This window comes from Dyadobacter sp. 22481, assembly GCF_052044875.1.
GTDB classification, from domain to species: Bacteria; Bacteroidota; Bacteroidia; order Cytophagales; family Spirosomataceae; genus Dyadobacter; species Dyadobacter endophyticus.
On record NZ_JBQENV010000003.1, the window covers coordinates 1,556,995 to 1,614,665 of the forward strand.

At 50.9% G+C, this 57,671-nt stretch carries 42 protein-coding genes and 1 tRNA gene; 27 read left to right on the forward strand and 16 right to left on the reverse strand.

Translation table 11 applies throughout. The features are described from left to right. Positions 1-155: 155 nt before the first annotated feature. Positions 156-1,541 carry an MATE family efflux transporter gene (locus ACTJJJ_RS25280; RefSeq protein ID WP_188936908.1) on the reverse strand — a complete coding sequence of 462 codons (1,386 nt, stop codon included), beginning with the start codon at positions 1,539-1,541 and terminating at the stop codon, positions 156-158. A gap of 335 nt (positions 1,542-1,876) precedes the next feature. Between ACTJJJ_RS25280 and hflX the strand changes: the two genes are divergently transcribed. Together hflX and ACTJJJ_RS25290 are read left to right on the forward strand one after the other, a co-directional pair. Beyond that, the gene (gene hflX / locus ACTJJJ_RS25285; RefSeq protein ID WP_440703388.1) at positions 1,877-3,112 is read left to right on the forward strand and encodes a GTPase HflX; all 1,236 of its coding nucleotides are present in this window, start codon (positions 1,877-1,879) and stop codon (positions 3,110-3,112) included. 68 nt (positions 3,113-3,180) lie between these two features. Beyond that, positions 3,181-3,252 (forward strand) — tRNA-Arg (locus ACTJJJ_RS25290). A gap of 134 nt (positions 3,253-3,386) precedes the next feature. Here the strand turns inward: ACTJJJ_RS25290 and ACTJJJ_RS25295 are convergent. Continuing rightward, the gene (locus ACTJJJ_RS25295) at positions 3,387-4,169 is read right to left on the reverse strand and encodes a hypothetical protein (protein ID WP_440703389.1); all 783 of its coding nucleotides are present in this window, start codon (positions 4,167-4,169) and stop codon (positions 3,387-3,389) included. A 220-nt stretch (positions 4,170-4,389) separates the two neighbouring features. Between ACTJJJ_RS25295 and ACTJJJ_RS25300 the strand changes: the two genes are divergently transcribed. From ACTJJJ_RS25300 to ACTJJJ_RS25310, 3 genes are all read left to right on the forward strand, one after another. Next, positions 4,390-4,827 (forward strand): hypothetical protein, encoded by a 438-nt coding sequence (locus ACTJJJ_RS25300; protein WP_440703390.1) that lies wholly within the window; start codon positions 4,390-4,392, stop codon positions 4,825-4,827. A gap of 109 nt (positions 4,828-4,936) precedes the next feature. Further along, complete coding sequence (locus tag ACTJJJ_RS25305; protein WP_440703391.1) at positions 4,937-6,232, forward strand: glucuronyl esterase domain-containing protein; 1,296 nt, start codon at positions 4,937-4,939, stop codon at positions 6,230-6,232. Positions 6,233-6,487: 255 nt separating this feature from the next. Beyond that, positions 6,488-7,708 carry an inositol-3-phosphate synthase gene (locus ACTJJJ_RS25310; protein ID WP_188936916.1) on the forward strand — a complete coding sequence of 407 codons (1,221 nt, stop codon included), beginning with the start codon at positions 6,488-6,490 and terminating at the stop codon, positions 7,706-7,708. Positions 7,709-7,751: 43 nt separating this feature from the next. On the opposite strand, the gene ACTJJJ_RS25315 is transcribed toward ACTJJJ_RS25310, so the two are convergent. Continuing rightward, entirely contained in the window at positions 7,752-8,519 is a 768-nt protein-coding gene (locus ACTJJJ_RS25315) for a DeoR/GlpR family DNA-binding transcription regulator (RefSeq protein ID WP_188936918.1), read from the reverse strand. Between the two features lie 441 nt (positions 8,520-8,960). On the opposite strand from ACTJJJ_RS25315, the gene ACTJJJ_RS25320 reads away from it, so the two are divergent. The 9 genes from ACTJJJ_RS25320 to ACTJJJ_RS25360 all read left to right on the forward strand — a co-directional run bounded on the left by ACTJJJ_RS25320 (position 8,961) and on the right by ACTJJJ_RS25360 (position 20,332). Continuing rightward, complete coding sequence (locus ACTJJJ_RS25320; protein ID WP_440703392.1) at positions 8,961-10,220, forward strand: MFS transporter; 1,260 nt, start codon at positions 8,961-8,963, stop codon at positions 10,218-10,220. A 25-nt stretch (positions 10,221-10,245) separates the two neighbouring features. Next, positions 10,246-11,250, forward strand: coding sequence for a 2-hydroxyacid dehydrogenase (locus tag ACTJJJ_RS25325; protein ID WP_440703393.1), 1,005 nt, complete (start codon positions 10,246-10,248; stop codon positions 11,248-11,250). A gap of 10 nt (positions 11,251-11,260) precedes the next feature. Continuing rightward, the gene (locus tag ACTJJJ_RS25330; RefSeq protein ID WP_440703394.1) at positions 11,261-12,712 is read left to right on the forward strand and encodes an FGGY-family carbohydrate kinase; all 1,452 of its coding nucleotides are present in this window, start codon (positions 11,261-11,263) and stop codon (positions 12,710-12,712) included. Between the two features lie 94 nt (positions 12,713-12,806). Next, positions 12,807-14,264, forward strand: coding sequence for an FGGY-family carbohydrate kinase (locus tag ACTJJJ_RS25335; RefSeq protein WP_440703395.1), 1,458 nt, complete (start codon positions 12,807-12,809; stop codon positions 14,262-14,264). 2 nt (positions 14,265-14,266) lie between these two features. Then, positions 14,267-14,869, forward strand: coding sequence for a histidine phosphatase family protein (locus ACTJJJ_RS25340; protein ID WP_440703396.1), 603 nt, complete (start codon positions 14,267-14,269; stop codon positions 14,867-14,869). A 14-nt stretch (positions 14,870-14,883) separates the two neighbouring features. Then, a complete protein-coding gene (locus ACTJJJ_RS25345; RefSeq protein WP_440703397.1) occupies positions 14,884-15,822 on the forward strand; it encodes a glycerophosphodiester phosphodiesterase family protein in 939 nt (312 codons plus the stop codon). A gap of 164 nt (positions 15,823-15,986) precedes the next feature. Next, positions 15,987-16,340, forward strand: coding sequence for a PadR family transcriptional regulator (locus tag ACTJJJ_RS25350; RefSeq protein ID WP_188936929.1), 354 nt, complete (start codon positions 15,987-15,989; stop codon positions 16,338-16,340). Positions 16,341-16,343: 3 nt separating this feature from the next. After that, complete coding sequence (locus ACTJJJ_RS25355; protein ID WP_440703398.1) at positions 16,344-19,001, forward strand: permease prefix domain 2-containing transporter; 2,658 nt, start codon at positions 16,344-16,346, stop codon at positions 18,999-19,001. A 134-nt stretch (positions 19,002-19,135) separates the two neighbouring features. Continuing rightward, a complete protein-coding gene (locus tag ACTJJJ_RS25360) occupies positions 19,136-20,332 on the forward strand; it encodes a L,D-transpeptidase family protein (RefSeq protein WP_440703399.1) in 1,197 nt (398 codons plus the stop codon). On the opposite strand, the gene ACTJJJ_RS25365 is transcribed toward ACTJJJ_RS25360, so the two are convergent. From ACTJJJ_RS25365 to ACTJJJ_RS25375, 3 genes are all read right to left on the reverse strand, one after another. Further along, complete coding sequence (locus ACTJJJ_RS25365) at positions 20,305-21,072, reverse strand: murein L,D-transpeptidase catalytic domain family protein (protein ID WP_440703400.1); 768 nt, start codon at positions 21,070-21,072, stop codon at positions 20,305-20,307. The two genes, ACTJJJ_RS25360 and ACTJJJ_RS25365, sit on opposite strands and share 28 nt — an antisense overlap. Positions 21,073-21,278: 206 nt before the next feature. Further along, positions 21,279-22,136, reverse strand: a complete 858-nt coding sequence (locus ACTJJJ_RS25370; RefSeq protein ID WP_188936937.1) for a prephenate dehydrogenase — start codon at positions 22,134-22,136, stop codon at positions 21,279-21,281. Positions 22,137-22,164: 28 nt separating this feature from the next. Further along, positions 22,165-23,322, reverse strand: a complete 1,158-nt coding sequence (locus tag ACTJJJ_RS25375; RefSeq protein ID WP_440703401.1) for a pyridoxal phosphate-dependent aminotransferase — start codon at positions 23,320-23,322, stop codon at positions 22,165-22,167. A 155-nt stretch (positions 23,323-23,477) separates the two neighbouring features. On the opposite strand from ACTJJJ_RS25375, the gene modA reads away from it, so the two are divergent. The 5 genes from modA (at position 23,478) to ACTJJJ_RS25400 (ending at position 30,858) form a co-directional block, all read left to right on the forward strand. Next, on the forward strand, positions 23,478-24,230 hold the full coding sequence (gene modA, locus ACTJJJ_RS25380) for a molybdate ABC transporter substrate-binding protein (RefSeq protein ID WP_440703402.1): 753 nt from the start codon (positions 23,478-23,480) through the stop codon (positions 24,228-24,230). Beyond that, positions 24,217-24,897 (forward strand): molybdate ABC transporter permease subunit, encoded by a 681-nt coding sequence (gene modB, locus ACTJJJ_RS25385; protein ID WP_188936946.1) that lies wholly within the window; start codon positions 24,217-24,219, stop codon positions 24,895-24,897. The genes modA and modB overlap by 14 nt, the downstream gene beginning before the upstream one ends. Beyond that, the gene (locus tag ACTJJJ_RS25390; RefSeq protein ID WP_440703403.1) at positions 24,878-25,768 is read left to right on the forward strand and encodes a sulfate/molybdate ABC transporter ATP-binding protein; all 891 of its coding nucleotides are present in this window, start codon (positions 24,878-24,880) and stop codon (positions 25,766-25,768) included. Before modB ends, ACTJJJ_RS25390 begins: the two co-directional genes overlap by 20 nt. 143 nt (positions 25,769-25,911) lie before the next feature. After that, positions 25,912-26,589, forward strand: a complete 678-nt coding sequence (locus ACTJJJ_RS25395; protein WP_440703404.1) for an SGNH/GDSL hydrolase family protein — start codon at positions 25,912-25,914, stop codon at positions 26,587-26,589. 198 nt (positions 26,590-26,787) lie between these two features. Next, positions 26,788-30,858 (forward strand): FG-GAP-like repeat-containing protein, encoded by a 4,071-nt coding sequence (locus ACTJJJ_RS25400; protein ID WP_440703405.1) that lies wholly within the window; start codon positions 26,788-26,790, stop codon positions 30,856-30,858. Positions 30,859-30,979: 121 nt separating this feature from the next. Here the strand turns inward: ACTJJJ_RS25400 and ACTJJJ_RS25405 are convergent, their stop codons facing one another. The 4 genes from ACTJJJ_RS25405 to thrA form a co-directional block, all read right to left on the reverse strand. After that, the gene (locus tag ACTJJJ_RS25405; protein WP_440703406.1) at positions 30,980-31,879 is read right to left on the reverse strand and encodes a nucleotidyltransferase family protein; all 900 of its coding nucleotides are present in this window, start codon (positions 31,877-31,879) and stop codon (positions 30,980-30,982) included. Positions 31,880-32,012: 133 nt separating this feature from the next. After that, a complete protein-coding gene (locus tag ACTJJJ_RS25410; RefSeq protein WP_188936959.1) occupies positions 32,013-32,339 on the reverse strand; it encodes a HesB/IscA family protein in 327 nt (108 codons plus the stop codon). 109 nt (positions 32,340-32,448) lie between these two features. Further along, on the reverse strand, positions 32,449-33,381 hold the full coding sequence (locus ACTJJJ_RS25415) for a homoserine kinase (protein WP_440703407.1): 933 nt from the start codon (positions 33,379-33,381) through the stop codon (positions 32,449-32,451). 16 nt (positions 33,382-33,397) lie between these two features. After that, positions 33,398-35,854 carry a bifunctional aspartate kinase/homoserine dehydrogenase I gene (gene thrA / locus ACTJJJ_RS25420; RefSeq protein WP_440703408.1) on the reverse strand — a complete coding sequence of 819 codons (2,457 nt, stop codon included), beginning with the start codon at positions 35,852-35,854 and terminating at the stop codon, positions 33,398-33,400. Between the two features lie 373 nt (positions 35,855-36,227). Between thrA and ACTJJJ_RS25425 the strand changes: the two genes are divergently transcribed. Beyond that, complete coding sequence (locus tag ACTJJJ_RS25425) at positions 36,228-39,365, forward strand: SusC/RagA family TonB-linked outer membrane protein (RefSeq protein WP_440703409.1); 3,138 nt, start codon at positions 36,228-36,230, stop codon at positions 39,363-39,365. Positions 39,366-39,390: 25 nt separating this feature from the next. Further along, positions 39,391-40,851, forward strand: a complete 1,461-nt coding sequence (locus ACTJJJ_RS25430; protein WP_440703410.1) for a SusD/RagB family nutrient-binding outer membrane lipoprotein — start codon at positions 39,391-39,393, stop codon at positions 40,849-40,851. An 80-nt stretch (positions 40,852-40,931) separates the two neighbouring features. Here the strand turns inward: ACTJJJ_RS25430 and ACTJJJ_RS25435 are convergent, their stop codons facing one another. Then, positions 40,932-41,696, reverse strand: coding sequence for a hypothetical protein (locus ACTJJJ_RS25435; protein WP_440703411.1), 765 nt, complete (start codon positions 41,694-41,696; stop codon positions 40,932-40,934). A 209-nt stretch (positions 41,697-41,905) separates the two neighbouring features. Here ACTJJJ_RS25435 and ACTJJJ_RS25440 point away from each other — a divergent pair, with 209 nt between their 5' ends. Continuing rightward, entirely contained in the window at positions 41,906-42,166 is a 261-nt protein-coding gene (locus ACTJJJ_RS25440; RefSeq protein WP_188936974.1) for a hypothetical protein, read from the forward strand. Between the two features lie 3 nt (positions 42,167-42,169). Here ACTJJJ_RS25440 and ACTJJJ_RS25445 read toward each other — a convergent pair whose 3' ends face one another. Then, positions 42,170-45,121, reverse strand: a complete 2,952-nt coding sequence (locus ACTJJJ_RS25445; RefSeq protein ID WP_440703412.1) for an FAD-binding and (Fe-S)-binding domain-containing protein — start codon at positions 45,119-45,121, stop codon at positions 42,170-42,172. A gap of 186 nt (positions 45,122-45,307) precedes the next feature. Between ACTJJJ_RS25445 and ACTJJJ_RS25450 the strand changes: the two genes are divergently transcribed. Beyond that, positions 45,308-46,780, forward strand: a complete 1,473-nt coding sequence (locus ACTJJJ_RS25450) for a TlpA family protein disulfide reductase (protein ID WP_426292056.1) — start codon at positions 45,308-45,310, stop codon at positions 46,778-46,780. Between the two features lie 43 nt (positions 46,781-46,823). On the opposite strand, the gene ACTJJJ_RS25455 is transcribed toward ACTJJJ_RS25450, so the two are convergent. Together ACTJJJ_RS25455 and ACTJJJ_RS25460 are read right to left on the reverse strand one after the other, a co-directional pair. Next, positions 46,824-48,083, reverse strand: a complete 1,260-nt coding sequence (locus tag ACTJJJ_RS25455) for a sensor histidine kinase (protein ID WP_188936979.1) — start codon at positions 48,081-48,083, stop codon at positions 46,824-46,826. Continuing rightward, a complete protein-coding gene (locus ACTJJJ_RS25460) occupies positions 48,080-48,757 on the reverse strand; it encodes a response regulator transcription factor (protein ID WP_440703413.1) in 678 nt (225 codons plus the stop codon). Before ACTJJJ_RS25460 ends, ACTJJJ_RS25455 begins: the two co-directional genes overlap by 4 nt. A 156-nt stretch (positions 48,758-48,913) precedes the next feature. Here ACTJJJ_RS25460 and ACTJJJ_RS25465 point away from each other — a divergent pair, with 156 nt between their 5' ends. The 4 genes from ACTJJJ_RS25465 (at position 48,914) to ACTJJJ_RS25480 (ending at position 55,222) form a co-directional block, all read left to right on the forward strand. Then, on the forward strand, positions 48,914-50,368 hold the full coding sequence (locus ACTJJJ_RS25465) for a TolC family protein (protein ID WP_440703414.1): 1,455 nt from the start codon (positions 48,914-48,916) through the stop codon (positions 50,366-50,368). Between the two features lie 4 nt (positions 50,369-50,372). After that, positions 50,373-54,746, forward strand: coding sequence for an efflux RND transporter permease subunit (locus ACTJJJ_RS25470; RefSeq protein ID WP_440703415.1), 4,374 nt, complete (start codon positions 50,373-50,375; stop codon positions 54,744-54,746). Positions 54,747-54,889: 143 nt separating this feature from the next. Continuing rightward, the gene (locus ACTJJJ_RS25475; RefSeq protein WP_369009296.1) at positions 54,890-54,985 is read left to right on the forward strand and encodes a type II toxin-antitoxin system HigB family toxin; all 96 of its coding nucleotides are present in this window, start codon (positions 54,890-54,892) and stop codon (positions 54,983-54,985) included. A gap of 3 nt (positions 54,986-54,988) precedes the next feature. After that, complete coding sequence (locus tag ACTJJJ_RS25480) at positions 54,989-55,222, forward strand: hypothetical protein (RefSeq protein WP_188936987.1); 234 nt, start codon at positions 54,989-54,991, stop codon at positions 55,220-55,222. Between the two features lie 51 nt (positions 55,223-55,273). Here the strand turns inward: ACTJJJ_RS25480 and ACTJJJ_RS25485 are convergent, their stop codons facing one another. Continuing rightward, positions 55,274-55,849 (reverse strand): DUF4136 domain-containing protein, encoded by a 576-nt coding sequence (locus ACTJJJ_RS25485; RefSeq protein WP_188936988.1) that lies wholly within the window; start codon positions 55,847-55,849, stop codon positions 55,274-55,276. Between the two features lie 313 nt (positions 55,850-56,162). Further along, a complete protein-coding gene (locus ACTJJJ_RS25490) occupies positions 56,163-57,530 on the reverse strand; it encodes a Gfo/Idh/MocA family protein (RefSeq protein WP_188936989.1) in 1,368 nt (455 codons plus the stop codon). Between the last annotated feature and the right edge of the window lie 141 nt (positions 57,531-57,671).

A 57,671-nucleotide genomic window follows, 5' to 3' on the forward strand; every position in this document is an offset into this window, starting at 1 on the left:
CAACCCTTAACAATTCCCGACAGTTCCTTACTATTCCTTGCTAACCTGACCGCCCTACCGCCGTCGAATAACCCCAAGGCAATAACGTACCACGATCAGAAAACTCCTGACCAACCCCAATACTAAGTGACCTCCCCGAATGAATCCCGGCATAGTTAGACTTTAACCACCTTCCATCCCCCAAGACGGAACCGCCAAATGCCCAGCATGGCCAGAACGGATTCCGCAATGGGTACCGCAGCAAAAACACCAACCGGCCCGAAGCCCAGTATAACGGCCAGTACATACGCAGTGGGGATTTGCACCGTCCAGAATGCGATCAGGTTCAAAACCGTCGGCGTCTTGGTATCGCCAGCGCCGTTCAGCGACTGGATCACCACCATCCCGTATGCGTAAAACCCGTAACCCAGGCAAAGCACACGCAATGCAAGCTTGCCGGTTTCGACCACATGCGGCTGGGAACTGAACAAGCCGATAATGCTTTCAGCACCAATAAACATGAGGACTGCAAGCACGCCCAGGAAAATCAGGTTGAATGAAGCGCATTTCCAAACTGACGCTTCGGCACGTTCGGGCTTGCCGGCTCCCAGGTTCTGCCCTACCAGCGTCGCGGCGGCATTCGCAAGTCCCCAGGCAGGCAGCAATGTGAACATGATCACGCGGATAGCAATGGTGTAACCAGCTACCACGTCGCTGCCGAATTCGGAAAGAATGCGTGTCAGGAAAATCCAGCTTGCAGAGCCGATCAGGAACTGGACCGTACCGCCGGTTGCGATTTTAACGATGGCCCTGATCGTTTCCGGGTTTGGTTTAAGATCTTCCCAAAGCAAGCCTAATGCCCTTTTGCCTTTCGCAAGCGAAAACAGCTGGTAGCCAACACCAATCGATCGCCCTGTGGCTGTCGCCAGCGCCGCGCCTGTTACGCCGAGTTCGGGAAATGGCCCGATACCGAATATCAGGATAGGCCCCAAAACCATATTGAAGCCGTTGGCGATCATCAGCGAACGCATGGCCGTTGCTGCTGCACCTGCACCACGCAGCGCCCCGCTCAGCGAGTAGAGCAGCACCACCACCGGACTGCTCAGAAACTGGATCCGGGCAAAGTTAGTACCCGTCTCGATTACCTTGGCGTCGGCGCCCATCATGCGCAGAATGTCGCCCGCGAGCAAATAACCGGCCACCGCCGTCACGGAAGAGATCGCCAGTGAAATGAATATCACCTGCCCCACCGCGTGGCGGGCCTGGTCGAGGTTCCCTTCGCCCGTACGCCGGGCGATAGTGGCCGTAGCCGCGGTACTCAAACCAATGGCAACCGAATAAACCAGCGTAATAACAGATTCGGTAAGCCCTACCGTCGCAACGGCCTCAGTGCTGACTTTTGAAACAAAGAAAATATCGACAACCGCGAACAGCGACTCCATAACCATTTCGAGGATCATGGGTACTGACAGCAAGAAAATGGCACGGTTGATGCTTCCTTCGGTAAAACTTTCTTCGGAGCCACGAATAGCCTGACGAAGCAGTGTAAACCACTTTTTCATGGATAATAAGAATTTGCAATATGGATAAATAGAAAATTGCGCGGCCAGCGAGGACCGTAAAAAAGTGCCTGTTAAAAGGCGGGGAATGACTTGTGGCTAAGTATTAGCCGAAGATGAGCACCAACATAGGCTTAAAGAATTTCGGCAAAGATACAAAAGACTTTTTCGAACAATCAAATAAAAAAATGGATTTGTTAAATGGTAAATGTAATTTCACGAATTCCCGCCGTGAACTTTTGCGCCGGACAAACCGTTGCAACTCTGCCCCATTTCCGGCGTGCGGTATACTTTTGCAGGATTTTTGAGCCGGGAACAAGCCATTAAAACACCAGTGCATGATTGATAAGAAGAAATTATATTCGACAGCCGCCAAAAAGGAAACCGCCGTACTGGTAGCTGTAAGTACCCAGAAGCAAAACGTCGAAAAGACAAAAGAATACCTGGAAGAACTCGCATTCCTGGCAACAACGCTGGGCGTAGAGACTGTCCAGACGTTTACACAAAACCTCGAACGGCCGGACATCCGGACTTACACCGGAAAAGGCAAGCTGGAAGAAATCCTGATCTACGTCACCGCGAACCCGGTTGACATGATCATTTACGACGACGATCTGTCGCCTTCGCAGGTCCGCAACCTGGAAGCCGTTTTTAAGGACATTAAGGTAATTGACCGCAGCTTGCTGATCCTCGCCATTTTCGCGATGCGTGCGCAGACGGCCCAGTCGAAATTGCAGGTAGAACTCGCGCAGTACCAATATATGTACCCTCGTTTGACGCGCATGTGGACCCACCTTAGCCGCCAATCGGGTGCGGGTGTGGGTATGCGTGGCCCGGGTGAAACCGAGCTCGAAACCGACCGCCGGATCGTAAAAGACAGGATTGCATTCCTGAAAGAAAAACTGGAAAAAGTCGATAAGCAAAGCACTACCCGCCGCAAAGAGCGCGACCGCCTCGTGCGCGTGGCCATTGTGGGTTACACCAACGTGGGCAAATCGACATTGATGCGGAACCTCTCCAAGGCCGATGTCTTTGCCGAAAACAAGCTCTTCGCAACCGTCGATTCAACCGTGCGGAAGGTGAATATGGAGAATGTCCCTTTTCTGCTCACGGACACCGTCGGCTTTATCCGCAAACTTCCAACCACCCTCATCGAGTCATTCAAATCGACCCTCGACGAAGTGCGCGAGGCGGATATTCTGATGCACGTGGTGGACATTTCGCATGCTTCTTTTGAAGAGCATCTGGATGTAGTGAACAAAACGCTGGAAGAAATAGGAGCAGCGAACAAGCCTTCCATATTGGTATTCAACAAAATAGATTTGTACAAACCATCGTACAACGACGACGAAGACCAGGAAGAAACCACGCTGTCGACACAGGACGTACTCAATCAGCTGAAACGAAGCTACATCGCCGAAAAAGCCGACCATGTGGTATTTATCTCCGCCCAGCAGAAGGAAAATATCGATGAATTAAAACGGACGCTGTTCTCATTGGTGAAGGAAAGACACTTCTCCATTTACCCGAACTGGCTCGATCTCGGCTACACAGCCGTAGAAACTGAGGAATAATCATTTGTAATTCAAATGATTTTTTCTCAGTTTTGCACCCCGATTCCCGGTTGTTGGGGATGGGTATTGACTGCGTAGTTCAACGGATAGAATAGGAGTTTCCTAAACTCTAGATATGGGTTCGATTCCCGTCGCGGTCACAAAAGCCAGGCATTTTGTCTGGCTTTTTTGTGTTTGCAAGAATGGAAGTTTGTCGAATGCGACTCCAACTAAACTCTGGATAGTTTCAGCAAATGACGGCAAGTGCCAATTTCAAAAAGCATAGACGTCAGGTTCATTTGTTCAGTACCTTCACGATCTCGTCAATATTATTGGCTATTTGATTCAGCAATATATCCTCCTTGGTGTTTCCAAATTTTTTCACAAACTCCCTATAATCAAGATTATCGTTTTCTTCGATAAGTTTTGCACTAAGTTGCTGAAACGTCGTTGAACGAGTTTTCGAACCTGTATTGAATGCAATTATTCTACACATTAAAGATTGATATACCAATGTCTTCTTCAAACTAGAAAAATACCCTTTTGCGCTTAATAGCCTGGTATTGGTCTGTGTAAAATAGTCTGGTATTTCTTGCTCATAAAGCACAACCACCGCATGAAAATTATTTTTAAATAAAATTTTAAAGTTTTCTTCCGCGCATTGACGGTCGCGAAAATTTGCTCCTGAAAACTTCACCTGGAAGCACTTTTCAATACTAAGCGAGTCACTATCAGGCAAATAAAAAATATCAATCGCATTGTTGGCTTTAAGTGTTCTTATAATAACGCTATCAATTCTGCTCCTAAAACTGGGTTGTGGGTCAATCGTACTGTATTGATTGTTAAGCGGAATCGGCGCCGTCTTCCGATAAGAATACTGATTATCAGAAATATACACCAATCCAATCTTTTTTATTCCTGCATTTTTCAGGTTTATATCCTTGATTTGATTTTCATCTTTTTGGCTAAAAATTAGTCGGTGCTCAATATTTTTCAAATTTCTACCTCCGATATGAATATCTTGTGAATGCGAAACCCGCCCGAACAACGCAAAGACAAGAACAAATACAACCCTCATACACTCTCGTTTTAAAGTAGACCCCGTTTGCTTTTGCATCAGACTATAAATATCACCATTTCTGATGCCACTTTGATGCTTGCAATACAAGACGAAAATAACAGTTTAACGTTCGGAAACACACAAGCTTCCACTGCGGTCATAGAAGCCAGGCATTTTGTCTGGCTTTTTTGTTACTTGCCGATTACAACCGTACATCGAAACCACCGTACCCACACCAATGAAGTCACTAACCCTTGCATTCCTAACAACCTTCCTGATCTCCTGCGGAAAACGGCATCATATTTTCCCGAAAGACGTAGTGGCGATCCGTCCGGTTTTCAAAGATTCTAGCTTTCAGCATCGTCAGGGATACCATGTCGGGAAAGATGTGATCGTTTATGATAAAATGAGTGAGAATGTTGAAGAATTCCTGGCGCGCAAAGTATCGGAGCGGGAAATGTTTCCCATGGATTCAACGCCGAACCGGATTTTCAAGCTGATTGGAGGTTTAGAATCTTTTAAAATGATACCGCTTCCAATAAAAACCGTCCCGCTAAGTGAATTCGGATATCTGGAATTGACGAATGGAAAGGTGGTCTTTTATGGCATCATGGGAATGGATGGATTTTTTGATTTGACCCACCGGCGCGGGTACCATGCGCCAGTCAGGAAGTAATGCCGCCGGATTAACCAACTCTCTAAAAACAAAGTCAGTAATCATTAGCAGCCCGGGACTTATTAGGACGCTAAACATGACCAATCCCCCTGGCAGGGTCCCTAATCCCATGAGAATAAAATTTTTACCTGCACTATTCCTGTTCGCCTCCGCGAGCGCATTCGCTCAGCAACCAGCAGCAAACCGCCCGACAGTCGTTGCGGGTTTTCCAGTCAATTACAATGAAGATTCCGTCGGGACTTACACCTTGCCTGAACTCCTGAAAACCGCCGACAGGAAACCGGTCACCACTGCCAAACAATGGACCGACAAGCGCCGTCCCGAATTGCTGCGGCTTGCGGAAGAAAATCAGTTCGGCAAAATGCCGCCCAAACCAAAAGATCTGGCATTCCATATATTCGATAAGGGCACCCCGGCCTTCAATGGAAAAGCCATTCGCAAGCAGGTGACGGTGTATTTTACAAAGGACACATCGGATCACAAAATGAACCTGCTGATCTACCTCCCGGCGAAGGCCGCCAAACCAGCGCCGCTATTATTGAATATTTCCTTCGCCGCCTACAACCAGATTATCGACGACACTGGCTTGCGCGTGGGCGAGATCTGGAACAAGGAAGGCCAAAAAGTGAAGGCCGACAAGCCTACACCGTTTGGCAAGCTCAATGTGGAGCAGTTCCTCGATGCCGGCATTGGCTTCGCGACGGTCTATTACGGCGATATCGAGCCGGATTTCAAGGACGGCCTGCGATACGGTATTCGCAAAATCTACCTCAAAAACGGTCAGTCGGAACCCGCCGCCGACGAATGGGGCGCTATCGCCGCCTGGGGCTGGGGACTCAGCCGCGCAATGGACTATTTCGAAACCGATCCGCAGATCGACGCCAAACGTGTAGCATTGCAGGGCGCCTCGCGACTTGGAAAAACGGTGCTTTGGGCTGGCATTCACGATCAGCGATTCAAAATGGTAATTGCCAGTATTTCCGGCGAGGGCGGTGCTGCGTTGGCGCGCCGCAATTATGGCGAGACGATCCGGCATATTTCCGACCCCTCGCGGTATTTATATCAGTTCGCGCCTAACTACCACGGCTGGGCCGACAAGGTGAACGAAATGCCGATCGATGCACATATACTCGTGGCGCTCATGGCCCCACGGCCGCTCTTGCTGCAAACCGGAAGCACTGACTACTGGTCGGATCCCAAAGGCGAGTTCCTGTCCGCGGTTGCGGCGGCACCTGTTTACCGTCTTTTTGGAGAGACAGGACCTGACGCTTCCGCTACTATGCCAGCGGCCGGGGATACGTCTTTGCTCATGAACAACCTCGGGTATTACATGCATGAGGGAGGACACACGGTGTTGCCGGAGGATTGGAAGTTGTTTGTGAGCTATATGCAGAAGTACTTGTAGGGAATTTAATAGCCTGTCTAAATGCCACGAAGGCACGAATTTGACACGAAGAATATTCGTGTTAATTCGTGCCTTCGTGGCATTGTAATATACCTAAAATTAAACTCGCGCATATTAATGCAAACGTTTGCATTAATATGCATTTACAGTTGCATTATCAGATTTAAATAGTTTATTTTGGCTCAAATTAAAGTATTTTATATTAATTAAAATATTTTAAAAATATATTTTCATCATAAACTTAGATTATTGGAAATGTCAAATATCGATAAGAAGATAAAGGTAGCGATCGTAGGTGTCGGAAACTGCGCTAGTTCACTGGTGCAGGGAGTTGAATACTACACACGGTATACAGAAAAAACCTCCGGACTGATGGCCGACGAGATTGGTGGCTACCGCGCCGAGAATATTGAATTTGTGTGCGGCTTCGAGGTCGACGAGCGCAAAATCGGTCTCTCATTGAAAGATGCCATTTTTACTAAGCCAAACTGCGCGATAGCACTTTATACGGAAGTGACCAGTAAAGCGCCGGTTTATCGCTCGCCGGTACTCGACGGCGTTTCGCCGCAAATGCTCGCCTACCCGGCCGATAACCGTTTCGTGATAAAGGAAGAACTCAAAGAAACCGATTTGCTGACCAGCGGCGAAAGGTATAACGAAGCATTGACCGCCACCATCCGCCAGGAAATCATCGCCCATCTACAAGCGCATGAGGTAGAAATATTGATAAACTACCTGCCGGTCGGGTCACAATTGGCAACGGAGTTTTACGCGGAGATCTGCCTTGAACTAGGTATTTCACTCGTCAACTGCATTCCGGTATTCATCGCGTCGGACCCGGAATGGGAGCAAAAATTCATTGACGCGGGCATTCCGATCATCGGAGACGACATGCGCAGCCAGTTTGGCGCAAGCATATTGTCCCAAATGTTGCAGGAACTGGCCTTCGAGCGCGGCCACCATGTGAAAGCACACATTCAGCGAAATGTGGGCGGCAACACCGATTTCCTGAATATGGAAGACAAAAACCGTCTGAAATCAAAGAAAATTTCCAAAGAGAATGTGATCCGTGCCCAAAACGACATCCGCGGCATTTCCACGGCCGACAGCTTCCTGCACGCGGGGCCTTCGGAATACATTGCATTTTACGGAGATAACAAAGTTGCCAATTTCCGCCTCGAACTCGAAGGCTTCATGGGCTCACCGGTGACGCTTGACGCACAGCTTTCGGTACAGGATTCACCCAATTCCGCCGGCGTGGTAATCGACGCCGTGCGCTATGTTTACGTTGCGCGCGAAATGGGGCTCGTGGGCGCATTGCGCGGCCCTTCGGCCGCCACCCAAAAAACGCCCCCGCAACAAATGATGTTCGCGGATGCAACTTATGAATGCCATGCACTGGCAAAACGCGAACTCACCGCATCGACCAGAAAACAGCTCAAACTGAGCCTGGAACTGGCCGATAAAATGGATTAATAACAGCAGACTTACTTCCCTAAACCCTTACTTTTCTAAACCGCTACTTCCCTGCGACCAGCACTTTTACGCCACGGTCTTCCAGGGATTTGATGGCCTCGTCCGAAACGCCCGCATCGGTTACGATGTACTGCACCTGGTCGAGGTCGCAAATCTTGCCAATTCCCCGCTTGCCGAACTTCGTATGGTCGGCAAGCACTACTACAACCTGCGCGGTACTAATCATCTTCTGATTCAGCCCGGCCTCGGTTAAATTACTGATAGACAACCCAAAATCGAAGTCAATCCCGTCGACACCGATAAACAGCACCCCGCAGGAAATATGTTCGAGAATATATTCGGCATAGGAGCCCGCCACGGAAGACGAGTTCTGGCGGATCAGTCCGCCTAGCTGTAACACCTCCACATTGGGCCTGTTACTGAGCTCCAACGTCACTTTTACCGCCGGCGTGATCACCGTGATCTGCTTCGTCGGATGCAGGCAGCGCGCCAGTTCAAATACCGTTGTCCCCGAGCCGATCATGATCGAATCCGTTTGCCGGATCAGCGTCAATGCCTCTCGCGCAATGCTTTGCTTTTCATTGGAATTAATGAATTCCTTCTCATTAATGGGCCGCTCGACTGCATAAGGGTTGTTCAGCGAACCTCCGCCGTGCGTCCTGAACAGCAGGTTTTTGTCTTCGAGTAGTTTAAGGTCCTTCCGGATTGTCACGCCGGAAACCTGCATTTGTTCCGACAGCTGTATGATACTCACCGTACCTGCCCTTTTCAGCTCCTGCAAAATGAATTGATGCCTTTCCGTAATTGTCATTTCGATACACTTTGAAAGCAAGTATAACCATAGTTTCCAAAACATGGAAACCTTCCCGCATATCCGTTCGCACCCATACCGCCAGATTCACTTTTTGAATAGAAGCTAATACCCTTACAAAAGACTGCATACGGCCTGGTTACTATCCCTAAGCGGACATTATCATTTCATTAACACTTAAAAGAGATTGTTTCTATTGCTTTAATATACTTTAATTTTGTTTAAATAATTTAATTTCACTTTGTTTGCATGGCTTTCATACTATACTATTCCATGAATTTTATGTATAATATGCCAACAGTAGACCAAATCGCTGCCGGAGCGCGGGATAGGCACCAAAAAGTGAAATAATTTTTAACTCATTGTTGCCAAAATGTAAAATTTAGGTCTACTCTAACCCTCGCCAACGCCAACCTCTTTATATTCCTAAACCAATCCAACATGACACCAACGACACCCTTTGACCGCATCGGATTGCCCAGGCACCTCGCCTGGGGCTATTTGGGTATTTTGATCTTCATGATGGGCGATGGCGTGGAGCAAGGCTGGCTCAGCCCCTACCTCCTCGACCGCGGGATGACCATCCAGCAGTCTGCCTCGCTATTCACCGTTTACGGCATTACCATCGCCATTTCGTCGTGGTTTTCAGGCGTGCTCGCCGAAGGGTACGGGCCACGCAAGGCCATGCTGATGGGTATTTTGCTGTACATCCTCGGCACGGTGGGTTTTGTGGGACTGGGCATGAAATCGCTGAATTTCCCCGTCATGCTGCTCACCTATGCGATCCGAGGGTTCGGGTATCCGTTGTTTGCGTATTCGTTTCTTGTGTGGATCACCTATCGCACACCTGAAAATGCGCTGGGGCGGGCGGTAGGCTGGTTCTGGTTTGTGTTTACCGGCGGGCTCAATGTCTTCGGTGCCTATTATTCAAGTTGGGCCATCGAGCGCATTGGTTACCAGAACACCCTTTGGAGCTCGATATTCTGGGTTTCCGTCGGGGCGTTTCTTGCATTGGTTTTAAACAAAGATCAATTCCACTCCACTGGTGAAGCTGCCGGAAAGGCCAAAGAACTTCTGAAAGGCTTCACGATTATCCGTGAAGAGCCCAAAGTGCTCATAGGCGGCATTGTGCGGATCATCAACACGACGGCCCAGTTTGCATTCCCGGTGTTCATGCCTACCTATATGGCTGCTCATGGGCTGTCGACGCAGGAATGGCTGTGGATATGGGGTACCATTTTTACCAGTAATATCATTTTCAACCTCATTTTCGGGTTCGTAGGCGACCGGTTGGGCTGGCAGAACACCATTATGTGGTTCGGAGGGTTCGGTTGTGGCGTGAGCACGTTGCTTTTTTACTATTCACCGGCGCTTTTCGACGGCAACTTCTGGCTCATCCTCATCCCGGGCATTCTATGGGGCGGATTACTCGCCGGATATGTACCATTATCGGCATTGGTACCGTCGTTGGTCAAAGAAGAAAAAGGTGCTGCCATGGCCATCCTGAACCTCGGTGCAGGCCTCCCGGTATTCATCGGCCCCGCCATCGTAGGACTCTTCATCGGCTCTATCGGCAGCGAAGGCGTGGCCTGGACATTGGCAATTTTGTACTTCATCAGCGCCGTACTGACGCGGTTTATAACGCTGCCGCAGAAGAGTAGCGTTGGGGAGAAGCATTTGACAGTTAATGACAACAATTGACACAATTTGACCGCCGACACCAATTATGAAAATCCTAATCACCGCCCCCTACCACGACAAGGCGCAGCAGGCATTAAAAGAACAATTCGGAGAGATCATCTATCAGCCATGGAAATTGCAGGAGCGCGCTTACAACGAGGGCGAGCTCATTGCATTATTGACAGAAACCGGGGCCGATGCCCTCATTACCGAACACGACCACGTGACCTCGGCTGTGATCGAAGCATTCCCCGGTTTACAGTTTATCGGCGTCTGCCGGGGGACGCCTTCCAATGTGGCAGTAGCCACCGCCACGGCCAAAGGCATCCCGGTTTTTAACACCCCCGCGCGCAATGCGCAGGCGGTGGCGGAAATGTTCATTGCCAACCTCATCAACCTCCTGCGCAACACGCTCGAAGGTATTGCGTGGCTGGAAGGGGAGCAATGGGAGGCCGGGGCGCACACTTCCTATTTACAATTTAAGGGGAACGAAATCGCGGGAAAAACGATCGGAATGGTCGGTTTTGGGGCTGTGGGGCAGACTATCGCCAATCTTGTAAAGCATTTTCCGGCCGAAATTCTCTATTATGATCCCTTTTACACCTCGGAGGATCCGGATTTTAAAAAGGTGAGCCTGGAAGACGTTTTCCGCCTCAGCGATGTAGTATCCATTCATTTACCGGTAAATAAAGAAACCGAGGGTATGGTTGGCAAGGAACTGATCGGGCTGATGAAAAAAGATGCCGTTTTCGTAAATACGGCCCGCGCGGTGGTCGTAAAGCGGGAAGCACTGCTTTCAGCCATCGAAAACAACAAGATTCGCGGGGCTATCCTCGATGTTTTTGACCACGAACCACCTGATGAACTGGATTATCGCCTCATCCATCACAAAAATGTACTAGCCACGCCGCACATTGCCGGGGCTACTTTTGAAGTGGAAGATCACCATGCCGACATTATGAACAAGGCCCTGCGTGACTTTTACCTAACAGGCAACCGCGCCATCCGCCAATTGGTGAACCGCGAAGTATTGTCTGTCAGAACCCATTAACCCAAAAGCAATGACATTGAAACAGGCTTACCTCGTGGCCGACATCGGCACCGGCAACGTGCGGGTCGCCATCGCCGACACCACCGGCGCTATCCTGGGCGTAGCGAGCGGCGATATGCAGTACGAAAAGGACATTCATTATCCCGAATCCATATTTTTCGACCCCAAGGCGCTTTGGCAACAGATTAAGAATCTGTCGTCGATAGCCCTGGCGCAGGCCGGACCGGTGACCATAGCAGCCGTGACGGCCACCAGCCAGCGCGAGGGCATTGTAGTACTCCACAGTACCGGCCAGTCGCTCATAGGCATGCCGAATATCGACCATCGCGGCCGGGAGTGGGAGGACGACGCACCCGACAAGCATGAAATTTACACGCTTACCGGCCGCTACCCCACTTCTCTTTTCTCTGCATTAAAACTCGTCGGTGTACGCGAACGCCGCCCGGACCTCTGGCAGCAGGTTGAAACGTTCGTCAGCATCAGTGACTGGGCGCAGTTCATGTTCAGCGGGGTGCAGGGCTACGAACATTCGCAAGCCTCTGAAACGCTGCTGTACGATGTCGCCAAAGGCGAATGGTCACCAAAACTTTGCGACATCTATCAGCTAGACAGTACGCTACTGCCGCCATTGGTGCGTTCAGGCTCGGTTTTGGGCAAAATATTACCTGCAATTGCACAGGAACTCGGTATTTCAGAAACGGCGGATGTGGTAGTTGGCGGCTCGGACACGCAGCTCGCTATCATGAGCCTCGAACCGTCCGTTGAAGATATCGTGATCGTTTCAGGCACCACCACGCCTATTATTAAGATTGAAGATCACTACGTAACCGACACCCAAGCCCGCACCTGGACCAACCGCCATACCGACAACACCAACTTCCTACTCGAAGCTAACGCTGGCGTTACGGGGCTGAATTACCAGCGGTTAAAAGAAATTTTCTATCCCAATGAACCCTACGAACTGATTGAAACCGAGGTAGCTGCCATTCGCGACACACATTGCGTAGGCGCGCTGGGCTCGTTGCTGGCCGGTGAAAAGTCGCCGCTTACCCGTGGCGGGTTTGTTTTCAACACACCCGTATCGCACCAGCTCAGCCGGGCGCATTTTGTGTGGGCCACACTTTGGGACATTGCGTGCAGCATTGCCGAAAACTACAACGTGCTCCGCGAAGTAGCGCACCATGAGCAGGGTTATGTCTGGATGTGCGGCGGAGGCGTGCAGAGCGGACTCCTAAGGCAGTTTATAGCCAATTTGTTGGGTGTAAAAGTGATGATACGCACCAACTATCGCCAGGCCTCGGTCTCGGGCGGGGTGGTGATTTGCAACAATGCACTAGGCATTCCAAACCATACGCCAGAGACGTTGCAGGTTACAGAGCCCGATGGCAACAATATTCACCTGAAATGGCACACCGAATGGAAAAACGCACGAAATACATTAAAATCATTTACGCACCAATAATTCCACCCGACACAAACGCACCTTCATATTTGTCGGCGCCGCGACTGTCGATACCTCGCAATAATTTATTGTTAATCGAAAATTGATCAATTAAATGCATTCATATTTCATTGGAATCGACGTCGGGACGCAGGGTGTGCGGGTGGTGTTGCTCGATGAAACAGGTGGAACGGTCGGCAGTAGCGAGAAAATCTTTCCGCTCACGGCACATTCGCGCGAGGAGCAATCGCCGGCTTTGTGGTGGGAATCGGCGTTCGAATGCCTGCAAAACCTGCTCGTCTGCGTTCGGGGAAGCGTTGATTTAAATGCCGTCAAAGCGATTTCGGTCACCTCCACGTCCGGCACGGTGATCCCGCTCGGCGAACATAACGAACCGCTGCACAATGCACTGATGTACTCCGATACCCGCCCTGCGGCCGAAGGGAAATATTGCCGGGAAACGGCGGAGCGGCTCCACCCGGACGGCTACACGGGTTTTAATGCGTCCAGTGGCCTATCCAAAATGGTGTGGTATTCCAACCATTTCACCGAAAAAGCGGCGCGGATCAAGACCTGGATCCATGCAACCGATTTTATCATCGGCAAACTCTGCGGCGATTTTTCAATAACAGACTATACCAATGCATTGAAGTCCGGCTTCGACGTCGGCACAGGCGAATGGCCTTCCTACTTGACGGAACATTTACCGTTGCGAAAAGAATGGCTGCAAAGCGTAGTCCCTTCCGGCACTGCAATAGGTACATTGCTGCCCGGTTTATCGCAAAGATTAGGAATCAACGCCATAGAGGTAATAGCAGGCATGACCGACGGTTGTGCTTCGCAAGTCGCTTCAGGCGCGGTACAGCCAGGAGATTGGAATACCACTATCGGCACCACGCTCGTGGTAAAAGGCGTAACAACACGGGAAATCCGAGACCCGGAAGGCCGCGTTTACAGCCATCGCCATCCCGAAGGTTACTGGATGCCCGGTGGCGCGGGTAATATCGGTGCCGACTGGGTTTCAGCGGGCTTTACCGATAGTCTCGAATTGCTGAATAAGGCGGCAGCAATACTCATTCCCACCGGACTGATCGCTTATCCGTTGTTGCAGCAGGGCGAACGTTTCCCCTTCATCGCACCGCACGCACGGGGTTTCACGCCTGAAAATGCAAGCCAGGAAGCTACTTTTACCGCCAACATGGAGGGCGTCGCATTCGTCGAGCGTTATGCCTATGAAGTAATCGAGAACCTGTCGGGCGAAAAAGTGAAAGCGGTGTACACCGCGGGAGGCGGGAGCAACAGCGATGTTTGGCTCACGATCCGCGCCAATGTACTCAACAAGCCCGTTCACAAATGCGGCAATGTGACCGGTGCCGCCGGGGCGGCGATCGTCGCGGCGGCGGGTTCGCATTTTGGGACGCTCACGCAGGCTGCACGCGCGATGACGCGCATTGAAAAAACCATCCAACCGGAACCAGCCCTGACCGAAGCTTACGAGCAGCAATACCAGGTTTTTATCCAAACTTTAACTCAAAAAGGTTTCATACCAGGCCCCGTGCCCATCATCCATTGACCATGCTTCACGTGTATCTGCTCCGTCACGGAGAAACTTTCTGGAACGCCGACCGCAACCGCTACTGCGGCGCTACGGACATCGGATTAACCGAAAAAGGCCTTCAACAAGCACATTTGGCCGCCTCATTGCTGAAAGGCATTCATTTCGACGCCGTGTATACTTCGCCCCTGCAACGCGCGCACCACACCGCCACGATTGCTTCGGGTAACTATCCCGGTATCACCGTCGACCAGCGATTGGTCGAGGCCTCGTTCGGAGAATGGGAGGGAAAAACGCGAGCGGAGTTTATAGCCGAAAACCCTGCGCTCTGGGACGCCTGGGCGCAGGAGCCTGACTACGCACGTGCGGGCGGTACGGGCGAGACGGCCGTCGAGATTGTGACGCGTGTGGATGATTTTTTCAATGATATTTCAACAAAACATCCCAACGGCACGGTGCTGGTGGTTGCGCATAATGCCGTAAACCGGTTTTACATGGCCTGGAAACTGGGTATGCCGCTAAAAAATTACCGGCAGATCGTCCAGGAGAACTCTTCGGTGACATTATTCAGCCTCGACGGGCAGGGCGAATTCAGTCTTTTGAAACTCAATTGCCGCTCTTAATTTTTGCTATTATTATGAAAAACAAATTCCTTAACCCATTTGTACTAGCCGCGCTGCTTGCAATGGGAAACCATATTTCCAGCCATGCGCAGAACAAACTAAACGTTCTGAAAATCAAGACTGCGAAAGACCTGCACGCCTATTTTCAATTCACCGGCAACGACCCGATCCTCATCACCGGCCACCGCGGCGGCATGGTAAAAGGCTTCCCCGAAAACTCCATCGCCACTTTTGAAAATACATTGAAACACACCCCGGCATTCTTCGAAATCGATCCGCGGCTGACGAAGGATAGCGTGATGGTACTCATGCACGACGCCACACTGGACCGGACGACGACCGGCACGGGCAAGCTGTCGGATTACACTTATGAAGAACTCAAAAAATTCCGCCTGAAAGACGCCGAAGGCAACGTTACCGACTTCCCGATCCCGACGCTATCCGAGGTCATCGAATGGGCGCGTGGAAAAACCGTCCTCAACCTCGACCACAAGGATGTTCCCCTTGCGATGACGGCAGCATTGATCCGAAAGCACAAAGCAGATGCATTCGTGATGCTTACCGTCCACAGCGCCGCGGAAATGACCTATTATTTATCCCAAAACAAAAACCACACCTTCTCCGCATTCGTCCGGAATATGAAGGAATATGCGGATTACGAAAAGGCCGGGGTACCCTTCGACCAGATGATCGCCTACATTGGCCCGCACGTCAAGCCCGAAAACAAGGAATTGTATGCATTACTGAACAAAAAAGGCACTATGTGCATGATCTCGGCTGCATCGTCCTACGACAAACTCAAAACCCCCGAAGAGCGCAAAGCCGCCTACCTTGCCATTGCGAAAGATGGCGCCTCCATTCTCGAATCGGATTTACCAATCGAGGCCGCGGAAGCGGTAAAGGAATACGCCCAGAAGGAAAGCCCTAAGCAGCGGTTTTTTGGTAAGAGATAGCGCGGTTTCGCCCTATGGTCCCTGTGCAAAGCCGGACGAATCCTGTCCGCTTTTGAACAGGGATTTTTCGTTAAACACGCACAATTTCAACGCAAATACAGTTTTCATCATCTGGCAAGATATTTTACATACAGAAATAGATATAATAACTACGGACACATTCTATGAGACGAAGCGATCTAGGTGAATTTGAAGAAATCGTACTGCTGGCAGTGGCTGCACTGGCGCCGGGCGCCTACTCGGTGAGCATTGCGGAAGAGCTCGAAAGTGAAACCGGGCAAACCGTGAGCACCGGTGCCGTACATGCCGCACTGCAACGGCTGGAACAGAAAGGTTACCTGAACTCGCACCTCGGCGAGGCCACGCAGGAACGCGGCGGAAGACGCAAACGGCTGTTTGCCGTTACAGCTTACGGCGGCAAGATCCTGCACGAAGCCCGTTCCGTGCGGAACAGCCTCTGGAACCGCATTACGCCTGCCGAATTATCAAAAATGGGCCTCGATTTTTCAAACAGCTGAACCATGCAACCACTCCCTCCCCGCTGGCTCGATAAGCTGGCCACGCGCATCTGCGCCCCGCACCTGCGCGAAGAACTCCTCGGCGACCTCCACGAGCGCTACGCCCTGCACCACCGCCGCACAGGCGCACGCAAGGCCAATTTCTTTTTCCTCCGCGAAGTGGCTGCATTGCTCCGACCCTCGATCATGCGGCGAAAACCGTCGCCATACGGCTCGCCATCCGCATTCAGCCGCGATATGCTGCGTAATTATTTCAAAATCGGCTCGCGGGTTTTGGTAAAAAACAGGGGCTATTCGCTGATCCATTTGACGGGGCTTTCCATAGGATTGTGGGCTTGCATGATGGTGGCTACCGTGGTGATCGATAGCCTTTCGTATGACCGGCAATGGGGCAGGAAGGATGATATTTACAGGATTGTAACAAGGAGCAAAATGGGTGCCGACATCGTCGAACGATCGAGCTCCTCGCCGGAGGCTCTGGGCCCCGAATTGCAAAAAAACTACGCAGAAGTAGAATCGTGGTCGCCGCTGGATGCTACTACACTTCATTTCAAAATTCATCCTGGTGACAGCGACGGCGTGGAAACGCATTTGCTCACCGCCGATACGGCCATCAGCCAAATTCTCGACATTAAATTGCTCGCAGGAAGCTTTCAGCCTTCCACCCAAAACGGATGGAAGCTCGCGGTAAGCAAGTCGTATGCGGCAAAGATTTTCCCGGGCCAGGACCCAATCGGTAAAATCATCCATAATATTCCAACATTCGATTCGCAGCCGGTGGCCTACGAAGTTACTGCCCTAATCGACGACATTCCGTACAACAGCCACCTCCGTGCAGACGCGATCAGGATCCGGTCCAGGAAGATTGAGCCGCTCCTAAGCTCCGGCTACATGACCTACGGCCGCAGCTACATTAAGCTCAAACGCGGCACCGACGTACATGCATTTGCCCGCAAGGTGAATGCATGGTATGCAGGTTTTATGAAAAATAGCGGACGGGAACAGTTTGAATTTCAGCCTTTGCAGGACATTTACCTTCATTCCGATTTCGCGGAGGGACAGAACATCAAGGCCAATGCACGTACCATTTATATTTTTGCCGGTGTGGCATTATTGCTGCTTTTCATTGCCTGCGTGAACTTCGTCAATCTCAGTACGGCGAAAGCATTTGCGCGGATCAAAGAAACCGGTGTGCGGAAAATCCTCAGCGGCTCCCGACTCCAGCTCATAGTGCAGTTGCTTACCGAAACCCTGCTCCTCTTCGGACTATCTACCTGCATTGCTTTCTTTGCCTACTACTTCACATTGGCGCCAGTGGAAAACTTCCTGGGTCACAAGCTCGTGATCACCTTCATTTCGGGCGCCGGGATGGCCGCCGCGGCATTGGCTACAATTTTCATCACCTCGCTCATCACGGGCGTTTACCCGGCCTGGATGGTATCCGGCTTCAAACCAGCCAATACCTTGCGGGGAATCATGACGTCGGCATTGGGACGGAATGGCCTGCGGAAAACGCTCGTCGTGGCACAGTTCAGCATTTCCATTGTGGTACTCCTGGCGACGATCGTGGTATGGCAGCAGGTTCGCCTGATGAAAGACAAGGAACTCGGGTACAAAAAGAATGACTTGCTAAGCATCGAACAGATTTCCTGGGAAGGCAAAGGCAATGTTTTCAAAACCGAAATACAGCGCATTCCGGGCGTAGTTTCCAGCAGTATTGCTTTCTGGCTGCCAACCGAGGGCGGCGGCTATATGAGGCGAAACATCAAAGACCCTGCCGACGCGACGAGACAAATCGCGATATGGTATATTGCCGGCGACATCGACCTGCCGCAAACCTTAGGCCTGAAATTGATGAAAGGCCGGATGTTCAGCGACCGTTATGCCGATGCGCTCAATGGAGATTCGCTTCAAAAAATCAGTTTTGAACTGTTTGAAAAAGCCCAAATGAACCAGAACGCGTTGATTACTACCACAGCCGCACGAATGCTGGGTATCAGGGAACTGGACAAGCACGTCGAGAATGCGAGCTCGGTGCCAGTCGGAATTGTCGGCGATTTTCACAACGAATCACTCTACGAGCCTATCAAACCGACGATTATACTCGCTCGGAAGTCGCCGGACTACGGCGGTATGCTCATCCGCATTCGGCCAGGCACCGAAAAGCAGGTCGTAGCCTCCGTGGAAAAACTCGGAAAGCAGTTTTTGCCCCACAAATCACTACGCATCAACAACGTTGGAGACCAGATTTTCAAACAATACGAAGCCGAATCCAAACTGCACCAGCTTTTCCTTTTTTTCAGCGGACTGACGATGTTCCTTTCCGCATTGGGCATTTTCGGGCTGGTGGTGCAGGCGGCGGAGCAGCGGGCGAAGGAAGTAGGCATCCGCAAGGTGCTGGGCGCGTCGGTAGCAGGTATTGTAGGATTGATTTCGAAGGATTTTGTTAAACTGGTGATGATCGCCATCGTGGTAGCTTCACCATTGGCCTGGTACGGCCTTCAAAAGTGGCTGGAAAGTTATCCCTACCGGACGGCAATCCATTGGTGGGTGTTTGCCGTAACGGGCCTGGCGGCATTGGTCGTGACGATCGGAACGGTGAGTTTCCAGGCGATCCGCACAGCTACCGCCGATCCTGTTCGCAGCCTTCGTAACGAATAATCGATTTAGGGAATTAAAGTACAGAGATGCCACTTTAATTCCCCATTTTGAGCTGCTGGCAGTACGCGTATGCGCTTTTTAAGTTAGCATAACAATTGTACTGTTTTTGTCAGCACCAAAAATCAACAACCCTCATGCAAATGCTCTCCGGCCTGGGCAAAGCCCGGTACATTCCCCTCCTGATTCTTTTTACGCTCGCGATCATGCAATCCTGCCGGAAAAACCCGAAGGAAATGACTGACGAGGAGCTTGCCGTGGCGATCAGTGAAAAGAAAACTTATCAGCAACTACTCGATCTCGCAGGCAATGCGGGGATCGATACGCGTAAATTCGAGGCGAAGGCCGGCACGCAGCCGGTATTTGGATTGTTGGAAGAATTAGCGTTCGGGCACAAGCCCACCATCCGGTTTACCCAGAAAAAAATCAAAACCGACACTACATTGATCCGCGACGCGGCCGAGGAGCTTGTTAACGGGCAATCTGTGGAAAAGGTTCTGGAAAGACTAGAACCGGTTTTTCCGGTTTATCATAACCTGAAAATCCATTACACCCGGTTATTGAAGGAGCAGAAAAAGGACAGCGCGGCTTACGTGGCCCAAACGCTGAATGCTTATCGCTGGATTCACCGGCAAATTCAGGGCGCACCGCGGTTTGTAGTGGTCAATATCCGGGGCGCATACCTGACAGCGATGGATTCCGCCGGCCAGCACGTGCTCACCATGCGTACCATCGTGGGTAAGCGCGACACGCCTACGCCTACGATCGACACCTACGCGACCAGCATTGTCACGCACCCCTACTGGAATGTGCCCAAAAGCATTGCGATTAAAGAGATTTTTCCGAAAGCTGCGGCAAACCCGGAGTATCTGGCCAAAAACCGCATTCAGGTGATCGACAAGGACGGACAGGCGATAAATCCTGAAGAATTGGAATGGGGCGACCTAACCGCCGAAAAATTCCCCTACCGTTTCAGGCAGGAAACCGGTGAAGACAACTCGCTGGGTTTACTAAAAGTGGAGATCAAAAACCCTTTGGCGATTTACCTGCACGACACAAATGCAAGATACCTGTTCAAAAGCGACCAGCGCTGGCGCAGCCACGGGTGCGTACGCGTGCAACATCCGACCGACCTGGCCAACTATATGGCTGGTACCAAACTGCTCGACAGCGATTTCATGGCCGAGCCCGATACAGTTTCGCACCCGCCGAAGTGGCACAAGCTGAAAGTGAGGGTTCCGGTGTTTTTGCTGTATTTACCGGCGGATTGTAATCCGAAAGGCGATTTGATGTATTTCCCCGATGTTTACAAACGCGAAACGCCCAATGCCTGAACATCGGCCATTGCTTCCATACCGGCCAGCAAAGAAGATTTTTGAATATAATGCTGGTCACCGGAATAAATGAAGAGTCCGGCCCCATTGTAGAGCATATTGATCAGCTTTTTGGAATCGGCGATCGACACCGCGGGGCAGCCAAGGCTGCGGCCGAGTCTGCCGGTGTTTCTGATAAACGATTCACTCACATAGTCCGCTCCATGCATGACGATCGCGCGCTCCAATGCACGGTCGTTAATGCCTTTTTCAAGTCCTTCCAGCCGAAGCGAAAGGCCATGCTTTCCCTGGTAAGTACCTAATGTTTTATAAAAACCCAAACTGGATTGGAAAGAAGAGTTCGCATTGGAAAAGCGCTCGGCAAACTCGCTCCCGGAATTACGGCCATGCGCTACATAAGTATTTAAAAGCACTTTCTTTTTCAGCAAATCAATGACATACAGCCGCTTATTACGCGAAGATTGTGTAAAGTCGCAAATCGCCATGATCGGGTTATCGAGTTTGATTTTTTGAAAACCAAACCATGCACAATAGAATGCACGTTCCGACAAGCCCTGCTTTTTCAGGCCCAGCGAGTCATACAATGAAATCCATTCGGAACGGGTAACAGCCGAATCGGTCTTAGCGAACGGCAATTTTTTGGTGGTAGAAATTCTGGAAAGTAGGTCGGCCCGGTGAACACTTAATGAAATGCCTGCTGCTATCAATACCGCTGCCAAAACCCCATGCGCTTTTGTCATTTCTTATTGTTTTATTGAGTATGTGCTTCAAAATCAATCGAGAAGATGCGCTGCTAAGCGACCCTAGCCTAACAGGCCTTAAAACGCAAATGGTTCCGAAAAATTTCAGAACCATTTGCAATATACTAACTATCAATTACTTATAAGAAATAATTCTCAACTTTTTCCTGACCTTAACTACCCAGTCATTCAATCATTCAATTTCATCATTTCTTCTCAATCCCCGCTAATACCCGCCCGATATCATTAGCCCGGGCCATATAAGAAAGACTGGCATCCATATCCCGGCCGTCGATAGCGTCTTTGAATTTTTTGAGTAGTTCGATATAGTCCCCCAATGCCTTGGAAACATTCTTTTTGTTTTGGTCAAAAATCGGTGCCCACATTTGCGGGGAGCTTTTCGCAAGGCGGACTGTGGAAGAAAAACCGGTGCTCGCCATATCGAAGATTGCACGCTCGTCGCGTTCCTTGTCCAGCACGGTCATACCCAATGCAAAAGAGCTGATGTGGCTCAGATGCGACACATAAGCCAAATGCAGATCGTGCTCCACGGGCTGCATATAATGGATTTTCATGCCTACATCGCGCAGGAACGTTTCGACCAATGCCAATGAATCCGGATTGCTCTTTTCTTTGTCGCAGATGATCACGTTTTTATCAATCAAAAGCTCCTTGAATGCCGCACCCGGGCCTGAGTTTTCGGTACCGGCCATGGGATGCCCCGCTACAAACTGGCCACGTTTGGGATGTTTGTCCGCCAGTTTGCAGATCAATTCCTTCGTAGAACCCAAATCCGTGATCGTCCGGCCATCCGGCAGATGATCGAGCATGTAGGGCAGCAATTTGGTAATGGCGTCCACGGGCGTCGCCAGCACGTTCAGCTCCGATACCTGCAATGCCTCGTCGAGCGTCAGGATCTCGTCCACGATCCCTTTCGCCAGTGCTATTTTCTGATTAACCGACGAGTTATCCACGCCCACGAATTTCACGTGCGGGTATTTCTCGCGCAGCCCCAGGGCAAACGACCCGCCCAGCAAGCCGACCCCTATGATACTGATTATCATTATTTTTAAAATTAAATATCCTGAAACATTACCCTTTGATCCGCTCCACCGCCTGCCAGATTCTTTCCTTCGGCAGACATAACGATAAACGGATATAACGCTGACCTTTCGGGCCAAAAATGAAGCCCGGTGCAATGAAAACGTGCTTTTCAACCAGCAGGCTATTCACGAGCGCTTCCGCCGATTCCGTGGAATCGGACAGCTTGCCCCAGAGGAACATGCCTTCCTGCTTGTCGTCCCACGTGCAGCCGAGCGTGCGCAAAAGCGCTTCGGACGCTTCCAGACGGCCCTGGTACACGGCATTGCGCTCCGCATGCCATTCGGCAGAGTTACCCAATGCTTTCGCGCCAGCTTCCTGCATTGCCCAAAACATCCCCGAATCAACATTGCTTTTGATCGTCAGCACCGCGCTGATGTATTCCTTCGCGCCCGAAAGCCATCCGAGCCGCCAGCCGGCCATATTATGCGACTTGCTCATCGAGTTCAGCTCGATCGCCACCTCTTTGGCACCTTCCACAGAAAGCAGGCTGATCGGCGCTTTCTTATTCAGGATCAGGCTATATGGGTTATCATGACAAAGCAATATGCGGTGCTTTTTAGCAAATGCAACTGCTTCTTCGAAAAGCTCCTGCGTCGCGGGCGCGCCCGTGGGCATATGCGGGTAATTAAGCCACATGAGCTTCGTTTTCGGCGTCACGAGACTTTCCATGGCAGTCCAGTCGGGCTGCCAGCCGTGATCTTCGCGCAGCGGGTATTCTTTCACCACCGCGCCCACCATCTGGCTTACGGCACGGTAGGCCGGGTAACCCAGCTCGGGCACCAGCACCTCGTCGCCTGGATCGAGGAATGTCAGCGATATATGGGTAATGCCCTCTTTCGAACCAATGAGCGGCAATATTTCGGAATTCGGATCGAGTGTTACACCATAGGTACGATAATAAAAATCTGCAACTGATTTTCTGAAAGCGGGGGTGCCTGTATAAGGCTGATAACCATGCGCCTGCGGTTGATAGGCAGCGGTTGTCAATGCTTCCAGCGTTTCTACTGAGGGCATCATATCCGGGTTTCCGATCCCGAGATTGATGACGTCATGCCCTTCGGCAATCAGTTTGCGCACTTCGGCCAGCTTCACCGAGAAATAGTATTCCGATGTCTGCCTGGTGCGCTGTGCAGTTTCTATAATCATTATAGTGAATTGAATTGTGCTTTTAGCCATTGGCTATCAGCTGTTAAAATGTCCGTCCGGAACAGCCCGGCGAAACGGGGCGCAATTTACGACAATTTCCTGGCGGCACATCCTCCCATTTACCTATCTTCAATCCAATTTCTCTAAATTGCGATATGAATAAACTACGTATCCTTGCCCTTTTTACCGTATTTCTGGCCGGTTGTTCCAAACCTTCCGAGCAAATCATGGTTGCTACGGCTGCCAATGTGCAATATGTGATGAAGGAAATCCAGCAGGAATTCGAGAAAGAATCCGGGAAAAAGATCGAGATCGTAGTGGCATCGTCCGGCAAACTCACTACGCAAATCCGCGAAGGCGCGCCATTCGACGTGTTTGTGTCGGCCGACACGAAGTATCCCGAGGAAATCTTCAAAAACGGCGGCTCTGACCGGAAGCCGGAAGTTTACGCAACGGGCACATTGGTATTATGGTCCAAAGACATTCCCGAAACTGATCTTAACCCGGAAGTATTAGCGACCGGGAAAGTCAGAAAAGTAGCCGTCCCCAATCCCCAGACGGCGCCATATGGCCAAGCAGCCGTTGAGGCATTGAATGCTTTGAAACTTTACGAACAAACAGAAAAGAAACTGGTTTACGGTGAAAGTATCGCCCAAACCGCTCAATATATCACAACCGGCTCGGCAGAAGCCGGTTTTAATGCGTTATCCATTGTACTTTCCCCCGAAATGAAAGGCAAGGGGCATTATATCATCGTAGATTCAAGTCTTTATAAACCAATTCAACAAGCGGCTATCCTATTAAAACATAGCGCAGATTCGCCCAAAAAAGCGTCGAGCGAGCAGTTTTATCAGTTCCTGTATTCAGCCAAAGCGAAGGCAATTTTTAAAAAGTATGGGTATCGATAGTCAACCTCTCTGGCTCACTTTTAAACTCGCCGGCATCACCTCCATTCTGCTGCTCGTAATCGCCCTGCCGATCGCCTACTGGCTGGTTTTTGGGAAGTTCAAAGGGCGTGGTGTGGTGGAGGCGCTGATCGGCATGCCGCTCGTGCTGCCGCCGTCGGTGATCGGTTTTTATTTGCTGCTGGCATTCAGCCCCTCGCATTGGTTTGGAGCCTGGATTGAAGAATGGCTGGGTTTGCGATTGGTATTCTCGTTTCCCGGACTTGTGATTGCTTCGATTTTGTACAGCCTGCCGTTTATGGTTTACCCGATCCGCGCCGGGCTGCAATCGCTGCCGGTGTCGTTGCGGGAAGCTTCCTACACGCTTGGGAAAAATGAATGGCAAACATTTGTACAAGTGCTCCTGCCCAATTGCAAACCGGCGATCCTGACAGCATTCGTACTCACATTTGCGCATACGGTGGGAGAGTTCGGTGTGGTACTGATGATCGGCGGGAACATTCCAGGCGTAACCAAGGTGGCATCCGTGGCCGTCTATAACGAGGTGGAGGCATTGAATTACCCGGCAGCCAACGAATACGCCATGGTGCTTTTTGCTGTCACTTTCATTATTTTGCTGCTGGTTTATTCCATTAACAACCGACTGCTCCGTGTCCGACAGCCTGCTTGACGTCCATATCCAGCATACTTTGCATACCGCTCATGGTATCCTGCCCATGGAAGTCGACTTTTCGCTTGCCAAAGGCCACATGATGGCCTTAACAGGTCCATCCGGAGCGGGCAAAACCACCTTGCTACGGCTCATCGCCGGGCTTATACACCCCGAAAACGGGCGCATTACATTCAATGCCGAACAATGGCTGGATTCGGCCTCGCGCGTGCATTTGCCCGCACAAAAACGCCATATCGGCTTTGTTTTTCAGGATTATGCATTGTTCCCGCACATGACGGTGCATAAAAATCTGCTGTTTGCTTTGGCACAAAATCAATCTGCCGAAATCGTCGACGAGTTACTGGAAGCAACGGGCCTTTCGCAACTGGCCGACCGGAGACCTGCCCAACTCTCGGGCGGCCAGCAGCAGCGCGTCGCCCTCGCGCGTGCGCTCGTACGCAAGCCCGAACTGTTGCTGATGGACGAACCTTTCGCCGCGCTTGACCCGGAAATGCGTTTACAGTTGCAGGATTTGCTTTTGAAACTGCATCGCCAACACAATTTCTCCATCATACTCGTAACGCACGACATAGGTGAAATTTTCCGCCTCGCCGATCAGGTCGCCATCATGGAAACGGGCAAAATCACCCAATTTGGCACACCATCCCAGGTTTATGTGGCCGACGCCGAGCCGCAGGGCTTGTCGGTTTACGGAGAAGTCCTAACCTGCGAACGCCAAGGCGAAATGCTCGCTGTCAACGCCTGGATCGACGGTAAAATCAGGCGATTCATGATACCAGCAAACCTCGAATCCGACATGCAGCCAGGCGTCACATTCACATTAAACTACACCGCCAACAATGCCGAAATTCGAATTATTGACCACTGACCGCCGATTGTTAGATTGAATACCGTCGATCGATCTTAATTTGAAATACAATCGGCGATCGGGTGTCAGGGTCAAACCCCAACCATAAGGGTATTTCCCACAGCAACCTGTCTTTTTCCAAAATCCATACTTAACACTAAACCATGAAAGTATTTTTCAAACTGCTGCAAATTGCCATTATCGCGCTTCCACTACTTGCCATGCGTGCCGACAAGCCACTTCGAGTCGTTTTCTTCGGCGATTCCATTACCCAGGCGGGCGTGAGCCCTACCGGCTACATTACCAAGGTGGGTGAAATGCTAAAATCCAAAGGTCAGGAAGGCCAATATGAACTCATCGGCGCAGGTATCGGCGGTAACAAGGTGTACGACCTCTATTTAAGGCTGGAAGATGATGTTTTGGCTAAAAAGCCGGATGTGGTATTCATTTATGTGGGTATCAACGATGTTTGGCACAAAGCATCCTCCGGTACCGGTACCGATCCCGACAAATATGTGAAGTTCTACGAGGCTTTAATTAAAAAATTGAAAGCGCAGAATATCCGCGTGATCGTCTGCACGCCGACGGTCATCGGCGAGCGCAATGACAATTCCAACCAGCAAGACGGTGATTTGAACCAGTATTCCAAACTGATCCGCGAAATCGCGACGCGGAACAACCTGCAACTCCTCGACCTGCGCAAGCATTTCCTCGATTACCTGGCTAAAAACAATCCGGAAAACAAGGAAAAAGGCGTTCTAACAAGCGACCGCGTGCATTTGACCGAAGCTGGCAACCAGTTTCTGGCTGAAAAGATGCTGGAAGCTTTGGAGCAGAAATAAGTTTGGTATTCCGAATACTTGAATCGATCCCGGGAATCTGTTTCCGGGATTTTCTTTTTTCAGGCATCTATTTTGCCGTTTAATAACCGCTAACGTCACCTGATCATTGGTTTCGGGAAGAAAGTAGGATAAGTACAAAATTGAAATCGGGGCTGGTCCGCCCCGGTTTCACACTTCACTTATTCTAAATTTTTACCTATGAAACAATCCCGTAGCCTCCTTTCCCAGTCCGTCGCGACGGCCGCTCTTGCCCTTTTCGTTTACACACTTTACATTCATTTTCAGCATTATTCTCCTATCCAATCGCGACACGGAAATAAGCCAACCGCCTCCGCTCGAAATATACCCAGCGAATCGAACAGGATTTCACCCGGCCTTTCGGAAACCATCGCCGACCGCGAGTACCACATTTCCTATGATCATGAGAAGCATATCTTCCAAAGCCCGAACCGCCGGCATAACCTTCGGGCCCGCTATCGACCGGGGCATTTGACGATTCAAAACCGCACCGATTCTCCGGGCCGGCAATTCTCTCTCACATTACAAAACGAGGGCATATTCGCAGACGGACGTCTAATCCACAAGCCTGGCCCCGACGCTCAGGTTGAAACGAAGGAAAACCGGCTGCAAATTTGTCACGACGGATTTATAGAGGAGTTTATCAACGATCAGGCTGGCGTAAGGCAGAATTTCATCATCCACCAGGCTCCGGCAGACGCACAACAATTGCAGGTGGCACTCACAGCCAATGGCCTGCGGGCAATCTCAAAAGGGGAGAGTGAATTATTATTCTTCTCAAAATACGATGCGTCTCAACCAACCCTTATTTACCGTGACCTGCGGTGCTGGGATGCAGAACAAAGGCCGCTCACAGCGCATTTGACGGCCCATGGCGAACATATTCAAATCACCGTTGACGTCGCAAATGCCACTTACCCGGTCACCATCGATCCGCTTGTCGTCAATGGTGGTCCGGGAAACGCCGACGCACTTTTCGAATCAGATCAGGCCAATGCGCTACTGGGCTTCTCGGTTTCTTCTGCGGGGGACGTCAATGGGGACGGTTACAGCGATATTCTCGCAGGCGCACCGCATTACGATCATGGCGAGACTGACGAAGGCGCGGTTTTTCTCTATTACGGTTCGGCCAACGGACTCAATCCGGTTCCCTATCTTTTTGAGAGCAACCAGGCGGATGCCGAGATGGGTCACTCGGTATCGAATGCAGGCGATATCAATGCCGACGGATTTGGTGACATTGCCATCGGTGCCCCTTCTTACGACAAAGGGCAGAACGACGAGGGGGTAGTTTTCGTCCATCTCGGTTCCGCAAACGGTATCAAACCCAACCCTGTCGCCATTCTGGAAGGTAATCAGCCGGAAGCGAAATTTGGCATATCCATCGCCTTGGCTGGCGATATCAATGCCGCCGGTCACAGCGATTTGCTGGCAGGTGCCAACCATTTCGACCAAGGACAAGTGAACGAAGGCGCCGCATTCGTTTTTTATGGTTCCAAATCGGGTATCCTACCCAACAAGGTTACAACACTGGAAATGAATCAGCCCAATGCCATGATGGGATCCGCGGTGGTCGGGGCCGGGGATTTAAATGGAGATGGTTTCAGCGACATCGCAGTGGGAGCGCCATTTTACGATCAGGGACAAACCGAGGAAGGCGGCGCATTTGTATATCTCGGGTCAGTCAGCGGGCCGGTTAATCTTCCTGTAATCATTCAAAGCGGTCAGCCGTTCGCGCATATGGGCAGTGCCTTGGCATGTGCGGGTGATATCAATGGGGATGGTTATTCTGACATCATTGTCGGTTCCCCGCATTATGACAAGGTATTCAAAGATCAGGGGTTGGCAAGCATCCATTTCGGCTCGGCGATGGGAGTCGCGACCACCCCCTCCATAGAATTTACCGGAAAACAAATGGAAGAGGAATTCGGCTACCCGGTCGCCTGCGCGGGCGATGCCAATGGCGACGGATACGCCGATGTGATGATTGGCAGCCGCTACCAGGGCAAAGGATTGGCCGACGAAGGCGTCGTTACCATTTATGCCGGTTCCTCGGCAGGACTTGCTAAAAAGCCATTATCTATCCTAAAAAGCAACCAGGCCAATGCATTGCTGGGCTGGTCGTGCGCGAGTGCGGGAGACATGAATGGCGATGGGTTTAGCGATATCATCGCAGGCACACACCTGTATGATCACGGACAAAAGGATGAAGGTGCAGTCCTCGTGTGGCATGGAAGCGCCACCGGGCCCGACACCGCCAACGTCATCGCATTGCTCTCCGGTCAGCCGGAATCTGCATTTGGCTATACCGTTTCGGGTGCGGGGGATGTGAATGGGGATGGTTATGATGATGTGGTAGTCGGTGCGCCGCGTTATGACAACGGACAAAATGACGAGGGCGCTGCATTTGTTTTTTTGGGCAATTCCAACGGTTTAAATCAGATCCCTGCCACGATGCTGGAAGCAGACCAGGCTGAGGCTGGCTTCGGCGCTTCGGTGTCGGCCGCGGGCGATGTAAACGGCGACGGTTATGGGGACATTATCGTCGGTGCCATGCATTACCACAATGGCGAAGATGAAGAAGGCGCTGCATTTGTTTATAGCGGATCTCCCGCCGGCATTAACCCAAATCCTGTAAAACTCGAAAGCAATCTCACCGGCGCCTGGTTCGGGTGTGCCGTCGCACACGGGGGCGACCTCGATGGGGATGGCTATTCAGATATCCTTGTAGGAGCGATGAATTATTCCAACGGTGAATCCGGAGAAGGTGCTTGCTACATCTTCCCTGGCTCAGCCACAGGCCCCGATGTCGCCGGTAAACGCATCCTCGAGAGCAACCTCGAAGACGCCCGGATGGGCAACTCCGTCGCAGCGGCCGGTGACCTGAATGGCGACGGGCATGACGACATTGTGATAGGTGCTTACAGCGTCGGGGATTATGATGCGGGTGCGATATTCATCGGCTATGGTCAGGGAAACACATTGGCTTCGCTTACGAGCGAACTCATTAAGGGTATCCACGACCAGGCGCATTTCGGCTGGGACGTTTCGGGTGCAGGTGACGTTAACGGGGACGGTTTCCAGGACCTGATCGTCGGGGCACACAGTTATGATAACGGAGACGGTGCTGCGTTTCTGTATTACGGCTCTCCCTCTGGAATTATGCCTTTGAATGTTACAGAGCTACATTCTCACGAAACCGCAATGGCCGCGGCCATGGGGGAATCCGTCGCAGGCGTGGGCGATCTGAACGGTGACGGTTACGGCGATGTCGCAGTCGGCGAACCCTGGTTTATAGATGAAAACACCTCTGTAACTACGGGAATGACGATGATTTTTTATGGCACCCCAGCCGGTATCGGAACCAGCCCGCAACGCATTACCGGCAATCTGAATGACGAATTCGATTTCTTTGGCTGGGCAGTAAGCGGCGCCGGGGATTTGAATGCAGATGGGTACAGCGACATGCTCATTGGCTCACCCAATTTCAGCTCCGCCCAAACCGACGCCGATGCGGCTTTTGTCTATTATGGGAACAACGGCACCGGTTTACGGAACACCCTCCGGCTTTACAATTCCGACCTCACGACCATACTCAACCAAACCCAAAAGAGTAAAGGCGACTTTGGTATCGGCCTTTTCGCCAAATCTTTCCTGGGCCGCAACCAGGGAAAACTCGTGTGGGAATCCATCGCCAGTGGACAGGGCTTTTCAAAAGGAGCCAACAATACAATCACGACCAGTACGGTTATTGGTGGTACTCAAAAAGGGTTCAGCCATTTGCTATCGAATGGTGTTGAATTAAAAAATCTGATTCTCAAACAGGGGATTTCCACAAAGGTGCGGGCGCGGGTGAAGTATAGTCCTGTGGTGGCATTGACTGGCCAAACCTATGGCCCGTGGCGTTATCTGCCTGCTGATCTGATGGGCAACAGCACTTCCCCGTTACCTGAAAAGGCTTTGAGCGATATGTCGGCGACCATCAGGAGAAAGACAAATACAGACGTTGCTCAGCCGGACGGGTTTAGCGTTTACCCGAATCCAACTTCTGATCTTCTTCATATTTGGCATGAACGTCCTGAACTGGTGAGCGGCATTAAATTGCTTAACCCGGACGGTAAATTGGTAATTGATGTCGCAAATCTTAATGCGCCCATCAATGTGAAGAATCTTACTGCCGGTACTTATTTTCTGACCATCATGAAAACTGACGGCACGCGCACCACCTGCAAAATCCTGATACGCCGCTGAATGCGGAGAAAAAGAACAATGTACTAATAAGGTTTAGGGTAATGCAAAAGGCGTTCGCGAGGTTCGTGAACGCCTTTTTATTTGGAGCCTTGATCGCTCGGAAGAACTTATCACCAGGAAATTAATCCCACAACTTGCCGGGATAAACCCCAGCCGCATGCAAAGCATTCAGTGAAGCCTGTACCGTTGGCTTATCCTCCGGATAAGTTACCCCAAACCAGTCGGAAGCGATGCGGAATACGCGGCAGTCGCCGAGGCCGCTTTTGATGATGTGGGTCATCACGGTCGGGATGTAGAATTCGGCTTTGGGGGTATTGATATTTTCGCGGGCGTATTTGTCGAAAAGGTCTTTGGTAATGGGGAACATCGACGGTTTGAAGCCCCAGAAGTTCATCGACACGGGTGTTTCGGGTGCGAGTTCGGTGCGGGTTTCGCCTTCTTCGAAATAGATGACGCCGTTGTCTTCAAAGATTTTGGTACGCTCGACGACGGATTCGAGGTTATGGTCTTCGCGCTCGACGCAAATGCCGCGGGAAACGGTGCCGTTTTCGGATAGCGTGCGTTTCAGCTCGTAGCCGATCATCGCATGTTGCTTGTCGTTGGTATCGTTTTGAAGAAAATTAGCCATGGTTTCGAATGCATCGCGACCGTAAAAGTCGTCGGCATTGATTACTGCAAATGGCGTATCGGTCTGTTCCCAGGCGCAGAGGGTGGCATGCCCGGTGCCCCAGGGCTTGGTACGTTCTACGGAGCCCAAATCTTCCGGTACATAAGATTGAATGCCCTGAATCGCGAAGTCGAAGTCGATCTTGCCCTGTAATTTAGGAGCGAAAATGGCCTCGGCACTTTCCTTGATCTCCTGGCGTACAATAAATACTACTTTTCCAAAACCTGCGCGAATGGCGTCGTATAAAGAATAATCGATGATGGTTTCTCCGTTGGGACCGAACTGGTCGAGCTGCTTGATACCTCCGTATCTGCTACCGATGCCGGCAGCCAAAATCAAAAGAGTTGGTTTCATTCAAATGGATTTAAACGTTCCTTAATGTGGTGTGTAAAAGACGGTTCAAATTAAATCCATTCAAAACGATAAAAAAAACGCGTCCCGGGTTTCGGAGCGCGTTTTTTCAAAATAAAATATTTTAATAATTTAACTATACCGCGAAGCTTTCGCCGCAACCGCAAGTACGTGTGGCGTTTGGATTGATGAACTGGAAGCCCTTCCCGTTCAGTCCGTCGCTAAAATCAAGGGTCGTTCCGGCGAGATACAGCAGGCTCTTCTTGTCAACGATAATCTTCACTCCCTTGTCTTCAAAAACCATGTCATTCGGCTTTGAATCCGAGTTGAATTCCAGATTATAGGTCAAACCCGAACAACCGCCGCCAAGTACGCCGACGCGAATCTGATAATCTTCATCAAAACCGTCAGCCTTGCGGAGTTCTACAATTTTGTTTTTGGCTGTATCGCTTACCGTAACCATTTCTCTAATGTTTTATTACCTGTACGTTTTAACGCATTTTGGGAACCTGAAAGTTCACATTCTGATCAAAAACGCAATTCAACCATTCATTTCTCCGTTCCACGGCGGCTCATTCCAAAATGACCGCCCCACCCTGGTTAATGCCGGAAACGTGCACCGCCGACTCAATCCCCGCGCTAGCAAACCGTGCTTGCATCGCTTTCCCGGCGTTTTGAGCATTTTCGATGCCCCGGCTCAATGCAAACATCGATGGCCCGGAGCCAGAAATACTGCATCCCAAAGCGCCATTAGAAATGGCGGCCTGCTTTACGTCTTTAAATTCAGGGATCAGGATCGAACGAACGGGCTCGATGATCACGTCTACCATCGAGCGGCTGATCAGTTCGTAATCTGCCTTCATAAGGCCTGCTACCAAACCGGCCACATTGCCCATTTGGGCGATTGTATTTTTCAGGGAAACTTCGTTTCGCAAAATGAAACGGGCGTCCTTGGTATTGATCTCGATATCAGGATGCACGAGGGTGCAATAAAGATCGTCGGGCACCGGGATCGTAAATATATCCAGCGGATTATAGCTTCGGATCACGACAAAGCCTCCCAGCAATGAAGGCCCCACATTATCCGCATGCGCCGAACCGGAAGCAATACGCTCACCTTCCATAGCAAACGGCAGAAGCTCACCGCGACTCAGCGGATTACCCAGCAATTCGTTCATCGCCACCACACCAGCCACCGCGCTTGCTGCGCTGGACCCCATTCCACTACCCAAAGGCATATTTTTACGCAATACCACTTCGCAGCCCAGGTCGCTGATGCCCAGGTGTTTCAGCAAAGCCAGCATGACCACCGTCACTGAATTCTTTTCCGCCTGGTGTGGCAACCGCCCTCCATCGCCCGTAATTTCCGTTATGACAACGCCCGGTTCGTCACGCCTGATCAACTCAACCGTATCCCCCGGCTCCTGAATGGCAAACCCGAAAATATCAAACCCACACGACACATTAGCGACTGTCGCCGGCGCAAAAGCTTTTACTGAATTCACTGTAAATGGTTGTTTTCTATCCCAAATAGCTACTGATACTCATGATATCCGCGAACACGCCCGAAGCGGTCACTTCCGCGCCGGCGCCTGGTCCTTTGATCACGAGCGGGCGGTCTTTATAACGTTCGGTGGTGAAGGACACGATGTTGTCGCTGCCCGAGAGCGTGTAAAACGGATGCGAGGCGTCCACAGTTTTGAGCTCGATGGTCGCTTTGCCGTTTTCGAGCGCTGCGATGTAACGTAGTTTCTCTCCTCTGGCCTCGGCTGCTGCCTGCATATCGGCAAAATAGGCGTTTGAAATTTCCAGCTCACCAAAAAAAGCATCCACTGTCGGCGCGTTCAGGCAGTTCTCGGGCAGGATTTGTGAAATTTTCACTTCCTCCGGCTCCAACGGTACACCTACTTCCCGCGAAAGAATGAGGATTTTCCGACCTACGTCGGCTCCGCTTAAATCGTCGCGCGGGTCAGGTTCGGTGAATCCTTTCGCTTTGGCTTCTTTCACGATGTCCACAAAACGGTTGTCGCCTCCGAAATTGTTGAATATATAGGATAGCGTTCCCGAAAGGATTGCTTCGATTTTCAAAAACTTGTCGCCGCTCGCCATCAACCCCTGAATCGTGTTGATGATAGGTAAGCCTGCGCCTACGTTGGTTTCATACAAAAACTTCACCCCGCGCTGCAATGCGGTGCGCTGCAATGCAATGTATTCCGAATAGCTGCCGGAGTTCGCGACTTTATTAGGTGTTACCACGCTGATACTCGCATCCAGGAGCATGTGATAGTATTGCACAATGTCCTTATCCGAAGTACAATCCACAAAAACGCTGTTCGGCAGGTTGAGCTCGATCATGCGCTGCACGAATGCAGGCAGGCTCGTCTTCACGCCCTCGTCCATCACACGGTCGCGCCAGTTTTCAGGTTTGATGCCGTCCGGGTCCAGGAGCATTTTTTTGGTATTGGATAAACCGGCGATATTCAGGTTCAGCAGCTTTTCGTCACGCAAAAACTTTGTCTGATTACGGATTTGCTCGATCAGCGTACTGCCAATAAGCCCTACCCCGACGATAAACAGGTTCAACGAGCGCGTTTCCGATTGGAAGAACACCCCATGAATCGCGTTCAGTGCTTTGGAAAGGTCGCTTTTTGAGATAACCACCGAGATATTCAGCTCGGAAGACCCTTGCGCAGTGGCCACCACATTAATACCGTTCTTACCCAAAGCCGAAAACAACTTGCCTGAAATACCGGTATTCTTTTTCATTCCCTCACCCACGATGGCGACGATCGAAAGGTTTTTTTCTACCGAAATGCCATCAATATGGCCAAGACCGATTTCGGTAGCGAATTCCTTTTCCAGGACATCAATCGCTTTCTGGGCGTTTTTCGGGTCGATCGAGAAACAGATCGAATGCTCCGAAGAAGCCTGCGAAATCAGGATCACGCTGATGGCATTGTTGGAAAGGGCCGTGAAAAGGCGCCCGGAAATACCGGCTACGCCGATCATCCCGCTACCCTGGATATTCACCAGCGCGATCTCGTCGATCGACGAAATCCCCGTGATCACATATTCCTTACCGTTAGCCGACTTCTGAACATAAGTTCCTTCGAAACCGGTATTGAATGTATTGAGGACTTTTAATGTAATGTTCTTTGCAAATGCCGGCTGCAAACTTGGCGGGTAAATCACCTTCGCGCCGAAATGCGACAATTCCATCGCTTCCGCATAGGAAATGGACGGGATCGTGAATGCATTCGCGACCTTGCGCGGATCGGCGGTCATCATACCGTCGACGTCCGTCCAGATCTCGATCGAATCGGCTTCGAGTGCCGCGCCGACGATGGAGGCCGTGTAGTCAGAGCCGCCGCGTCCGAGCGTCGTCGTTACGCCTTCGGCAGTGGACGCGATAAAGCCGGTAATGCATTGCAGTGCCGTGCTTTTCGCGAAATGCTCTAATATAAGATGGTTAGTTATTTCAAAATTGACATCGCCCATGCCATAAGCAGCATTGGTGCGGATAACCTGGCGTGCATCGCAAAATTCCGCAGCTACGCCTTTGCTTTTGAGGATTTCAGTGATTACGAGCGTAGAAAGCCGCTCACCGAAGCTCATAATAAAGTCGAGGGTACGTTCTGACAGTTCCCTGATCCAGGAAACGCCGCGGAGAATATCTTCCAGCTCATTGAAAAGGCCGCGCACAGCCGCAAATGTGCTGCTCTGGTTTTTTACGGGAATCAGGCCCCGGACTACCGCAAAATGCCGCTCCTCAACGCCCTTCAAAAATTCGACATATTCCGTATTGCCGGCGGCCGCCATTTTCCCGATTTCGATCAGTCTGTTCGTGACCCCGCCCATGGCAGAGAAAACGACCGCGATGCGTTCGCCTTTTGACAGATTTTCTTCGAGGATACTGATTACCGTTTTGATGCTGTCGACCGAACCGACAGAGGTGCCGCCAAATTTAAGAACCTTCATTTAAAGCTATATTCGAAATATGCGAATGTGAACGGCACAGGACCGCTCATTTTGAACAGAATGCAAATATAGCAATTCAAACGCCGCTTACTTTCAATAATCCCCCTAAATGCAGGGATCGTCCTGGATTTCGCAGGGCAATAAAAACCACCGACCCCCGCCACACTCACACTCAGCAACTTGCCGCCCAATGTTACTCCATATAAACATGCTGATTTTTAATATAAAATTTTAAACAAAATCATTTTTATCGTGGAATATTTCATTAAAACATTTTTTCTCGATCATATATTTTTTGAAATTAATTAAAAATAGAAGATTCTTCTGTTTTAATAAGAATACCTAACTGTTTCACTCCATTACTTAATCAATCATGAAGAAAGTCTTTACATTAGGCTTCCTGCTTCTCCTGCTATTCCTTACCGGGGCAGGTTTTGCGCAGGACCTGGCTATCAAAGGCAAAGTGCAATCGGCCGACGGGTACCTTCCCGGAGCCAGCATCCTCATCAAGGGCACCAGCCGTGGCAGCACCACGGACGCCAACGGCGACTTTTCCCTCAGCGCGCCAGCCAATGCAACCCTCGTTGTTTCATTTATCGGGTACAAAACGATGGAAGTCCCGGTCGGGTCGAAAACCGCTTTCGACATTATGCTGGAAAACGACGCCACGCAGTTTAATGAAATCGTAGTGACGGCGCTCGGCATTGCCCGGGAGAAGAAGGCATTGGGCTACTCCGTGCAGGAAGTAAGCGGCAAAACGCTCACGCAGGCACGGGAAACCAACCTGGTCAACTCACTATCGGGGCGTTTGGCGGGTGTGCAGGTCACGAATTCCAATGGCGCTCCGGGCTCGTCGTCACGGATGATCATTCGCGGAGCCAGCTCAATCGGCAGTAATAACCAGCCGCTTTTCGTGGTGGACGGCGTGCCGGTAGATAACAGCAATTTCGGTTCGGGGACGGGGATCGACTACGGGAATGCCGCAGCGTCGATCAACCCCGACGACGTGGAGTCGATCAACGTATTGAAAGGTCCGAGCGCCGCGGCACTTTATGGTTCACGCGGTGCGAATGGAGTGGTTCTGATCACAACCAAAAGCGGTAAGGGCACAAAAGGCATTGGTGTTTCTTTCAACACAAATACTGCCTTCGAATCGCCCTTCCGCCTTCCCAAATGGCAGAATGAATACGGCCAGGGGGCAAAAGGGCTGTTTTCGTATGTAGACGGCACCGGCGCTGGCGTGAACGACGGAGTCGACGAAAGCTGGGGCCCGAAACTCGACGGCCGCCTGCTGCCTCAGTTCGATTCACCCATTGCTGCCGATGGTACACGCACGCCTACGCCCTGGATCGCACACCCCGACAATGTGAACCAATTCTTTGAAACCGGCCGTACACTGACCAACAATGTCGCGATCACCGGGGCTAACGATAAGGGCGACTTCCGTCTTTCTTTCACCGACCTCAACCAGACCGGCATTTTGCCTAATACCGATTACAAACGCCGCACGGTGTCATTAAATGCGGGCTGGAACCTGACCAAGAAACTCAGCATTCGCGCTACCGGTAACTATGTTAAAGACGGCAGCGATAACCGTAACAACTTCGGGCTGTACTTTATCTGGTTTGGCCGCCAGGTAGATATGGATAAGTTGAAAAACTACCACAAACCGGGCAGCATTTACCAATACAACTGGAACGACAACTACTGGACAAACCCCTATTACCTGCTCAACGAAAGCACCCGTGCCAACGAACGTGACAGGCTGTACGGCAATATGTCGGCTACTTACAAGTTCACCGATTGGTTGAGCCTCACCGCCCGTACGGGAACGGATTTCTACGAGGATCGCCGAAAGACCAAAACCGCAGCCCGTCAAGCCAAAATCGGTGCGTCGGCGTTGTATGATGCTTATAATGAAGAGCAAATTTTCGTACGCGAGTCCAACTCAGACTTCCTATTGAATGCAACCCACAAATTCGGAGAGTTCGATATTACCGCGAATATCGGCGGTAACCGCCGCTCCAACTACGCGCAGCGAAACTACATGGGCGCGACCGAGCTTGCCATCCCGCGTGTCTATAACATGGGCAACTCGCGCCAGCGCCCGGTTACGGAAAACAGTTTTATCAAGAAATCGGTCAACAGCCTTTACGCCTCGGCTAACCTTGGTTTCCGCAACTATTTGTTCGTCGATCTGACGGCCCGCAATGACTGGTCGAGCTCGCTGCCTTCCGACAACCGCTCGTACTTCTACCCTTCTGCGGCGGTGAGTGCGATTATTACGGATATTTTCGATGTAAAATCGTCGGTTCTGTCTTTCGCAAAAATCCGTGCGGGCTGGGCGCGTGTGGGTAACGACACCGATCCCTATCGTTTGGCAAGTACCTATAAGTACGAAAACCCATGGGGGAGTACACCGAGCCTTTCGGAAAACAATGCACTGCTGAATTCGACCCTGAAACCCGAATTAACTTCGTCCTATGAAATCGGGACGGATATTCGTTTGTGGCAAAACCGCATCGGACTTGACGTTACCTATTATAAAAAGGTATCCTCGAACCAGATCCTCGACGTGAACATTTCGAATGCGACGGGTTATCTGTCCAAACTTTTGAATGCGGGCAAAATCGAGAACCAGGGTTTCGAAATCCAGCTGACAGCTTCACCTGTAAAAACCGAAGCATTCGAGTGGGAAGTGGGTTTAAACTGGGCGCGTAACAAAAACAAGGTGGTTTCACTGGCTAATAACCTCACTACCTATCAGCTGAATACCAGCTACAACCCATTGACGCAGACCACAACGACCAATGCTTTCCGTGGGCTGTCGGTGGAGGCACGCGTAGGCCAGCCATATGGTACTTTCTTCGGAAAAGGCTTCCAGCGAGCCCCGGACGGACAGATCGTGTACGACGCGCAAGGCTACCCGGTACTCGACCCCACCAGTCGTGTTTTGGGCAACTTTACGCCTGACTGGATTGGTGGCTTCTCGAACACATTCCGATACAAAAACCTGTCGTTGAGCACGTTGATAGACGTAAAACATGGCGGCGACATTTTCTCGCAATCGATCAACATTGGTCGCTACACCGGGGTTTTGGCAGAAACGACTTTGGGACGTGAGGATGGCATTGTCGGCCAGGGCGTCGTGAACAAAGGCACTGCCGCCGCTCCCGAGTATGTTCCGAACGAAAAACGCATTACCTCGGAAGAATACCATCACAAATATTACCTGCTGACCAACAATGAAAACACCATTTTCGACGCCAGCTATGTGAAACTCCGTGAAGTGAAGCTGACCTACATGCTTTCCGGCCAGGTTTTCAAAAAATTGCCGTTCCGCGACATCGCCATTTCGGTGGTAGGCCGGAATCTCGCGCTGCTGAAAAGCAACCTGCCGCATATCGACCCCGAAACGAGCTACTACAACGACGGTAACCTGCAAGGCATCGAAAACGGCCAGATTCCGACCACCAGAACGGTTGGCTTCAACATCAGCTTCAACCTGTAAGTCATTATCCTAACTGATTAAGAGCATGAAAAGCATCATACGTTTTTTCAAATCCAAAACTTTGCTGGCAGCGTCGGTAATGTGCCTGTCGGCCTGCACGGGCGATTTCGACGAAATCAACACCAACAACAACAGCGCCGCTACCGGTACCGCCGACCTTTTTCTTCCCCATGGCATACAAAGTGCCGTTGACCTCTACTGGGGCGGCTCGATCGGCCAGGATATCGGCGACGGTTTTTCGCAGCATTGGGCGCGCATTCAATACACGGACATCGACCAATACACCGTTTCCGCCGATGTTTACACAACGGGCTGGCAGACGCTCTACATCGAGTCGCTGGCCGATTTTCAGCGGATCATGAAAATCTCGGAGGAATCGGGCAATACCAACTACAAGGCCGTAGCGATGATCATGCGCTCCTGGGCGTTCGTGTTACTAACCGACATTTATGGCGACATTCCCTACACCGACGCATTGCAGGGCCTGGAAGAGAAGCTTTTGCCCAAATACGACGCGCAAAAAAATGTGTACGCGGGTATTGTTGCTGAGCTAAAAACGGCCAACGATCTCATCGACGTCAACGACAAGAGCAAGGCTATCGCGGGCGATATCCTTTTCAATGGCAACCTTACCAAATGGAAGAAGTTCGCCAACTCATTGAGTCTGCGCGTGCTCGCACGGATGATCGACAAGGCCGACGCGCCGATAGATGTAAAAGCAGAAGTTACCCGCATCCTCGGCGACGCCGCAAAATATCCGATCCTGGAATCGATCGCCGACAACGTGCAGCTCAACTACCTCGATGCAACGAACAATAATAATCCCGTGAACCAGAACCGCAAAACCCGGGACGATCACCGTGTGAGCGCGACGTTGGTGAACAAACTGACGGCAATGAACGATGGCCGTCTGGCAGTTTATGCCAACAAACCTGCCGATGGCGGCGATTATAAGGGTGTTCCAAACGGATTATCATCTTCCGACGCCAACGCACTGGGTCTGTCAAAAACTTCGAAAGTGGGCGACTATTTTGTGGCAGCAACTGCTCCGGGCGTGATCATGAGCTACGCCGAACTGCTTTTCCTAAAAGCGGAATTTGCCTACAAAGGCATCGCAGCAGCTGGTAGCGCGTCGAAAAGCTATTCGGACGGTATTTCCGCTTCGTTCGCCCAGTACAAACTGACTGTCCCGGAAGCGTATCTCACTGCCAATGCATTGAAGTCCGGCGCGGATGCATTTACCCAGATCATGGAGCAAAAATGGATCGCGCTCTATGGCCAGGGCGTGGAAGCCTGGACCGAATACCGCCGTACCGGCCTTCCTGCTCTTACCCCTCCTTTGCTGAACACGAACGGAAACGTCATTCCCACGCGGCTGCCCTACCCCGGCTCGGAAGAATCGCTGAACTATGAAAATTTCTCGGCGTCTCTTACCGCGCAGGGAGGCAAGAATGACATGAAAATGAAGCTTTGGTTTGCAAAATAATGCAGGCTTAAAGTCCTAAAAAGCAAAATGGGTCGGATACGTGCGGTATCCGGCCCATTTTCTTATAGTATAATATTGATTTAGAATGAAATACCCAAGCCTGCACCAACATTGGCAACTCCCACGAAGCGCTTCTCATTGATTGGAATACTTACCTCGGGATATTTGCCGACGCGTACATTCACCGCCACATTCTCCAACTGGGCCTCGGTAGCAAGAAAATCGCCGGAAATATGGAAATACAATGGACCGGCAATGGGCAAGCGCAAACTGGCGCCGGCGCCAACGCCGAAACCGCTCGTGGAAGCGGGGCTTAAATGCACGAGGATCTGATTTTCTCCGGACTGGAATGTCCCCGTCATATCCACCGTCGGCGAAGTAACTTCTACATAACCTCCCTGCACGTGCCCTTCGATTTGCACTCTGTTGAAATTAAGGAATATCGCGGGCCCGGCCATGATCGCGTTGAATTTCCAGCGCGACACGCGCGTGTCCCAGGTATGTGTGGTAGTTTCATTGATAAAACCTTTGATTTCTTCGACGCGACGGTCGGCAATATCGACGATCGGCTGAGGGCGTGTCGTATTTTTATTCATACTCCCTGAGAGCTTCAAACCAAACCAGCGTACGATACGAAAATCATAATTGGCCTGGAAATAATATCCCGAGCCTGTCAGGCCGGCAAATGGGTCGTTCAGTTTCTCCCTGGCGAGCTCGCCCACGGGTAAGCTATACCCGCCAGCGACGGACAAGAAGCTCCGGTTGTCGTTCTGCGCCGTGGCGTCGACTTGTGTAAATAGGAAAAGTGCAAAAAACGGGATAGAGAAACGTTGGCTAATTTTCATTAATATGGCTGTTTGTGAGAAGAACTAGTACGTGAAACGAAATTTCCCGCTAAGGTAACATCAAACATCCCCGATATATTACATTTTTATTCACCTACTTAGTTTGGGGAAATTTTATCAACACAATGTTATATAATTCGCTTAAAAAGTGCTGAATCCGCGCTGGTATGGAAATGGTAAGGTTCCTATTAAACTAAATCATTAAACCCATGAACAGGCAAGAAACAGATAAGGAAGCAAGAGCCACCAAGAACGTGAAGAACGTCTGGAAGTGGATCGTCGGCATCGGTATCGTTCTTTCGCTGATCGCCTGGTTTGGCGGCTTCTTCAACCACGATAGAAATTTTTCGGGCCAGGCAGATAACCCGGCCGATCAGGGCACAACTGTGGTGGACAGCATTGCTTCTGATACAGCAGGTACCCAAATGCGCGCCGATACGGTTAACGAGCATGTACGCGGCACCGAATAGGCATTATTTGATCAATGCATCGTATAAAATCTCTACCGGATGCATCGCTATGCGTCCGGTGCCATCCTTGATCTGATGGCGGCAACTCGTTCCGGCAGCCGCGATGATCACATCTTCGGGCTGCTGCCGGACGGTTGGGAACAGTACCAGTTCCCCGATCTGCATCGACACTTCAAAATGCTCTTCCTCGTAGCCAAACGACCCGGCCATTCCGCAGCACCCCGACGGGATGAGCTGAACGTGATAGTTCTCAGGCAATTGCAATGCCTTTTTAGAGGCCGTTAATGCCGAAAGGGCTTTCTGGTGGCAATGGCCGTGCAGCTTGATCAGCTGATTTTTCGCCACAAATGCGCTTTTCTGAATGCGCTTCTCATCGATTTCGCGCGCGACGAATTCCTCGAAAAGCAATGCATTCGCCGCGATATTCTCCGCATGGCCCCTTTCTTTTCCCCCTACCAGATCCACATATTCGTCCCGGAAAGAAAGTATTGCCGATGGCTCAATACCCACCAGCGGCGCGTCATAATTGATTTTGTCCTTCAACAAATCCACATTCCGGATAGCCAGTTTCTGCGCTTCTTTTACAAAACCTTTGGATAAATACGAGCGGCCGGATTCGACATGCTCGGGGATAATGACTTCGTAACCCAGCTTTTCGAGCAATAGCACGGCTTTTTTGCCTACTTCCGCATCATTATAATTGGTAAACTCATCACAAAACAAATAAACCTTCCTCGAATGTGGCGCGGCGGCCGGTTTGTTTCGCTGATGCTTTTCCCACCAGCTTTTCAAGGGTTGGCTATCCAGCTTAGGCATTGAGCGGTCGGGATGGAAACCCACCATTTTGTTGGCGATTTTCCGCAATGCAGGCGTCCCGAATATACCATTGAATGCCCATGGCGCGATCGACGCCAGTTTCATCTGATTTGAAAAATTGGCGATCAGCTTGCTGCGCATCGGTGCGCCATGGCTTTCGTAATATTGCTGCGTGAATTCGGCCTTCATTTTACCAATATCCACGCTGGAAGGGCATTCCGATTTGCAGCCTTTGCAGGAAAGACAAAGGTCCAGCACTTCCTTCACCATTTCCTGGCTGGTTGCCGGGGCGGTTTCAGGCGTAAGGTACTGGCGTAAAATGTTTGCACGGGCACGCGTCGTGTCGCGCTCGCTGCGCGTGGCCATGTAGCTGGGGCACATCGTACCGCCGGTTAGTTCGGTTTTACGGCAATCGCCCGAGCCGCTGCATTTCTCGGCCAGGCGCAGCATGCCTTCCTGCCTCGAAAAATCGAATATGGTATCGATCTGCGGGTTAGGCTTGTCCTGCTCATAGCGTAGAAATTCGTTCATCGGCGGTGTGTCCACGATTTTGTTCGCATTGAAAACGCCATCCGGGTCCCAGATGCGCTTCACCTGCCTGAACATTTCGTACACCTCCTCGCCCATCATATAAGGAATAAACTCCCCTCGCAAGCGACCATCGCCATGCTCGCCCGACAATGCTCCGTTGTATTTCTTTACAAGCATCGCCGTATCAGCCAGCACATCGCGGAATTGCTGTTTTCCTTCACTGGTTTTGAGGTTGATCATCGGTTCCACGTGCAGCTCGCCTGCACCCGCATGCGCGTAGTACGAGGCGCTCAAACCGTGTTTTTTCAGCAAAGCCTCCAATTCTTCGATGTATGGGGGCAAATCTTCTACCGCTACGGCGCAATCTTCGATCAGGTTCACGGGCTGCGTGTCGCCGGGGAGATTGCGTATCAGTCCGAGGCCCGCTTTACGAATGTCCCAGGCTTTGTTGGCATCGTCGCCAAACAGCAATGGATAGGCGTAACCAAGGTTTTCCACTTTCAACTGCTGGATCAATGCGGAAGCTTTCTGTTCCACCTCTTCTTCTGCAACGCCCCAGAACTCCACCATGAGCATTGCCGCGGGGTCGCCCTGCATGAAAAAGCGGTTTTGGGAATACACATTGTGGTTTTTGGTAAAATCCATAATGTACTTATCGACCAGCTCAGAGGCTTTCGGATCGTGCTGCATCGCCACGCGGTTCGCGTGGAGCGCCTCCGCAAGCGAGTTGGTATGCACGCACACGACGCCGACAGCTGCGGGAGGCGCGTCCACCAACGCAATTTTCGCTTCGGTAACAAGGCATAATGTGCCTTCCGAGCCCGCAATGAGGTTACAAAGGTTGATATTGCCGTTTTCGAAATTCCTGACCAGCGCGTCGAGCGCATAACCGGAGTTGCGTCGGGTAACGCTCGGTTTGGGAAACTGTTTTTTGATTAAATCGTGGTCAATAGGATTGGATATTAAGCCAAACATGCCCGCCAGAATCGATTGCAGGCGCTGGCCTTTGATCTGCTTTTCGCGGATTTCACGTGTAAAATCAGCGATGGATTTCTCATTGAATATTGCCTCAGTGCCATCTGAAAGCAGCACTTTCACTTCCAGTAAATGGTCACGCGTGGCACCCCAGGTGATGGAATGCAGCCCGCACGAGTTGTTGCCGATCATCCCGCCGATCATCGCGCGGCTGGCCGTAGAAGTTTCGGGGCCGAAAAGCAGGCCATAAGGAGCCAGGTACTTGTTGAGATCGTCGCGGATCACGCCCGGCTGCACGCGTACCCATTTCTCCTCCGCGTTAACCTCGACAATTTCCTTGAAATGCTTCGAAATATCGACCACAATGCCATTTCCTACAACTTGCCCCGCGAGTGAGGTTCCTGCTGCCCTCGGGATCAGTGTCACTTTATTGGTTTTCGCAAAACCGATCAGCGCGCGGATGTCTTCCACCGTTTTCGGCAAAGCTACTGCAACCGGCATTTCCTGATAAACAGACGCATCGGTAGCATAAACCGTGCGCTGGGCAGCGTGTAGCGTGGAATTATCAAAATACAGCTCCCCCTCGAACCGGGCACGGAGCGTATTGAACTGAAATTGTGAAACGCGGGTCATGGGAGCAATCGATAATCAGATGGCGAATTTACGGTAGTTGGCCTATTAATGCTTTCAAAAACTGCATTAATGTGCTCCCGGATAACGCTGAATAAGCTGCCGGAACACTTACCGGCGGGAGTTACGTATATTGGCACAATTTTTACACCGCATGTTTTGGTAAAAACTGCTTTCCCTTTCGAAACGATGAAACACATAAACTTTCTGATCCTCACACTATTCGGCTGGACCGCATTAGGTTGGGCTGCGTATGCGCAGAATACAGCGAACATTACGCTCGCCGCCTCCAAACAAGCTCCGATAACGGTTACGCTGGTGCTGGAAGATGTACATTTTCACCCCAATCTGGGCACAGGCCTTGCCGATGCAAAGCTCGACGCCGTAGCCTCAGTGAATTTCGCAGACAAAACCACCGAAAAAACGATTATCCAGCTCACCGAACCGAAAATGATGCGCCTGCAATACAGCGGAAGCGGCGTGAACAAGACGTGGATGCTTTTCCTGCAACCAGGCGACGACCTGACGATCAATGTAGCAGAGAATGCGGATGTGACTTTCACAGGCAAGAACGCCGGCTACCAGACGTTTTTGAAAAATTACTTTCTCGAAAACCAATATCAATATCTGCCCGTTTTCGGCTACAAGCCATCGCAAATCGATAACAAAAGCGTGGTACAGCAAAGCGACAGCCTGAAAAAAGTACGGCTCGAAGCATTTGAGAAATTTAAAATGGCTAATCCGGTGGTGCCGGCGTTCGAGGCCTACGTACTTGCGACGACGGCTACCGAGCCATCGCTTACACGCCAGCTCATCCAGGAAAAGATCATGCGCCGCAACCGCGTAGCCAAACTCGACGCCACGCAACGCAAAGAGCTGGAAGATTTTACCTTAACCGACTTCAAAATCCAGCCCGACGATGCATTACTGAGCCAAACCTACCGCGACGAGCTCCGCAACTGGGCGCTGATCCCCTCGACCCGCAAATTCCCGCTCGCATCCGAAAGCCGTTACGAAATCAGCCCCGATGCATTGAAGGATGTATACGCATTCAGTAAGGAAAAGCTGGCCAGCTATCCGAAACAAAAGGAATACCTTGCGACCTACTGGCTCAATTACGCCGCAACGGCCATTCCCGACATTTCAACCGCTAAAACGCTCCTGGCAGATTACAAAGCGACATTCCCTCAGTCGCCATACTCAGAATACATTTCCAAACTCATCCAAACCAAAGAATCGCTGCAACCAGGGGCGCCCATCCCGGATATCACGCTGCTAAGCACCGATAGCACGGCTGTAACGGTATCGTCCTTGCAAGGCAAACCGGTCGTCATGGTCTTTTCGTTCAGCATCGGCCAGCACGAGCCCGGGTTGAAGGTTTTGGAAGATAAATATGCCGATAAAGTGACCTTCGCCTACATTTCCGTCGCGACAGGCATACCCTTTCCGACCTGGAAAAAATATGTAAAAATACGGCCTACTGCAAAGCATTTATGGGCTTCCGACGATAATATCGAGGTTTTGAAGGAGAAATACGGCATTGATATCCGGTATCCGTTCCTGGTGCTGGATGGTTCGGGCAAAATAGTGAACCGATGGATTCCGCAGGAGTTCCCCAATAATAAAACTTTGGAAGCCGAGTTGCAGAAGGTTGCTAAATAGTTGCGTTTCCTCCACATAGCGTGTGCGAAGCAGGAGCTTCGCACTATCCTGTGATTTTAATCGAATGGATCGGCGCGTCATACTGGTACGAGATCCGCAGCTCACAATTATCGCAAATCTGCTTCACGATCGCCAGCCCCAGTCCCAGCGATTCCGCGCCGGTCGATTCCTTTTTGAACCGCTCGAATAGCCGTTCAGGGTCGCTTTTCAGCGGATTGCCCGTATTACTTACCCGCACATAATCCGTACCCGATTCCAGCCTGAGCTCGCCGCCGGTGTAGTTATGCCTGATCGCATTGTTAATCAAATTTGTCAGCAGAATATCCGCCAATGCAGGTGACATTAGTTTCCGGAAACTGCCCGACGACTGTAAATCGAGCCTGATTTCCTTATGCTGCAAAATGTCCTCAAAATCTTTCAGCTTGTTCAATGCGAGTTCCGAGAGATCGAGTTCTTCCTGTTCCGTAAACTGCTGGTTTTCAATTTTGGCCAACAACAAAAGCCCTTGATTAAGCCGCGACATCCGCCTGGCTGCATGGTAAATCTCCTCAATCCAGTAAGTATGATTTTCTCCTAAATCTTTCGACTGGATAAACTGCTCAACCCGCGCATTGATGAGCGCGAGGGGTGTCTGGATTTCATGGGAAGCATTCTCGGTGAATTCGCGCAGGCTCCGGTAGTCGTGCTGCATCTTGGAGGCCATTTTCTCCATCACATCGCCCAGCTCGTTGAACTCCGTGATTTCGCTGCGAACAGTTTCCAGCGGCTTGTTTTTCGTCCAGTCGAAGTCCTTAATCCTTGCCAGTGAATCATAAAACGGCTTCCAGAGCTTACCCGATAAAACCCGGTGAAAAAGGAATGTACTCACCAACAGCAACCCAAGAAACGCGATCATCGCCGCCGAAATCGCCTCAATCAGTTTATAGGACTCGATCATCGACTTCCTGATCGCGACGCGGTAGGGCGCCCCACCGATCAACGTGTAGAATGTGAGCTGCCTGAATGGGTCGGCACTCTCCTCGTAGCGGTTATTAATGAGCGTATCGGTAAAAACCACCTCGGCCTTGTACTTGCCGAATACGGGCAGCACTTCAATTTTATTTTCTACAAAATATGAATTGTTGCTCCAAGTGTCATTCGTACGGACATATGTCTCAAAATCCTGCTTCTCAACCATGAGGCGACTTTCCACTTCGTCGTAGATCATGAATTTGATGATCCAGAAAAACGCGATCCCCACCGCCAGGTAAATCAGCAGCGAGGCAAGCAGGTAAATCCGACTGGCTTTTTCGAGGAGTTTCAAGGTGCGGTGAATTTGTAGCCTATCCCGTAAATCGATTGAATGTAATCCTTCCCACCCTTTTCCACTATTTTCCGGCGAAGGTTTTTGATATGCGAATACACCATATCCAGTGAATCGGCCGAATCCATGTTGTCGCCCCAGAGGTGCTCGGCAATGGATTCTTTCGTTAATGCAACATCGATATTGGAAAGAAAATAGAGCAGCAGATCGTACTCCTTCCGTGACAAGGTAGTTTCAACATCTTTGATAAAAACCTTCCGGGCAGGCAGATTAACCCTGATATCCTTCCAGATCATATCATTATTACCTCCAAAATTCCTGCGCCGGATCAGCGACTTCACCCGGGCATTCAGTTCAGAAAGATGGAATGGCTTGGTCATGTAATCATCCGATCCTATTTCAAGCCCTTTCAACTTGTCTTCCAATGTATTACGGGCTGAAATAATGATAATACCGGTTGCGGAAGCAATCTTTTTCAATGTCTGGATTATATCGAAACCATTGCCGTCGGGCAGCGTCAGATCCACGATCGTGCAATCGTACTGGTAAAGGCTGATCTTTTCATCGGCCTGCCAGAAAGTGTTGGCTACTTCGCAAACAAACCCTTCGCGGGAAAGGTAGTCGGTGATACTTTCTGCAAGCCCTTTTTCGTCCTCTACAACTAAAATTTTCATTCCTCTTTCAAAAGATACTTTACAAAAATACACCCGGAAGTTGGAAACATTTAGGAAGGATAATCGGGTAATAAACAGCCCATTGCAAAGCTCCGTTTCCCAAATGTTTCCAGAATTGGGCTCTAATTTCGGCTAAAAATCTCTTTAACCCGAATTATGAAGCACTCCAAGTATCATTCGGTTTCCCGCTTTTTTCCGCCGGGGAACGCGCATGCTCCGGCACACCGGACCTTCGACATTAAAAACCGTTGGCTCGCATTGTTTTTCGCTGCCTTCGCATGCATGCAGGCGAATGCCCAGCAAATCAAGCTGCACGAAGCATTGGAACAAGGCAAAGGCAACTTTCCTTTCCTGAAAGCCAAACAGGCTGAGATCCACAGCGCCGAAAGCCGCATTAAATCCGTCAAAACCGACTACCTGCCCGCATTCATCGTGCAGGATCAATATACTTATGCCACGGGCAACAGCGTTGCCGGTGCATTCCTGCCCAACGAGGGAAGCGCATTGTCGCCCTCAGGCGGTATCCGTCCCGAAAATATCTATACCGCCACATTCGGCAGCTTCACCACGGCGATGGTCGACTGGAAGGTATTTAATTTCGGAAAGGTTAATGCGAATGTGAACGCTGCCAAAGCCGACCTCGCCCGCAGCCAGGCTGATTACGAGAACGAGCTGTTCCAGCATCAGGTCAAAATCATCGATGCCTATTTATTGTTGTTGATTAATCAAAAACTCGTCGAGGCGCAGCGCCAGAATCTTGAAAGAGCCTCCGTTTTCAAACGTGTAACGGACGCCGCGGTGAGTTCGGGCATGCGTCCGGGTGTCGACAGCTCACTTGCCGCCGCGGAATATGCCAAAGCGCAATTGCTGTTGCTGGAAAGCCGGCGGTCGGAAAAAGCGCAGCGCCTCCGCTTTTCGGAACTGACCGGCGAGCTGCGCGACAGCATTCAGGTCGATTCAATGGGTTTTTACTCCCAATTGCCTTTACCCGCTGAAACCGCATCATTTCTTAAAAATCCCGCATTACGATTTTCGCAAGCGCAAATTGATGCGTCGCTGGCACGCAGCCTGGCCGTAAAACGCTCGTCCTTACCCTCGGTCTCGCTCGTAGGCGCCGGTTGGGGACGCGGCTCGGGGGTGTCGAACAAAGACGATTCGTTCCGCACCGATTTTGGCAGCGGGGTCAAATACCAGGTTTACAATTACCTGATCGGCGTTTCCACGCGCTGGAATCTGACCAACATTTTCAAAGTCAGACATGATTACCACGCCGAGCAGTTCCAGGCAGAGCGTTTCAAATCATTATACAAAACTCAGCAATTGCAACTCGACCGCCAGGCGCGTGAATCTGAAATGCAGTTCCAGCTTTCCCTCGCGCAAGCACGCCTCACACCCGTGCAGCTCGCAGCCGCCCGGACCGCATTCAACCAGGCCGAGGCACGCTATCAAAGCGGCTTGACTGATCTTTTCACGCTCGCACAAAGTGTAAATGCACTCAACCGGGCTGAAATCGACAAGTTCGTCACCAACGGCAACGCCTGGCGCTCGCTCCTGCTCAAAGCCGCGGTCGCCGGTGACCTCGACATTTTCCTGAGCCAGATAAACAGTTAATCTTATGTACCAACTCATCAGAACTGCCCTCCGACAGCCTATTTCCATAGTGGTGGTCGTCATCGGCATCCTATTCTTTTCGATTCTGTCGATACGGAGCATTCCCGTCGACATTTTTCCAAATCTCGATCTTCCCACCATCTACGTGGTGCAGCCCTACGGCGGTATGGCCCCCGACCAGATGGACGGATTCATCGCAACTCGCTATCAGGACCACTTCCTGTATGTTTCCGGGATCCGCGATGTGGATGTGAAAACCATTCAGGGGCTATCTCTCATTAAACTTTCGTTCTACCCCGGCACCGACATGGCGCAGGCAGCCGCGGAGGTCGCCAACAACGTCTCCCGCGCGAAGGCTTATATGCCCGAGGGGACGGTACCTCCGCAAGTGGTCCGTTTCGATGCCAGCTCGGTGCCGATCGGGCAGATGGTATTCGAAAGCGCCTCGCGGTCGCTAAACGAAATCCAGGACTTCGCCTCCTCGCGGGTACGACCGATGTTCAGCCGCATTGAAGGTGTTTCGAGCCCGCCGCCATTCGGTGGAAACCAGCGCACGATTGTCGTCCGCGTCGATCCTGAGCGCATCAGAAGTTATCATCTAACACCGGAAGAGGTGATCAAATCTATTATTGCCAACAACCAGCCTTCCCCGGCCGGCAATATTCGTATGGGTGATAAGACCTTGATGACGCCCGTCAACTCCCTCATTAAGAAGCCGGAAGACTTTTTGAATATTCCCATCCGTGTGGGCGCAGGGCCTACCGTGTTCATCCGTGATGTGGGCGTGGTAGAAGATGGTGCCGATGTGACTGTGAGCTATGCATTGATCAATGGCCGGCGGGCAGTTTATATTCCTGTTGTAAAAAAATCGGACGCTTCGACGCTCGATGTGGTCAACAATATCCGCGCCGCATTGCCGCAACTTCGGAACGCGGTGCCCGAGGATGTGAAGATTTCCTATGAATTCGACCAGTCGGTGTATGTGACCAACTCTTTGAAAAGCCTTATTACCGAGGGTATTTTGGGCGCATTGCTCACCGGTTTGATGGTACTCCTGTTCCTCCGTGACTGGCGCAGCGTGATCATCGTGATCGTGACGATCCCCATTTCCATTCTCTCGGCGGTAATATTGATGAATTTGTTTGGCCAAACGATCAATATCATGACATTGAGCGGGCTGGCATTGGCTATTGGTGTACTCGTCGACCAGGCAACGGTGACTATTGAAAACATCCACCAGCACCAGGAAATGGGTAAACCGAAGGAGCAGGCCATTTGGGACGCGTGCAAGGAAATCGCATTCCCCGAGTTTCTGATCCTGCTCGCGATCCTCGCCGTTTTTGCGCCTTCCTTCGTCATGAGCGGTATTCCAAGATCGATGTTTTTGCCACTCTCGCTGGCCGTGGGTTTTGCAATGATCGCTTCGTTTTTGCTTTCACAAACATTGGTACCGGTACTTGCCAACTGGCTTTTAAAGGACCATCCGCACCATGAAGCACCGACTTTGGCATTGGATAGCCAGGAAATTGATGATGTGATTGAAGAAGGCGCGCACCCGTCGCTGCCACCGACCGGTTTTGAAAAATTCAAATTGAAATACCTGAATGTGCTTGGCGGCATTATGGGCAGGCGGCTTATCGTTCCGGTCTATCTCGTAGGTACCATTGCACTGATCGTCGGCGGATTTTTCCTCATCGGTACCGACATTCTGCCCAAAGCCAACAGCCACCAGTTCCAGATGCGCCTGCGGGTGCCCGACGGCACGCGCGTGGAACGTACGGAAGAGGCCACATTGAAGGTTTTGAACCTGATTAAATCGGAGGTGGGGACAGAGCATGTAGAAATATCCTCGGCTTATGTCGGCACCGTGCCTTCCAGCTATGGTACTTCCAATATTTTCGTATTCAACAGCGGCCCGCATGAAGCTGTTCTACAAGTGTCTTTGAAAGAAGATTTTCCTGTGAGAATGGATGCATTAAAAGAAAAACTTCGCTCGAGAATTAAAAAAGAGATTCCAAACCTCGCCATTTCATTTGAACCGATTGAATTGGTAGACAAAATCATGAGCCAGGGGGCCTCAACTCCGATCGAGGTGAGCGTGGCCGCCAAAGACGTGGAAGAAGCCGGAAGGTTCGCCCGGAAAATTCAGAAAGAAATGCAGCGGATCGCATTCCTCCGCGATGTACAGATCGCCCAGCCGTTGCAATACCCGATTCTGGACGTAAAAATCGACCGCGAAAGGGCCGGCCAGCTAGGCATTACCTCTACGCAAGTGGCGCGATCGATGGTAGCGGCAACGTCTTCCAGCCGTTTTACCGATAAAAACCTCTGGCTCGATGATGCGAAAGGACTCGCCTATCAGGTCCAGGTACAGATACCGGAATACCAGATGACCTCCGTTCAGGATATCGGAACTATTCCATTAAAAACCGGCGTGAGCAACCCGCTACTGGCCGATGTGGCCACATTCTCGGAAAAAACAGCCCCCGGCGAATACGACCGCGCCGGCCCGAACCGCCTGGTGACCGTTACCGCGAATATCCATAAAAAGGATCTTGGAGCTGCCAGCACTGCTGTTCAAAAGGCAATTAAGAATGCAGGAGAGCCGCCACGCGGGGTTATTGTGGAATTAAAAGGGCAAACCGAGCTGCTGACCGAGACGTTAAACAGCTTGCAAACTGGTCTGCTGATCGCCGTGGTGATCATGTTCCTCCTGCTCGCGGCTACGTATCAGTCGTTCAAACTGTCTCTTGTCGTACTTTCCACGATTCCCGCCGTGGTTGTAGGGTCAATAGGCCTGCTGCTGCTTACCGGTGCGACATTGAACCTGCAATCTTATATGGGGCTGATTATGTCCGTCGGAGTATCCGTTGCGAATGCGATCCTGATGGTAACCAATGCGGAGAACCTGCGCCTTAAATTACAGGATGCCCATAAAGCCGTAACACTCGCAGCCGGTAGCCGTATCCGCCCGATCCTCATGACCAGTATCGCAATGATCGCCGGTATGGTTCCGATGGCGTCCGGCCTCGGCGAAGGAGGTGACCAGATCGCACCGCTCGGGCAGGCGGTAATCGGCGGGCTCATCGCTTCCACGCTGGCTTCGCTGTTGATACTACCCGCCGTGTTCACGCTCGTGCAACGCAAAGCGTCCGTCAACTCGGTATCCCTCGACCCCGAAGACCCCGAAAGCAATTTCTTCCGTAAAAAACTCCAAACATCCGTTTCCATGAATACCCTGAAATCCATTCTGATCCTGATTGCCGTCGTTGCCGGTATGAGCGCATGCAGCAGCACCGCCGAAACGAGCGAAAGCCACGAAGTCAAAACCGAGGCTGGAACCGCCGCGAAGGAGCCTACCACCGTCGAACTCGCTTACGTCAAAAGCATGAAACCTGCGAAGCAAATTGCGTTACCGGGCGAATTGAAGCCGTGGAACAAGGTGAGCATTCATCCAAAAGTGAAAGGATTCGTCAGAACGGTAAATGTCGATCGCGGCAGTTTTGTCCGAAAAGGTCAGGTATTATCCATATTGGAAGCACCGGAAGTTATCTCCGAACTCAGCCAGGCAAAGGCGCAGCTCATCGCCGCCGAAGCCGCATTGCAGCAAACCACCACGCGCTACCAGGCCAGCGCATTGACATACAGCCGCTTGCAAAAAACCAATCGCACTGAAGGGGCAGTTTCTTTGAACGAACTGGATCTGGCGAAAGCGCGTGCAGCATCCGACAGCTCGGCAATGGCCGTGGCAAGGGGCAACGTACAAGCTGCAAAGTCTTTCATGGAAACAAAAACCGAACTCTCGCGCTACCTGACCGTGACTGCCCCGTTCGACGGCATTATCACCGAAAGGAATATCAGCCCCGGCGCGCTAGTAGGCCCGGGAGAAGGCGGCGCAAAGCCGTTATTTGTTTTGGAAGACAATACGAAATTGCGTCTTACGCTCGCGATCCCGGAAAACATGTCGAGCGCCATTCCGAACAAAGGGGAAGTAAGTTTTACCGTTTCGGCCAGCCCTGAAAAAGTGTACAAAGCCGTTTATGCACGCAGCTCCCGCACATTATCCGAAGAAAACCGCTCGATGATAACCGAATTCGACGTCAACAATCGCTCAAACGAGCTGAAAGCCGGCATGTACGCGCAAGTTCAACTCAATACGGAACGCACGGGCAACACACTTTTTGTTCCTACTACCGCCGTTGTCAATTCCAGCGAGCAGGTATTTGTGATCCGCGACAAAGGTAAAAAAGCCGAATGGGTGCCCGTGAAACGCGGTGTTGTGGTAGACACGCTCGTGGAAGTTTTCGGGGATTTGCACGACGGCGACGCGATTGTGAAGAAAGCATCGGAAGAGTATCGGAATGGGCAGGATTTGTAACAGGTTACCATAACATCAGCCGTTCGTTCATTGGAGCGGGAAAGTGGTCTGTCCGACCACTTTCCCGCTCTATTTTTGTTTAAATCTATGCACAGTATTTCATGAATGTAATCAGTTTCAGAAAATTGAAAGAATTTTACCAGATGGTAACCCGAATCAGCTTTGAACACAAAAGAATCATGATCAAATGGCTCGGTACCCATGCTGAATATGACCGCATTACCGCTAAGACAATCTAGAAGATGGTAGACGTAAAACTGATAGAAACCGAAGAAGAATACAATGAGGCATTGAACGACTCGATATGCTTTTTTGACGCGTCTGTGGGCACTCAGGAGGCCAAAGAGGCTGATGTTCTCGCGTTGCTGATCAATCGATATGAGGAAGAACATTATCCGATCGATGAGCCCGCGCCCGAAGAATATAGCAGGATTAGAATGGAAGAAGCGGGTTTGAAAGAAGATTTTGATTCATAACAAAAATGCCGGACGCAAGCCCGGCATTTTTGTGACTATTAACCCTAAAAATCATTTCCGGCTGTAAGTATCCAGCGTTGCCTGCGGAAAAGAACGAAGAATATCAGCCATAGTATTTTTGATCATCGTATTCTGATCTTCCTTCTTGGTTGGCGCTTTCACTTTTCCCGAAGCCCAGCCTTGCCACACCATTCGCTCGGTGTTTTTTTGGTAGATGTTCAGAATGAAACGGCTCTCCTGATAATTGTAAGTCGAGATATTGTTACCGCCGCCGTACCACCACATATAAGGCGAATACATGTTGTTGGAGCGTACTTGTTGACGGTCCTTCACGTCGGTCATGAAACGTACTATGATTTCGGGATTCTGCTGATCCAGTTTGTAGCCTTTGGCTTCCATCACTTCTACTACGGCATCGCCCAGACGGCGTCTGTTCAGTTCGCTACCCAGCAATGGGTCTTGCTCCATATTATGCTCGGCCTCCACTTTGAAGGTTTTGAACTGCTTGAGATTCACCGCCGAATCGTAATCGTAACTGACTTGAAGGGCATTGCTGCACGCCATCAGGAATACACCCGCCACAACCGCCATGCCAGCGGATTTTATCAACTTCACTATGGTTTTCATTGTGTTTTTGAACGTTTGGTTATGTTACATTACTCTGACAGTTTCAGGGGGTAATTGGTTTAAAAGACCGCGAAACATCTATTAAACTTGTAAACAAATAAAATTGATATATCGATCGACAAAATTACTTATTTCGGTGCATTTCAAACGTTTGCATAGCACTCAACCCCTCTATTTACTTTACCGCAGTCCTGCCTCGTCTGTTGCAGCGGCGTATTGAAAATAAACCGGCCTTAAACAAAAACGCGCCCGGAGTTTGCCGGACGCGATGTACTGGGAATATATAAGGGACCACGAACTTTAATGAGGTATCCTAGACATGCTTATAGTCTGGATGTTTGTAAGGAGCCCGGTAAGAACGGGCCAGTAACGCATTCGCCTCTCTATCTCCCACAATTTCGCGCTTTATTGGGTCATAAACAATCGAACGGCCTGTTTTCATCGAAAGATTTGCCAAAATGCAGCTTGCAGTCGAAATATGTCCCTCCTCGATGTCGGCAACAGGTCTGCCGTTATTCTCTATAGCGCTCAGGAAATCGAGCATATGCAGGCGCGTTGCAGGTGCCGCATTGAGCTCAATCTTGTCCTCTTTTAAATCCTCGGGATATTTTTCCTTTTCGTAAACAACGTCCTTATGGATCTTCTCGCCTTTGCCTTGCGGAATAAAATCGTAAGCCATCGTACTCGCCCAAAGCGTCCCTTTCTCGCCATAGAGTGTAAATGACCATGGATAATCGGGATTGTTTGGCGTGCCCCACGTGCGATGCTGCCAAACGCAGTTCAACCCGTCGTATTCGAAAATGGCTGATTGCGTGTCGGATATATTGGACTTGCCTTCTTTCTGCACATAAATACCGCCCGTCGACGTGATTTTCTTTGGCCAGCCCAGTTTCAGCATCCAGCGCACCGTGTCGAACATGTGCACGCACATGTCTCCGGTAATGCCATTGCCATATTCCATGAACGTCCGCCACCAGCGCACATGCGGCGAGCCGTCGTATGGGCGCAGGGGCGCGGGCCCTGTCCATTTTTCATAGTCAAGGTATTCCGGAACGGCTTCTACCGGCGGATTACCATTGGCCCGCATGTGGTAATAGCAGCACATTTCGACGTGGGAAATCTTGCCCAGCAAGCCTGCGTCGACGATGTTTTTCTTGGCGTCGATCAAATGCGGCGTACTTTTCCGCTGCGTTCCCACCTGTACTACCTTCTTGTATTTGCGGGCTGCGGCAACCATCGCTTCACCTTCCAGCACGTCCACGCTGATGGGCTTCTGTACATACACGTGTGCGCCGGCCTTCACTGCGTCGATCATCTGCAATGCATGCCAGTGGTCTGGCGAGCCGATAAGTACAATATCCATTTCATTTTCAGCAAGCATTTTCTGGTAATCGCCGTACAACTTAGGCGTCTTACCTGACTTCTGCCGCTGGCTCACCAGTTTACCCGCTTCGTTCAATTGGTTTTTATCCACATCGCACAACGCGATCACCTCCACGGGCGCTACCTGAATCAACCTGAAAAGATCACTTTTGCCATACCAACCCGTACCGATTAATCCCACGCGCCAGGTTTTGGCTGGGTTCATCAGGTCCATTCCCTGCGCTCCGAAAGTGGAAAGTGCCAATGCAGCCGTGGCCCCGTGGAGAAAGCTACGGCGGTTGATATTGAAAGTGTTCATCAGTGATTTGATTGGTTTTAGGAAAACTGGCAAATGCCATTCGGAGGTAAAAGGGCAAGGCGCCGCCCGTTTTACTTTTAAGGGGAGATTATTTTACATTTGTTACACATACTCCGCTCAACTTCCTGCATTCGATATGGT

Bases quoted from the DNA above. Each gene is read 5' to 3' on its own strand.
- ACTJJJ_RS25445 (WP_440703412.1), bottom strand. From the start codon at position 45,121: ATGACCCGCGTTTCACAATTTCAGTTCAATACGCTCCGTGCCCGGTTC.
- ACTJJJ_RS25460 (WP_440703413.1), bottom strand. From the start codon at position 48,757: ATGAAAATTTTAGTTGTAGAGGACGAAAAAGGGCTTGCAGAAAGTATC.
- ACTJJJ_RS25465 (WP_440703414.1), top strand. From the start codon at position 48,914: ATGAAGCACTCCAAGTATCATTCGGTTTCCCGCTTTTTTCCGCCGGGG.
- ACTJJJ_RS25330 (WP_440703394.1), top strand. From the start codon at position 11,261: ATGACATTGAAACAGGCTTACCTCGTGGCCGACATCGGCACCGGCAAC.
- modA (WP_440703402.1), top strand. From the start codon at position 23,478: ATGAATAAACTACGTATCCTTGCCCTTTTTACCGTATTTCTGGCCGGT.
- ACTJJJ_RS25355 (WP_440703398.1), top strand. From the start codon at position 16,344: ATGCAACCACTCCCTCCCCGCTGGCTCGATAAGCTGGCCACGCGCATC.
- ACTJJJ_RS25410 (WP_188936959.1), bottom strand. From the start codon at position 32,339: ATGGTTACGGTAAGCGATACAGCCAAAAACAAAATTGTAGAACTCCGC.
- ACTJJJ_RS25325 (WP_440703393.1), top strand. From the start codon at position 10,246: ATGAAAATCCTAATCACCGCCCCCTACCACGACAAGGCGCAGCAGGCA.
- ACTJJJ_RS25315 (WP_188936918.1), bottom strand. From the start codon at position 8,519: ATGACAATTACGGAAAGGCATCAATTCATTTTGCAGGAGCTGAAAAGG.
- ACTJJJ_RS25340 (WP_440703396.1), top strand. From the start codon at position 14,267: ATGCTTCACGTGTATCTGCTCCGTCACGGAGAAACTTTCTGGAACGCC.
- ACTJJJ_RS25375 (WP_440703401.1), bottom strand. From the start codon at position 23,322: ATGATTATAGAAACTGCACAGCGCACCAGGCAGACATCGGAATACTAT.
- ACTJJJ_RS25305 (WP_440703391.1), top strand. From the start codon at position 4,937: ATGAGAATAAAATTTTTACCTGCACTATTCCTGTTCGCCTCCGCGAGC.
- ACTJJJ_RS25365 (WP_440703400.1), bottom strand. From the start codon at position 21,072: ATGACAAAAGCGCATGGGGTTTTGGCAGCGGTATTGATAGCAGCAGGC.
- ACTJJJ_RS25440 (WP_188936974.1), top strand. From the start codon at position 41,906: ATGAACAGGCAAGAAACAGATAAGGAAGCAAGAGCCACCAAGAACGTG.
- ACTJJJ_RS25490 (WP_188936989.1), bottom strand. From the start codon at position 57,530: ATGAACACTTTCAATATCAACCGCCGTAGCTTTCTCCACGGGGCCACG.
- ACTJJJ_RS25450 (WP_426292056.1), top strand. From the start codon at position 45,308: ATGAAACACATAAACTTTCTGATCCTCACACTATTCGGCTGGACCGCA.
- thrA (WP_440703408.1), bottom strand. From the start codon at position 35,854: ATGAAGGTTCTTAAATTTGGCGGCACCTCTGTCGGTTCGGTCGACAGC.
- ACTJJJ_RS25485 (WP_188936988.1), bottom strand. From the start codon at position 55,849: ATGAAAACCATAGTGAAGTTGATAAAATCCGCTGGCATGGCGGTTGTG.
- ACTJJJ_RS25310 (WP_188936916.1), top strand. From the start codon at position 6,488: ATGTCAAATATCGATAAGAAGATAAAGGTAGCGATCGTAGGTGTCGGA.
- hflX (WP_440703388.1), top strand. From the start codon at position 1,877: ATGATTGATAAGAAGAAATTATATTCGACAGCCGCCAAAAAGGAAACC.
- ACTJJJ_RS25300 (WP_440703390.1), top strand. From the start codon at position 4,390: ATGAAGTCACTAACCCTTGCATTCCTAACAACCTTCCTGATCTCCTGC.
- ACTJJJ_RS25430 (WP_440703410.1), top strand. From the start codon at position 39,391: ATGAAAAGCATCATACGTTTTTTCAAATCCAAAACTTTGCTGGCAGCG.
- ACTJJJ_RS25470 (WP_440703415.1), top strand. From the start codon at position 50,373: ATGTACCAACTCATCAGAACTGCCCTCCGACAGCCTATTTCCATAGTG.
- modB (WP_188936946.1), top strand. From the start codon at position 24,217: ATGGGTATCGATAGTCAACCTCTCTGGCTCACTTTTAAACTCGCCGGC.
- ACTJJJ_RS25400 (WP_440703405.1), top strand. From the start codon at position 26,788: ATGAAACAATCCCGTAGCCTCCTTTCCCAGTCCGTCGCGACGGCCGCT.
- ACTJJJ_RS25370 (WP_188936937.1), bottom strand. From the start codon at position 22,136: ATGATAATCAGTATCATAGGGGTCGGCTTGCTGGGCGGGTCGTTTGCC.
- ACTJJJ_RS25480 (WP_188936987.1), top strand. From the start codon at position 54,989: ATGGTAGACGTAAAACTGATAGAAACCGAAGAAGAATACAATGAGGCA.
- ACTJJJ_RS25360 (WP_440703399.1), top strand. From the start codon at position 19,136: ATGCAAATGCTCTCCGGCCTGGGCAAAGCCCGGTACATTCCCCTCCTG.
- ACTJJJ_RS25425 (WP_440703409.1), top strand. From the start codon at position 36,228: ATGAAGAAAGTCTTTACATTAGGCTTCCTGCTTCTCCTGCTATTCCTT.
- ACTJJJ_RS25350 (WP_188936929.1), top strand. From the start codon at position 15,987: ATGAGACGAAGCGATCTAGGTGAATTTGAAGAAATCGTACTGCTGGCA.
- ACTJJJ_RS25320 (WP_440703392.1), top strand. From the start codon at position 8,961: ATGACACCAACGACACCCTTTGACCGCATCGGATTGCCCAGGCACCTC.
- ACTJJJ_RS25475 (WP_369009296.1), top strand. From the start codon at position 54,890: ATGGTAACCCGAATCAGCTTTGAACACAAAAGAATCATGATCAAATGG.
- ACTJJJ_RS25405 (WP_440703406.1), bottom strand. From the start codon at position 31,879: ATGAAACCAACTCTTTTGATTTTGGCTGCCGGCATCGGTAGCAGATAC.
- ACTJJJ_RS25280 (WP_188936908.1), bottom strand. From the start codon at position 1,541: ATGAAAAAGTGGTTTACACTGCTTCGTCAGGCTATTCGTGGCTCCGAA.
- ACTJJJ_RS25395 (WP_440703404.1), top strand. From the start codon at position 25,912: ATGAAAGTATTTTTCAAACTGCTGCAAATTGCCATTATCGCGCTTCCA.
- ACTJJJ_RS25435 (WP_440703411.1), bottom strand. From the start codon at position 41,696: ATGAAAATTAGCCAACGTTTCTCTATCCCGTTTTTTGCACTTTTCCTA.
- ACTJJJ_RS25295 (WP_440703389.1), bottom strand. From the start codon at position 4,169: ATGAGGGTTGTATTTGTTCTTGTCTTTGCGTTGTTCGGGCGGGTTTCG.
- ACTJJJ_RS25345 (WP_440703397.1), top strand. From the start codon at position 14,884: ATGAAAAACAAATTCCTTAACCCATTTGTACTAGCCGCGCTGCTTGCA.
- ACTJJJ_RS25335 (WP_440703395.1), top strand. From the start codon at position 12,807: ATGCATTCATATTTCATTGGAATCGACGTCGGGACGCAGGGTGTGCGG.